Origin of the sequence: Rhodococcus sp. Leaf225 (assembly GCF_001426145.1) — a bacterium.
Lineage (GTDB): Bacteria > Actinomycetota > Actinomycetes > Mycobacteriales > Mycobacteriaceae > Rhodococcoides.
On the sequence record NZ_LMRN01000009.1, the window covers coordinates 651,545 to 709,215 of the forward strand.

The 57,671-nt window shown below is 68.0% G+C and carries 52 protein-coding genes and 4 tRNA genes (1 of these 56 cut by a window edge); 40 read left to right on the forward strand and 16 right to left on the reverse strand.

Features of this window, described 5'->3' with window-relative positions; genetic code table 11:
* Positions 1-5: 5 nt before the first annotated feature.
* Positions 6-2,210 carry a glycoside hydrolase family 3 C-terminal domain-containing protein gene (locus ASG69_RS07520; RefSeq protein WP_056441665.1) on the forward strand — a complete coding sequence of 735 codons (2,205 nt, stop codon included), beginning with the start codon at positions 6-8 and terminating at the stop codon, positions 2,208-2,210.
* On the opposite strand, the gene ASG69_RS07525 is transcribed toward ASG69_RS07520, so the two are convergent.
* Positions 2,207-3,262, reverse strand: coding sequence for an AbrB family transcriptional regulator (locus tag ASG69_RS07525; RefSeq protein ID WP_056441668.1), 1,056 nt, complete (start codon positions 3,260-3,262; stop codon positions 2,207-2,209). The genes ASG69_RS07520 and ASG69_RS07525 overlap by 4 nt on opposite strands.
* Entirely contained in the window at positions 3,259-3,852 is a 594-nt protein-coding gene (locus tag ASG69_RS07530; RefSeq protein WP_027504541.1) for a flavin reductase family protein, read from the reverse strand. Before ASG69_RS07530 ends, ASG69_RS07525 begins: the two co-directional genes overlap by 4 nt.
* An 83-nt stretch (positions 3,853-3,935) precedes the next feature.
* Here ASG69_RS07530 and menD point away from each other — a divergent pair, with 83 nt between their 5' ends.
* Positions 3,936-5,546, forward strand: a complete 1,611-nt coding sequence (gene menD, locus ASG69_RS07535; protein ID WP_027504542.1) for a 2-succinyl-5-enolpyruvyl-6-hydroxy-3-cyclohexene-1-carboxylic-acid synthase — start codon at positions 3,936-3,938, stop codon at positions 5,544-5,546.
* On the opposite strand, the gene ASG69_RS07540 is transcribed toward menD, so the two are convergent.
* Complete coding sequence (locus ASG69_RS07540) at positions 5,543-6,043, reverse strand: DUF2505 domain-containing protein (protein ID WP_027504543.1); 501 nt, start codon at positions 6,041-6,043, stop codon at positions 5,543-5,545. The two genes, menD and ASG69_RS07540, sit on opposite strands and share 4 nt — an antisense overlap.
* Before the next feature lie 117 nt (positions 6,044-6,160).
* Between ASG69_RS07540 and ASG69_RS07545 the strand changes: the two genes are divergently transcribed.
* The 4 genes from ASG69_RS07545 to ASG69_RS07560 all read left to right on the forward strand — a co-directional run bounded on the left by ASG69_RS07545 (position 6,161) and on the right by ASG69_RS07560 (position 9,623).
* Positions 6,161-6,610, forward strand: a complete 450-nt coding sequence (locus ASG69_RS07545; RefSeq protein ID WP_056442338.1) for a DUF3592 domain-containing protein — start codon at positions 6,161-6,163, stop codon at positions 6,608-6,610.
* An 87-nt stretch (positions 6,611-6,697) separates the two neighbouring features.
* A complete protein-coding gene (locus tag ASG69_RS07550) occupies positions 6,698-7,843 on the forward strand; it encodes a glycosyltransferase family 4 protein (protein WP_027504545.1) in 1,146 nt (381 codons plus the stop codon).
* Between the two features lie 30 nt (positions 7,844-7,873).
* Entirely contained in the window at positions 7,874-8,578 is a 705-nt protein-coding gene (locus tag ASG69_RS07555) for a demethylmenaquinone methyltransferase (protein ID WP_027504546.1), read from the forward strand.
* Between the two features lie 61 nt (positions 8,579-8,639).
* Entirely contained in the window at positions 8,640-9,623 is a 984-nt protein-coding gene (locus ASG69_RS07560; RefSeq protein ID WP_056441672.1) for a hypothetical protein, read from the forward strand.
* A gap of 32 nt (positions 9,624-9,655) precedes the next feature.
* Here the strand turns inward: ASG69_RS07560 and ASG69_RS07565 are convergent, their stop codons facing one another.
* Positions 9,656-10,933 (reverse strand): geranylgeranyl reductase family protein, encoded by a 1,278-nt coding sequence (locus ASG69_RS07565; protein WP_056441675.1) that lies wholly within the window; start codon positions 10,931-10,933, stop codon positions 9,656-9,658.
* Positions 10,934-11,015: 82 nt separating this feature from the next.
* Here ASG69_RS07565 and ASG69_RS07570 point away from each other — a divergent pair, with 82 nt between their 5' ends.
* On the forward strand, positions 11,016-12,050 hold the full coding sequence (locus ASG69_RS07570; protein WP_051613090.1) for a polyprenyl synthetase family protein: 1,035 nt from the start codon (positions 11,016-11,018) through the stop codon (positions 12,048-12,050).
* 72 nt (positions 12,051-12,122) lie between these two features.
* Positions 12,123-12,989, forward strand: coding sequence for a zinc metalloprotease HtpX (gene htpX / locus ASG69_RS07575; RefSeq protein ID WP_027504550.1), 867 nt, complete (start codon positions 12,123-12,125; stop codon positions 12,987-12,989).
* Between the two features lies 1 nt (position 12,990).
* Here htpX and ASG69_RS07580 read toward each other — a convergent pair whose 3' ends face one another.
* Positions 12,991-13,482, reverse strand: coding sequence for a YajQ family cyclic di-GMP-binding protein (locus tag ASG69_RS07580; RefSeq protein WP_056441678.1), 492 nt, complete (start codon positions 13,480-13,482; stop codon positions 12,991-12,993).
* Positions 13,483-13,626: 144 nt separating this feature from the next.
* Here ASG69_RS07580 and ASG69_RS07585 point away from each other — a divergent pair.
* From ASG69_RS07585 to rplA, 11 genes are all read left to right on the forward strand, one after another.
* A tRNA-Tyr gene (locus ASG69_RS07585) sits at positions 13,627-13,709 on the forward strand.
* Positions 13,710-13,880: 171 nt separating this feature from the next.
* Positions 13,881-13,953, forward strand: a tRNA-Thr gene (locus ASG69_RS07590).
* Positions 13,954-13,988: 35 nt separating this feature from the next.
* Positions 13,989-14,061, forward strand: a tRNA-Met gene (locus ASG69_RS07595).
* A 98-nt stretch (positions 14,062-14,159) separates the two neighbouring features.
* Positions 14,160-14,327, forward strand: a complete 168-nt coding sequence (rpmG, locus tag ASG69_RS22730) for a 50S ribosomal protein L33 (protein ID WP_027504552.1) — start codon at positions 14,160-14,162, stop codon at positions 14,325-14,327.
* 190 nt (positions 14,328-14,517) lie between these two features.
* Positions 14,518-15,072 carry a (3R)-hydroxyacyl-ACP dehydratase subunit HadA gene (hadA, locus tag ASG69_RS07605; protein WP_051613161.1) on the forward strand — a complete coding sequence of 185 codons (555 nt, stop codon included), beginning with the start codon at positions 14,518-14,520 and terminating at the stop codon, positions 15,070-15,072.
* Positions 15,062-15,490 (forward strand): (3R)-hydroxyacyl-ACP dehydratase subunit HadB, encoded by a 429-nt coding sequence (gene hadB, locus ASG69_RS07610; RefSeq protein WP_027504553.1) that lies wholly within the window; start codon positions 15,062-15,064, stop codon positions 15,488-15,490. The genes hadA and hadB overlap by 11 nt, the downstream gene beginning before the upstream one ends.
* Positions 15,491-15,622: 132 nt before the next feature.
* Positions 15,623-15,698, forward strand: a tRNA-Trp gene (locus tag ASG69_RS07615).
* A gap of 80 nt (positions 15,699-15,778) precedes the next feature.
* A complete protein-coding gene (secE, locus tag ASG69_RS07620; RefSeq protein ID WP_027504554.1) occupies positions 15,779-16,237 on the forward strand; it encodes a preprotein translocase subunit SecE in 459 nt (152 codons plus the stop codon).
* A gap of 70 nt (positions 16,238-16,307) precedes the next feature.
* Positions 16,308-17,153 carry a transcription termination/antitermination protein NusG gene (gene nusG / locus ASG69_RS07625; RefSeq protein WP_056442340.1) on the forward strand — a complete coding sequence of 282 codons (846 nt, stop codon included), beginning with the start codon at positions 16,308-16,310 and terminating at the stop codon, positions 17,151-17,153.
* A 77-nt stretch (positions 17,154-17,230) separates the two neighbouring features.
* Positions 17,231-17,665, forward strand: a complete 435-nt coding sequence (rplK, locus tag ASG69_RS07630) for a 50S ribosomal protein L11 (RefSeq protein ID WP_027504556.1) — start codon at positions 17,231-17,233, stop codon at positions 17,663-17,665.
* Between the two features lie 86 nt (positions 17,666-17,751).
* Complete coding sequence (gene rplA / locus ASG69_RS07635; protein ID WP_027504557.1) at positions 17,752-18,471, forward strand: 50S ribosomal protein L1; 720 nt, start codon at positions 17,752-17,754, stop codon at positions 18,469-18,471.
* A 60-nt stretch (positions 18,472-18,531) separates the two neighbouring features.
* Here the strand turns inward: rplA and ASG69_RS07640 are convergent, their stop codons facing one another.
* The 3 genes from ASG69_RS07640 to ASG69_RS07650 all read right to left on the reverse strand — a co-directional run bounded on the left by ASG69_RS07640 (position 18,532) and on the right by ASG69_RS07650 (position 21,784).
* Positions 18,532-19,377 carry an alpha/beta fold hydrolase gene (locus ASG69_RS07640; RefSeq protein ID WP_056442342.1) on the reverse strand — a complete coding sequence of 282 codons (846 nt, stop codon included), beginning with the start codon at positions 19,375-19,377 and terminating at the stop codon, positions 18,532-18,534.
* A gap of 123 nt (positions 19,378-19,500) precedes the next feature.
* Positions 19,501-21,474 (reverse strand): CocE/NonD family hydrolase, encoded by a 1,974-nt coding sequence (locus ASG69_RS07645; protein ID WP_056441681.1) that lies wholly within the window; start codon positions 21,472-21,474, stop codon positions 19,501-19,503.
* Between the two features lie 112 nt (positions 21,475-21,586).
* Positions 21,587-21,784: a hypothetical protein gene (locus tag ASG69_RS07650; protein WP_027504559.1), complete on the reverse strand. Its 198-nt coding sequence runs from the start codon at positions 21,782-21,784 to the stop codon at positions 21,587-21,589.
* A gap of 429 nt (positions 21,785-22,213) precedes the next feature.
* Here ASG69_RS07650 and rplJ point away from each other — a divergent pair, with 429 nt between their 5' ends.
* A complete protein-coding gene (rplJ, locus tag ASG69_RS07655; protein WP_027504560.1) occupies positions 22,214-22,768 on the forward strand; it encodes a 50S ribosomal protein L10 in 555 nt (184 codons plus the stop codon).
* Positions 22,769-22,873: 105 nt separating this feature from the next.
* Entirely contained in the window at positions 22,874-23,260 is a 387-nt protein-coding gene (gene rplL, locus ASG69_RS07660) for a 50S ribosomal protein L7/L12 (RefSeq protein ID WP_027504561.1), read from the forward strand.
* Positions 23,261-23,339: 79 nt separating this feature from the next.
* On the opposite strand, the gene ASG69_RS07665 is transcribed toward rplL, so the two are convergent.
* Together ASG69_RS07665 and ASG69_RS07670 are read right to left on the reverse strand one after the other, a co-directional pair.
* Entirely contained in the window at positions 23,340-24,038 is a 699-nt protein-coding gene (locus tag ASG69_RS07665; RefSeq protein WP_056441684.1) for a hypothetical protein, read from the reverse strand.
* Positions 24,038-24,628: a sigma-70 family RNA polymerase sigma factor gene (locus ASG69_RS07670; protein ID WP_235578876.1), complete on the reverse strand. Its 591-nt coding sequence runs from the start codon at positions 24,626-24,628 to the stop codon at positions 24,038-24,040. Before ASG69_RS07670 ends, ASG69_RS07665 begins: the two co-directional genes overlap by 1 nt.
* Positions 24,629-24,768: 140 nt before the next feature.
* Between ASG69_RS07670 and ASG69_RS07675 the strand changes: the two genes are divergently transcribed.
* The gene (locus ASG69_RS07675) at positions 24,769-25,470 is read left to right on the forward strand and encodes a CHRD domain-containing protein (RefSeq protein WP_056441687.1); all 702 of its coding nucleotides are present in this window, start codon (positions 24,769-24,771) and stop codon (positions 25,468-25,470) included.
* A gap of 13 nt (positions 25,471-25,483) precedes the next feature.
* Complete coding sequence (locus ASG69_RS07680; protein ID WP_082544312.1) at positions 25,484-26,083, forward strand: class F sortase; 600 nt, start codon at positions 25,484-25,486, stop codon at positions 26,081-26,083.
* Positions 26,084-26,092: 9 nt separating this feature from the next.
* On the opposite strand, the gene ASG69_RS07685 is transcribed toward ASG69_RS07680, so the two are convergent.
* Entirely contained in the window at positions 26,093-27,268 is a 1,176-nt protein-coding gene (locus tag ASG69_RS07685; RefSeq protein WP_231476216.1) for an acyl-CoA dehydrogenase family protein, read from the reverse strand.
* Positions 27,269-27,567: 299 nt separating this feature from the next.
* Here ASG69_RS07685 and ASG69_RS07690 point away from each other — a divergent pair, with 299 nt between their 5' ends.
* A complete protein-coding gene (locus tag ASG69_RS07690; RefSeq protein ID WP_056441690.1) occupies positions 27,568-28,854 on the forward strand; it encodes an aminotransferase class I/II-fold pyridoxal phosphate-dependent enzyme in 1,287 nt (428 codons plus the stop codon).
* Between the two features lie 4 nt (positions 28,855-28,858).
* The gene (locus tag ASG69_RS07695; RefSeq protein ID WP_027504565.1) at positions 28,859-29,365 is read left to right on the forward strand and encodes a DUF2505 domain-containing protein; all 507 of its coding nucleotides are present in this window, start codon (positions 28,859-28,861) and stop codon (positions 29,363-29,365) included.
* 6 nt (positions 29,366-29,371) lie between these two features.
* Here the strand turns inward: ASG69_RS07695 and ASG69_RS22735 are convergent, their stop codons facing one another.
* The 3 genes from ASG69_RS22735 to ASG69_RS07710 are packed head-to-tail and all read right to left on the reverse strand — an operon-like array spanning position 29,372 to position 34,346.
* A complete protein-coding gene (locus ASG69_RS22735) occupies positions 29,372-31,012 on the reverse strand; it encodes an NAD-dependent epimerase/dehydratase family protein (RefSeq protein WP_056441694.1) in 1,641 nt (546 codons plus the stop codon).
* Positions 31,009-32,643 (reverse strand): MFS transporter, encoded by a 1,635-nt coding sequence (locus ASG69_RS07705; RefSeq protein ID WP_056441696.1) that lies wholly within the window; start codon positions 32,641-32,643, stop codon positions 31,009-31,011. Before ASG69_RS07705 ends, ASG69_RS22735 begins: the two co-directional genes overlap by 4 nt.
* Positions 32,640-34,346, reverse strand: coding sequence for an MFS transporter (locus ASG69_RS07710; RefSeq protein ID WP_082544314.1), 1,707 nt, complete (start codon positions 34,344-34,346; stop codon positions 32,640-32,642). Before ASG69_RS07710 ends, ASG69_RS07705 begins: the two co-directional genes overlap by 4 nt.
* 455 nt (positions 34,347-34,801) lie before the next feature.
* On the opposite strand from ASG69_RS07710, the gene ASG69_RS07715 reads away from it, so the two are divergent.
* The 14 genes from ASG69_RS07715 to ASG69_RS07780 all read left to right on the forward strand — a co-directional run bounded on the left by ASG69_RS07715 (position 34,802) and on the right by ASG69_RS07780 (position 55,311).
* Positions 34,802-36,025, forward strand: coding sequence for an ABC transporter ATP-binding protein (locus tag ASG69_RS07715; RefSeq protein WP_056442352.1), 1,224 nt, complete (start codon positions 34,802-34,804; stop codon positions 36,023-36,025).
* A 9-nt stretch (positions 36,026-36,034) separates the two neighbouring features.
* Entirely contained in the window at positions 36,035-36,829 is a 795-nt protein-coding gene (locus tag ASG69_RS07720; RefSeq protein ID WP_027504566.1) for an MlaE family ABC transporter permease, read from the forward strand.
* Between the two features lie 3 nt (positions 36,830-36,832).
* A complete protein-coding gene (locus ASG69_RS07725) occupies positions 36,833-37,693 on the forward strand; it encodes an MlaE family ABC transporter permease (RefSeq protein WP_027504567.1) in 861 nt (286 codons plus the stop codon).
* The gene (locus ASG69_RS07730; RefSeq protein WP_056441700.1) at positions 37,690-39,021 is read left to right on the forward strand and encodes an MCE family protein; all 1,332 of its coding nucleotides are present in this window, start codon (positions 37,690-37,692) and stop codon (positions 39,019-39,021) included. Before ASG69_RS07725 ends, ASG69_RS07730 begins: the two co-directional genes overlap by 4 nt.
* Positions 39,018-40,082, forward strand: coding sequence for an MCE family protein (locus ASG69_RS07735; RefSeq protein ID WP_027504569.1), 1,065 nt, complete (start codon positions 39,018-39,020; stop codon positions 40,080-40,082). The genes ASG69_RS07730 and ASG69_RS07735 overlap by 4 nt, the downstream gene beginning before the upstream one ends.
* The gene (locus tag ASG69_RS07740) at positions 40,079-41,098 is read left to right on the forward strand and encodes an MCE family protein (protein ID WP_037184706.1); all 1,020 of its coding nucleotides are present in this window, start codon (positions 40,079-40,081) and stop codon (positions 41,096-41,098) included. Before ASG69_RS07735 ends, ASG69_RS07740 begins: the two co-directional genes overlap by 4 nt.
* 56 nt (positions 41,099-41,154) lie before the next feature.
* Entirely contained in the window at positions 41,155-42,384 is a 1,230-nt protein-coding gene (locus ASG69_RS07745) for an MCE family protein (RefSeq protein ID WP_027504571.1), read from the forward strand.
* 2 nt (positions 42,385-42,386) lie between these two features.
* Entirely contained in the window at positions 42,387-43,649 is a 1,263-nt protein-coding gene (locus tag ASG69_RS07750; RefSeq protein ID WP_056441703.1) for an MCE family protein, read from the forward strand.
* Complete coding sequence (locus ASG69_RS07755) at positions 43,646-44,896, forward strand: MCE family protein (RefSeq protein ID WP_027504573.1); 1,251 nt, start codon at positions 43,646-43,648, stop codon at positions 44,894-44,896. Before ASG69_RS07750 ends, ASG69_RS07755 begins: the two co-directional genes overlap by 4 nt.
* A 70-nt stretch (positions 44,897-44,966) precedes the next feature.
* Complete coding sequence (locus ASG69_RS07760) at positions 44,967-45,695, forward strand: hypothetical protein (RefSeq protein ID WP_056441706.1); 729 nt, start codon at positions 44,967-44,969, stop codon at positions 45,693-45,695.
* A gap of 60 nt (positions 45,696-45,755) precedes the next feature.
* Positions 45,756-46,526: a hypothetical protein gene (locus ASG69_RS07765; RefSeq protein WP_156380455.1), complete on the forward strand. Its 771-nt coding sequence runs from the start codon at positions 45,756-45,758 to the stop codon at positions 46,524-46,526.
* A gap of 440 nt (positions 46,527-46,966) precedes the next feature.
* Entirely contained in the window at positions 46,967-50,473 is a 3,507-nt protein-coding gene (rpoB, locus tag ASG69_RS07770; RefSeq protein ID WP_027504574.1) for a DNA-directed RNA polymerase subunit beta, read from the forward strand.
* A 97-nt stretch (positions 50,474-50,570) separates the two neighbouring features.
* Positions 50,571-54,527, forward strand: coding sequence for a DNA-directed RNA polymerase subunit beta' (locus ASG69_RS07775; protein WP_027504575.1), 3,957 nt, complete (start codon positions 50,571-50,573; stop codon positions 54,525-54,527).
* A gap of 394 nt (positions 54,528-54,921) precedes the next feature.
* Complete coding sequence (locus tag ASG69_RS07780; RefSeq protein WP_056441710.1) at positions 54,922-55,311, forward strand: VOC family protein; 390 nt, start codon at positions 54,922-54,924, stop codon at positions 55,309-55,311.
* 16 nt (positions 55,312-55,327) lie between these two features.
* Here ASG69_RS07780 and ASG69_RS07785 read toward each other — a convergent pair whose 3' ends face one another.
* Positions 55,328-55,654 carry a hypothetical protein gene (locus ASG69_RS07785; RefSeq protein WP_027504577.1) on the reverse strand — a complete coding sequence of 109 codons (327 nt, stop codon included), beginning with the start codon at positions 55,652-55,654 and terminating at the stop codon, positions 55,328-55,330.
* 99 nt (positions 55,655-55,753) lie between these two features.
* On the opposite strand from ASG69_RS07785, the gene ASG69_RS07790 reads away from it, so the two are divergent.
* Positions 55,754-57,391, forward strand: a complete 1,638-nt coding sequence (locus tag ASG69_RS07790; RefSeq protein WP_056441712.1) for an alkaline phosphatase D family protein — start codon at positions 55,754-55,756, stop codon at positions 57,389-57,391.
* 17 nt (positions 57,392-57,408) lie between these two features.
* Here the strand turns inward: ASG69_RS07790 and ASG69_RS07795 are convergent, their stop codons facing one another.
* Positions 57,409-57,671 carry the 3' portion of a GMC oxidoreductase gene (locus ASG69_RS07795; protein WP_200933797.1) on the reverse strand. The gene runs 1,321 nt beyond the window's last position, so 263 of the gene's 1,584 nt are visible here — the last part of the coding sequence; its start codon lies beyond the right edge, outside the window; its stop codon occupies positions 57,409-57,411.

Below are 57,671 nucleotides of genomic sequence, written 5' to 3' on the forward strand. Positions count from 1 at the left end.
GAGCCATGACTCCACGCAACGATCTCGCAGCCCTCACCAGTGGACGCAACTTCTGGAGCACCGAGCAGCAGGACGGGCTCCCGGCGATCACGCTGACCGACGGCCCGCACGGCGTGCGGATGCAGGCGAGCGACAGCGACATGTTCTCCGGACGACCCGCGACGTGCTTCCCGCCGGCCACCGCCACCGCGAGTACCTGGGATCCCGACCTGCTACGGCGGATGGGAGAGGCGCTGGCCACCGAGGCCCGGTCGATGGACGTGTCCGTCCTGCTGGGCCCCGGCATCAACATCAAGCGCAGCCCGCTCGGTGGCCGCAACTTCGAGTACTTCTCGGAGGACCCGTTGCTCACGGGCACGCTCGCCGCCGCCTACGTGCAGGGCGTGCAGAGCCGGGGCGTCGGCACCTCGCTCAAGCACTTCGCGGTCAACAGCCAGGAGACCGACCGCATGCGCGTGAGCGCCGAGGTGGACGAACGCACCCTGCGCGAGATCTACCTCCGGGCGTTCCAGCGTGTGGTGGAGCAGTCGCAGCCGTGGACCGTCATGTGCTCCTACAACCGCATCAACGGCGTCCACGCCTCGCGGAACCGGTGGCTCCTGACGGACGTGCTGCGCGGCGAGTGGGGTTTCGAGGGCGCCGTCGTGTCCGACTGGGGCGCCGTCGTGGACCGGGTCGACTCGATCGCCGCGGGCCTCGACCTGACGATGCCCGGACCCGACGCTGCCGGTGACCAGCGGGTCGCCGACGCGGCGGAGTCCGGTGCGCTCGATCCGGGCACTCTCGAGACTGCGGCGGCGCGCGTGCGCGCACTGATCGAGCGCGCGCAGGACGCGAGCGGTTCCGTGGACGTCGATCACGATGCCCACCATGCGCTGGCCCGAGAGATCGCGAGCCGGGCGATCGTCCTGCTGAAGAACGACGGTCTGCTGCCGCTCGAGCCCGGTTCCGGATCGATCGCCGTGCTCGGCGAGATCGCCCGCACCCCGCGCTACCAGGGCGGCGGTAGTTCGCAGATCACCCCGACCCGGTTGGACGACGCGCTGTCGGCGATCACCGCTGCCGCGCAGGGCGAGGTGGCGTTCGCGCCCGGGTACGACGCCGACCACGCGTCGACCGAGGAGACCGACGCCGACGACGGACTGCTGAACGAGGCCGTCGAGCTCGCTCGCACGCACGACATCGCCCTCGTCTTCGTCGGCAACGATCCCGAGACCGAGGGCATGGACCGCACCACGCTGGCGCTGCCGGAAGGCCATCTGGCCCTGGTCGAGCGAGTGCGCGCGGTGAACGAGAACACCGTGGTGGTGCTGTCGAACGGCGGCGTGGTCCTGACGTCGCCGTGGGACACCGACGTCCCCGCGATCCTCGAGACGTGGCTGCTGGGACAGGCCGGCGGCGGAGCGATCGCCGACGTGCTGTTCGGCGTCGTGAACCCGTCGGGACGGCTCGCGGAGACCGTTCCGCTCCGGCTCGAGGACCATCCGTCCTACCTGGACTTCCCCGGTGAGCACGGGGTCGTCCGCTACGGCGAGGGCATCCACGTGGGCTACCGCGGCTTCGATGCGCGCGAGACCGACGTGTCGTACCCCTTCGGGTGGGGCCTGTCCTACACGACGTTCGAGTACGGCGACGTGACCGCGACGGTGGTGGAGCACGGCATCGACGTCACGGTTCCGGTGACCAACACCGGGGACCGGGACGGCCGGGAGGTCGTGCAGATCTACGTGTCCGCGCCCGACGAGGACGCGCACCGTGTTCCGCGTGAGCTCGCGGCCTTCGAGTCGGTCGAGATCGCCGCGGGTGCGACCGAGACCGTGACTCTCACCGTCCGGCGTGCCGACCTGGCGTACTGGGACACCCGGGTGTCGTCCTGGGTCGTGGCGACGGGCGAGTACGTCGTGGCCGCGGCGGCGTCGTCGCGCGATCTCCGGAGCGTCGCGATCGTCTCCGTGACGGGCGACGACGTCCGCCTGCCGTTGACGGCCGAGTCGACCGTCACCGAGTGGCTGGACGATCCGCGCGGCGGTGACCTGCTGCGGGCGGCCATCGACGACGGCGACGGACCGTCGGTGGCACAGGCGATGATGGGCAACCCGGAGACGGCAGTCTTCCTGTCGAGCGTCCCGCTCGCCCGCATGGTGGCCTTCGGCGACGGAACCCTGACACCCGATGTCGTCGCGCGGCTCGTGCAGGACGCGAACGGCTAGCCGCGCCCGCGTGCCCGGGTGAACAGCGGGACCACCAGCAGCATCATGAACACCCGGAGCACCTGGGCCGCCACGACGAAGGTCACGTTCACGCTGCTCGCCGCCGCCAGCGCGAGCACCGCGTAGATACCGCCCGGCGTCGTGGCGAGGTAGGCCTCGTACGGGGTGATACCGGTGGTGCCCACCAGGATCAGGCCGAGCAGCGCGCAGCCCACCGCGATGGCGATGATCAGCAGTACTGCCCACGGGATGATGCGGCCGATGGACTTCAGGCTGTCGAGGGTGAACTGCAGGCCTGCCTGCCACCCGATGACGATGTAGACGAGCTGGAGCGCCAGGATCGGCACGCCGGTGTCGCCCGTCCACCCCAGCAGGTCCGCGGCACCGGAGATCAGCAGCGGTCCGAGCAGGGCGGGTGCGGGCAGGCGGATCAGTCGGCCCAGCGGGATGCCCACCAGCAGGCACACCGCGATGAAGAGCGCGTCCGTCCAGAGCGGGGCGGAGGCGGTGTCGAGTGATCCGCCCTGTCCGGTGTCCGCCGAGAAGACCACCGTGGCGACGAACGGTAGCGACGCGGTGACCAGCAGCACCCGGACGTACTGCACCACGGCGACCACCCGCTCGTCGCCGCCCAGATCACGGGCGATCGCGACCATGCCGGACGCACCCCCGGCCACGAGTGCGAGGGCGCCGGTGGTGGCGTCGAGGTCACGATGCAGTCCGAGGAGAGCGCCGGCCGCGATGGACAGCACCAGGGTGCCGAGCGAGACGACCACCACCCAGATCCAGTCGGACCCCAGCGAGGACATCGTGTCCCGATCGAGCAGGGTGCCGATCTCGACGCCGAGGATCGCCTGCGCACCCATCGACATCGGCCGGGGAACCTTGCCGGGACCTCTGTTGCACAACGCGAAGACGGTCGCGACGGCGAGCGCGACGAACAGTGCAGCCGACGGCACCCCTACGCGGTCCGCCAGCACGGCCACGACGGCCGTGACCAGCGCCAGTGCCACCCAGCGGGCAGCGCGGGACCGGTCGACGGCCGGACTCAAGGCCTGTCGGGGCGCTGGATTCGTCGCACGGCCGGGGGCATGCCCCACTCGTCGCGGCCGAGCCGGCTCAGCGGTGCGAGGGCGCCGAAGTCGGGCAACCCGTCCTCCGCGAGGAACTCCGGACGCACCGTGATCATCGTGACCGCGCCCATGACTACGAACGAGTTGCCCACCTCGACCACCTGGTGGAGCGTCGCCTCGATCGAGAGCGGGGACGCGACGACGCGCGGCGGGCGGACGGTCTCACTGGGCTCGCTCTCGAGGTCGACCGCGGTGTACTCGCTCACCGAGGCGTCGTAGTTCGCGGACGTCTGATTGATCTGCTCGAACAACGACTCGGTGGCGAGGTTGACGACGAACTCGCCCGTCTCCTCGATGTTCCGCAGGCTGTCCTTACGGCCGACCGACGTGAACTGCACCACGGCGGGTGCGCTGGAGGAGACGGAGAAGAAGCTGTACGGCGCCAGGTTCGGTACGCCGTCCGCGGAGACCGTCGACACCCACGCGATGGGTCTGGGCACCACTGACGTGGTGAGAAGCTTGTAATAGTCGCCGGCGTCCATGGTCTGCGGATCGAAGTGTGTGCGCACCGGTTCATCGTGCCAGGGCCGCGCGCGCCCTGGAGGCCGGCCGATCATTCAGGCAGGTCCGGCATCTGTGACACTCTGAAATGGTGAATCCGTCCACCTCTCAAGCCGCCGTCGTCGTCGACGAGATGATCCGCGGCGGCGTCCAGGACGTCGTGCTGTGCCCCGGATCGCGCAACGCGCCGCTCGCGTTCGCGCTCGAGGCCGCCGACCGTGCCGGTCGCGTCCGCCTGCACATGCGCATCGACGAACGCACCGCCGGCTTCCTCGCCATCGGACTGGCCGTGTCCGGCCGCCGACCCGTCCCGGTCGTGATGACGTCCGGCACCGCCGTCGCCAATCTCGGACCCGCCGTCCTCGAGGCCAACTACGCCCGCATTCCGCTGGTCGTGCTCAGCGCCAACCGCCCCTACGAGATGCTCGGCACCGGCGCCAACCAGACGGTCGAGCAACTCGGCCTGTTCGCGGGTCAGGTGCGCGCGACCATCAGCCTCGGTCTCGCCGAGGAGTCCGACCAGGTCAACAGCCAGTGGCGGTCGGCCGTGTGCCGCGTCCTGGCTGCCGCACGCGGTACGCGCTCGGGCAACGCCGGCCCGGTCCACTTCGACATGCCGCTGCGTGAGCCCCTCACGCCCGACCCGGCCGACTCCCGCCCCGCCCCGGAGGGACGTCCCGACGGCTCCCCGTGGACCACCACGCAGTACGCGACGCTCGACGTTCCGGTGGACCTGGACCTCTCGGTGGACACCGTCGTCATCTCCGGACACGGCGCCGCCTATCGGCCGGAACTCGCCGGGCTGCCGACGGTCGCCGAGCCGACCGCGCCCCTGCACGGCCACCCGCTCAACCCGCTCGCGCTCGGTGCGCTGTCGCCGCGCCAGGCCATCATCACCGGGCGTCCCACGCTGCATCGTCAGGTCTCGAAGGTGCTGGCCGACCCGGCCGTCTCCGTCATCGCTCTCACCACCGGACCCCGCTGGCCCGACGTCTCGGGCAACGTCGTGGCGACCGGAACGCGCGCGCTGGTCACCGGGACACCGTCACCCGAGTGGCTGCGTCGCTGTGCCGACGCCTCGGAGTCGGCCGATGCCGCGGTCCGCGGGCAGCTCGACTCGCTCTCGATTCCAACGGGTCTGCACGTCGCCGCCGCCGTGTCGTCGGCACGTCGGCCGGGTGATCTGCTCGTGCTCGGCGCCTCCAACCCGGTGCGCGACATGGCGCTGGTCGGCTACCCGGCGGAGGACGTCCGGGTGCTGTCCAATCGCGGTGTGGCGGGCATCGACGGCACCGTCTCCACCGCGGTGGGCGCTGCGCTGGCACACGACGGCCGCACCATCGCGTTGATGGGGGACCTGACGTTCCTGCACGACGCGTCCGGACTGCTCATCGGCACCGGGGAGCCCCGACCGCGAGACCTCACCATCGTCGTCGCGAACGACGACGGTGGCGGCATCTTCGAACTGCTCGAGCAAGGTGATCCCCAGTACGCGGGCGTCTTCGAGCGCGTGTTCGGCACTCCGCACGGCATGGACCTCGCGGCGCTGTGTGCCGCCTACCGGATCCCGCACCGGCGGGTCGATCCCGACGAGCTCGCGAAGCTGCTCACGGGTCACGCCGAGGGCACCCGGGTGCTCGAGGTGACCACCGATCGGTCCGGTCTACGCGATCTGCACGCGTCGATCCGCGCTGCCCTCTAGGCCCTGTCGGCGAGGTACTCCCGTGCCTGCTTGCTCTCGGAGTGCACCATCTTGCCGATCATCTCGGTGACCATGCCCTCGATCTTGCCGCCGACGAACGGGACCTTCACCTCGGCCGTCCCCTTCAGGGTCAGGCGCGATCCGGTGCCGTGAGGCACCAGTTCGAACGTTCCGCGCACCTTCGAGGTCAAGCCCGTCGATCCGCCTTCGAGCGTGCCGTTCGCACGGTCGCCTTCGAGCGGTCCCCAGCTGTCCTTGCGCGTGATCACCAGGTCGCCGCGAATCACCTTCCGGACGAACCCCGGCAGCACGGACGCGCCGACCCCCTCGGAGATCACCACGTCGAAGCCGCCGTCGGGCCGGTGCGAGTACTCCACGCTGGCCCGGTCGGAGACCTCCTTGGTTCGCTTGTCCCACAACGCTTCGTCCGTCAAGGCGGAGTGCGCCTGCGCCGGTGTCACGTCGAAGTCCTCGGTGTAACTGAATTTCCGCCCCATGGCGGGAGACGTTACTCGGCGTACCGCTGCCGACGTCCTGCGTGGTGCGGTCGCTAGCCTGTCCTGGTGAACCCCGTCGTCCCAAGTCCGGCCGGTGCCGAGATGTCCGGTGGCGACATGCCTGCTGTCGAGAACTCCGAGGCGGACGAGGCCCCCGTGTGGCGCCGCTCGCGCGTTCCCACCGTTCTCCTGGTGATCGCCACCGTCGTCTCGGTGCTCGCGGTCCTGTTGGTCCTCGCGGCGTGGCGCAACGACCACACCATCTCCTCGGACGAGGGCGTCGCCACGGCCGAGGTGCTGTCGGCCGGACGTCTGCGCTCGGCGGTGAGCTTCGTGACTCCCGACGGCGAGATGCACAATCCCAAGCTCGGAGTGCTGTACCCGACCAACCTCGTCGCCGGTCAGCGCATCGACGTCGAGTACTCCCGCAGCGATCCCGACCTGGTGCGGGTCGCCGGCCGCGACGCCTCGGTGGCCGTCGTGCCCGCGCTCTCCGTCATCGTCGTCACGTGGCTGATCGCCGGCCCGTCGATCCTCTACCTGCGGCGCCGCGACGCGCGCGTCTGACCCGGTACCGGAGGGTTCGCCCGGGGTTCGCCCGCTGGTCACGTCGCCCTCGCATCGCGGTCGTCGCGGCGCGGAACAGTCCACGGTGTGCGCATAGCCGTGGTCGCCGAATCGTTCCTGCCTCACGTCAACGGTGTCACCAACTCGATTCTCCGTGTGCTCGAGCATGCGGAGTCCGCAGGTCACGACGCCATGATCGTCGCGCCGGACACGCCGGCCGGGGTGCCCGCGGCACCGACCTCACACGGCTCGTTCCCGGTTCTGCGAGTGCCGTCGGTGATGGTCCCCAAGGTGAGTTCGCTGCCCGTCGGCGTGCCGAGCCCCGGTATGACCGCCGCGCTGCGCTCGTTCGCGCCCGACGTGGTGCACCTGGCATCGCCGTTCTCGCTCGGTGCCGGTGGCCTCGCGGCCGCGCGGAGGCTGGACGTCCCGGCCGTCGCCGTCTATCAGACCGATGTCGCCGGGTTCGCCGAGAGTTACGGTCTCGGGTTGACCTCGCGTGCCTGCTGGGCGTGGACCCGCCGGATCCACAAGGGCAGTGCCCGCACCCTCGCACCGTCGACGTCGGCGATGGACGCACTCGCCGCGCACGGCATCCCCCGCGTGCATCGCTGGGGTCGGGGAGTGGACACCGTGCGCTTCGCGCCGTCGTCGCGGAACGCGGAGCGTCGTGCGCAGTGGGACGCGGGCGACGCGCTGGTGGTGGGCTTCGTCGGCCGGTTGGCACCGGAGAAGCACGTGGAACGCCTCGCGGTACTCGAGCGGACACCGGGCGTGCGCGTGGTGATCGTCGGTGACGGTCCGGAGCGCGCACGGCTCGAGGCGCTCATGCCGTCCGCGGTGTTCACCGGTCAGCTGGGCGGGCAGGCCCTGTCGGAGGCCTACGCGTCCTTCGACGTGTTCGCGCACCCCGGTGAGCACGAGACGTTCTGCCAGACCGTCCAGGAGGCGCTCGCGAGCGGTGTCCCCGTGATCGGACCCGACGCCGGCGGTCCCCGCGATCTGGTGAGCCACTGCCGCAACGGGTACCTGCTGCCCGTGGATCGGTACGAGGAGTTGCTGCCGAGCGCCGTGCAGGCCCTCGCCGACCCCACCACGCGTGCGAGGTTCGCCACGTCCGCGCGCAAGTCCGTCCTGCATCGCACCTGGCCCGCGCTGTGCAGCCAGTTGATCGGCCACTACGAGGCGGTCATCGGCACCTCGGACGTCGGACGGCGGACGACGGCGGCCTAGGTGAGTGCGCGGCCCACGTACTGTTCAGGTGTGGCAGCACACGGCTCCAGAGCGCAACTGGACAAGCAACCGCACGACGTCGCGTCCATGTTCGACGGAGTCGCGAAGCGGTACGACCTGACCAACACCGTCCTGTCCTTCGGGCAGGACCGCGGCTGGCGGCGCGCGACGCGCGACGCGCTCGCGCTGAAGCCCGGGGAAGCGGTGCTCGATCTCGCGGCCGGGACCGGAGTGTCCACGGAGGAACTCGGCCGGTCCGGCGCCTGGTGCGTCGCCACCGACTTCTCCAAGGGCATGCTCCGCGCGGGCCTCTCGCGCGGCGTCCCGATGATCGCGGGCGACGCGATGCACCTGCCCTACGGCGACGACGTGTTCGACGCCGCCACCATCTCGTTCGGTCTCCGCAATGTGGCCGATCACAACGCCGGCCTCGCCGAGATCCTGCGGGTGGTCCGGCCCGGCGGACGGTTGGTGGTGTGCGAGTTCTCCACACCGGTCTTCCCGGCGTTCCGCACCGTCTACATGGAGTACCTGATGAAGGCGCTCCCGGCCGTGGCCCGCACCGTCAGCAGCAATCCCGACGCCTACGTCTACCTGGCGGAATCCATTCGCGCCTGGCCGGACCAAGCGGAGCTCGCGCGGCGCATGCAGTCCGCGGGATGGGGCCGCGTGCAGTGGCGCAATCTCACGGGCGGCATCGTCACCTTGCACAGCGCCGTGAAACCGGTGTACTGAAAGATACGGAGAACGCACCTATCGGTGTTCGTACCGTGTCCGGATACGGCATGATCTGCGCATGCCCGTACCGGATTGGCTGCCCTATGCCACCCTCGCTGCCTCGGCCGTCGCCGCCGGCGGGGCCGGTTGGGCCGTCAGCACCACGCGCATGCACCTCACCAGGGAGACGCGCCGCGCGCGCGAGCTGCGCACCATCCGCGCCGAGCTGACCCACGATTCCGGTCGCCAGGCCGTCGAGACGTCGCTGGTACGCGACCAGGTCACCGAGCGCTACCAGGAGTTGTCGGTCGCGCTGACCACCTTCCAGCGGGTCTGGATCGACGCCGTACGTCGCCGGACCGCCCCCGACGCGACCGCACTGCCACCGGGTGCCGACGACCTGCAGGCCGACGTCGACGCCGCCTATCAGGAACTGCTGCGCGTCTCGACGATCACCGTCGTCGTGGCCCGCCAGCGCGTCGCGCCGCTGCTCGAGATGCTCATGTCGCTCGATCTCCGGGTGCTGGTGCCCTACTCCACGACGGGCGCGATGCCGGGTCCGGCCGTCGAGCGGCTCAATCGTGAGCACGGGTTCCTGATCGAGATCCAGCGTCTGCTGCGCGACGCCATGCGCGCCGACCTCGGTCTGCTCGACGCCAACGACCTTGGCCTGTTGATCATGGACACCAAGCGCGTCGTCGACACCCTCTCGCCGGACCGCCGGTCGATAGGCTTCGGCGCCACCGAGCGCCGCATGGTGGAGTACCTGGCCGAGTTCGGGGTGCGGGTACTGGCGGGCGGCAACGAGCGCGACTACACGATGGAAGCGGACCGTTTCGCGTTCTACCAGGCCAAGGACCCGGCGCTCGCCGGCGCGGTCGAGGCCATCCTGGCGCTGTACGGAGCCGAACTGTCCCTCGCCGTCCACGCCGGACTCGACGAGCAGGCACGGCTCCCCGTGCTGCAACGCGTCGTGGCGTCTCTCGAGTGCGGCTTCCGCGATCGCGACGGGATACTTCTGCCGGACGGCACCACCGTGTACGCCTTCCGACCGGGGCGCTGACCGGGCCCGGCTCCTGAGGCAGCCGGGCACTCTCAGGAGAACGGTGGCCGGTCGTCCACCTTCAGTGACGTCGATCCCGCGGCCCGCCAGGCGCGCGCGACGACGTCGCGATCCTCGTCGGTGATGAGGTTGCCCATCACCCGCACGGCGACGGTCATGATCGCGCGCGACCGCATGCCGATCGGCCCCGTGGCGGGCAGGAACCGCGGCACCGTCAGCAGTCCCGCGAGGCGACGAGCGACCGAGAAGCTCTGCCCGTAGTGCTCGCGGAGCACCGCCGGCCACACCTGCGTCAGGTCTGCGCCGTCCAGGTGTTCGGCGATCAGTCGACCACCCTCGAGTCCGTAGTCGATGCCCTCACCGTTGAGCGGATTCACGCAGGCCGCCGCATCGCCGACGAGCGCCCAGTTGGGGCCCGCCACGTCCGACACCGCGCCGCCCATCGGCAGCAGGGCGGACTGCACGCGGCGCACGCCGCCGCTCAGGCCCCACTCGGACTCCCGTTGTGACGCATAGAGATTCAGGAGAGGTCGCAGCGCGCCGGCAGCCGGGCGCTTCGAGGTGGCGAGCGTCCCCACCCCCACGTTCACCTCGCCGGTGCCCTCGTCGTTCACGCCCAGCGGGAACACCCACCCGTAGCCGGCCTGCAGGGTGCCCTCCCCGTCGCGGAGCTCGAGGTGCGAGGTGATCCACTCGTCCTCACTGCGGTCACTGGTGACGTACGCCCGTGCCGCGACCCCGAAGGCGGTGTCGCGGTGCCACGTACGGCCGAGGATCTTGCCGAGCGGCGAGCGCACCCCGTCCGCCACGATCAGCGTGCGGCAGGCCACGGCGACAGGGCCGTCGGCGGTGTCGAACATCACCTCGGTGACCCGCCCGCTCACCAGCACCGCATCGACGGCCTTGGCGTTCTCCATCATCACCGCGCCGTCGTCGACGGCCACCCGGCGGATCCGGTCGTCCAACTCGGTACGCGGTACCGCGGAACCGATGTCGGGCAGGGAGCCACCCGGCCACGGCAGCGTGAGTTCCTGACCGAATCCGGTGAGGCGTAGGCCACGATTGATCGCCCGCGAGCGCACCCACTCACCGAGCCCCAGCTCGTCGAGCTCGGCCACGGCACGCGGCGTGAGTCCGTCACCGCAGGTCTTGTCGCGCGGGAACGTGGCGGCGTCCGCGAGAATCGTGTCGTGACCAGCTCGTACGGACCAGGCCGCGGCGGCGCTGCCCGCGGGTCCCGCTCCGACGACGAGAACGTCGGTCACGCGTCGAGTTCCCGGTGTCACACCCTGTGCGCGTCCATCCGTCATCGTTCCATCTTGCAGGCACGATAGGTTGGAGGCAGACGCGGCGCCGAGGCCCGGAGCCGCGCGAGGTGTTCGACGACGAGAAATGGGTGCGAGCGCGGTGACCGAGACGAGTGCGAGTGGGGCCACCGTGGTGGCGGGCGTGGATCTCGGGAATGCGGAGTTCGCAGAGATCGTGCGCGCGGCGATGGCCGAGGTCGAGAGCCTGCTCGTGACCGAGCTGTCCGACGGTGAGGACTTCCTCACCGAGGCGGCGCTGCACCTCGCCAAGGCCGGCGGCAAGCGGTTCCGCCCGCTGTTCACCATTCTCACCGGTCAGCTCGGCCCCAAGGCGTCCAGTCCGGACATCGTCACCGCGGCCACCGTGCTCGAGATGGTGCACCTCGCGACGCTGTATCACGACGACGTCATGGACGAGGCCGCCATGCGCCGCGGCGTGGAGTCCGCCAATGCGCGCTGGGGCAACAGCGTCGCCATCCTCGCGGGCGACTACCTCTTCGCACACGCGTCGCGCCTGGTCTCGACGCTGGGCCCCTCCGCCGTGCGTACGATCGCCGAGACGTTCGCCGCGCTGGTCACGGGCCAGATGCGCGAGACGATCGGCAGCAAGCCCGATCAGGATCCGGTCGATCACTACCTCACCACGGTGTGGGAGAAGACGGGTTCGCTGATCGCGACGAGCGGTCGCTTCGGCGGCACGTTCTCCGGGGGCGACGACGAGCACATCGAGCGGCTCGAGCGTCTCGGCGACGCGGTGGGCACCGCGTTCCAGATCTCCGACGACATCATCGACATCTCGTCCGCCGCGTCGGACTCCGGCAAGACGCCGGGTACCGACCTGCGCGAGGGCGTCCACACGCTGCCCGTGCTGTTCGCGCTGCGCGACGAGGGTGCGGACGGCGACCGGCTCCGCCACCTGCTGCGCGGCCCCATCACCGACGACGCGGACGTGGCCGAGGCGTTGACTCTGCTGGGTCGTTCGCCGGGCATGGCCAAGGCACGCGAGACGCTCGACACCTACGCCCAGCGGGCGCGCACCGAGCTGGACGCTCTGCCACAGGGCCCGGCCAACGACGCGCTGCGCAAGCTGGTCGAGTACACGGTCGCCCGCATCAGCTGACGGGAACTACCCGCGTCACCTCGGTCGTTGTTCGTGCAGGAAGCACTGCGGCGAGAGGATCGGCGACACACGATGAAGTTCGCGAACGGCATGAAGACGTTCGGCCTGATGGTCGGGATGTCGGCTCTCATCGTCTTCATCGGCGCTCTGTTCCAGAACTCGACCATCCTGGTGGTCGCGGTCGTCCTGGCCGTCGGCATGAACGGGTACGCCTACTTCAACAGCGACAAGCTGGCGCTGAAGTCGATGCACGCCCAGCCGATCACCGAGGTCGAGTACCCGCGCATCTTCGCTATCGTCCGCGAGCTGGCCACCGCGGCGCATCAGCCCATGCCGCGGCTCTACATCAGCCCCACCAACGCCCCCAACGCGTTCGCCACGGGACGCAACCCGCGCAACGCCGCGGTGTGTTGCACCAGCGGCATCCTGGCGCTGCTGAACGAGCGTGAGCTGCGCGCGGTCCTCGGCCACGAGCTCTCGCACGTCTACAACCGCGACATCCTCATCTCGTCCGTGGCGGGCGCCATGGCGGCCGTGGTGTCCGGACTCGCGAACTTCGCGTTCTTCGCGAACGTCTTCGGCGGGCGCGGGAACGGGCAGGGCGCCAACCCGCTGGCCCTGCTGCTGGTGTCGATGCTCGGACCGATCGCGGCGTCCCTGGTGAAGCTGGCCGTGTCGCGCTCGCGGGAGTACCAGGCGGACCAGTCGGGTGCCGAGCTCACCGGCGACCCCCTGGCGCTGGCCTCCGCGCTCCGCAAGCTGCAGAGCGGCACCCAGGCCGCCCCGCTGCCCCCCGAGCCGCGCCTCACGGCCCAGTCGCACCTGATGATCGCCAACCCGTTCCGGGCGGGTGACCGGGCGAGCAAGCTGTTCTCCACGCACCCGCCGATGGAGGAGCGCATCGCCCGCCTCGAGCGCATGGCGGGGCCCTACCGCTGAGTCAGCGGTAGTTGACGAACTGCAGGGCGATGCCGAAGTCCTCGCCCTTGAGCAGCTGCTGAACGGCCTGGAGGTCGTCACGCTTCTTGCTGCTCACCCGCAGTTCCTCGCCCTGGATCTGCGCCTTGACGCCCTTGGGGCCCTCGTCGCGGATCTTCTTCGAGATCTTCTTGGCGTTCTCGGTGGTGATGCCCTGCACCAGCGTGCCGGTGATCTTGTAGGTCTTGCCCGACTGCACGGGATCGCCGGCGTCGAAGGCCTTGAGCGAGATGTCGCGTCGGATGAGCTTCTCCTTGAAGACGTCCAGGGCGGCCTTCGCGCGTTCCTCGGCCTCGGCGGTGATGACGATGGCCTCGTCTCCGGACCACTCGATGCTCGCGCCGGTGCCGCGGAAGTCGAAGCGGGTCGACAGCTCCTTGCCGGCCTGGTTCAGAGCGTTGTCGACCTCCTGGCGGTCCACCTTGCTCACGACGTCGAACGACGAATCAGCCACTGACAACACTCCTTCGTGCGTGATCGGTACGGTGCCGACGGTAGCGTGTCCAGCCGGTTTGCCATCGAGGGGTGCGGTCGTTGTATTCTGCGTATCGCACCTGGAGCGGTCACTCGACAAGTGTCCGGCGCCATGGAGCATCCCGGCAGATTGCCCGAGCGGCCAATGGGAGCGGACTGTAAATCCGTCGGCTTATGCCTACGTAGGTTCGAATCCTACATCTGCCACACCCGACGAGACCCCGGCGAGAATCCTCGCCGGGGTCTCGTCGTCGGGGTGGGGGCAGGCGGCACGCGAAACGCCGCGTGCAACTCGTTCACCAGGCAATTTGGCGAGCGGTCTGACCCCTGTGTAATGTCTTCGAAGGCTTCGACGTGCACCTCGTGTGCGCCGATCCTGCCCCCTTAGCTCAGTCGGTAGAGCGTTTCCATGGTAAGGAAAAGGTCAACGGTTCGATTCCGTTAGGGGGCTCGCGGGACCGAGCGCCGGCCGGCGTCCGGCACCGAGGCGGTGTAGCTCAGTCGGTAGAGCAAACGACTCATAATCGTTGTGTCGCCGGTTCAAGTCCGGCCATCGCTACTCGACAGAGGACTCCGCCGCTGCTGCGCGCAGTGGGGTCCGGTATTCATGACCGACGCAGCACCCGTATCGCGCTCTACCCGAAAGCAGGCATCGACGTGGCCTCCTCCACTGACGTTCGGCCCAAGATCACCTTGGCGTGCGAGGTGTGCAAGCACCGTAACTACATCACCAAGAAGAATCGCCGCAACGATCCCGATCGCCTCGAGATCAAGAAGTTCTGCCCGAACTGCGGAACTCATCGCGCGCACCGCGAATCTCGCTGATCATTCGCACAGCAGCGCTGCCCCGGCACAGTCGCCGTGGCAGCGCTGACGTGTGTCCAGGTGCCGGTGACCCAGTCGGCTCGGCGCCGTCCGTCTCGAACTCGCCCGACAGAGCCGTCCGGACTGTCTCTCGTCCCACGCTCGGGTGTCCCGTGGTGAGTTCCACATCATTCTCGGGGGAGTCGACGACGTGACAGTCACCGCAACCGCAACCGACCGGGGCGACACGCCTGCCGTCGACCCGGCGGTGCACACCGCCAGCATGGTCGGGCACCACTACCGCATGCCCGACTTCTACGAGATCGGGCGCGAGAAGGTGCGCGAGTACTCACGGGCCGTGCAGAACGATCATCCCGCGCACTCCTCGGAGGACGCCGCGGCCGAGCTCGGGTACGAGCATCTCGTCGCACCGGCCACCTTCATCTCGGTCGTCGGCATCATCGCGCAGAAGGCCATGTTCGACGAGGTCATCACCGGGTACGACCTGTCGCAGATCATGCAGGCGGATCAGCGTCTCGAGTTCCACCGTCCGATCGTGGCGGGGGACCGCCTGACCGTCGACGTGAGCCTGGAGTCCTTCCGCCAGATGGGTGGAAGCGACATCATCATCACGAAGAACATGGTCACGGACGAGGCCGGCGAGGACGTCATGACGTCCTGGACGACACTCGTGGCGAAGACCGGCGGCGGTTCCGATCAGGACGCGCTGGAGATGGCGAAAGGTGTCATGAAACATGACTCGTAAGCAGTTCGACCAGGTCACCGTCGGCGACGACCTTCCCGAGCGCACCTACGAGCTCACCCGCGGTGACCTCGTGAACTACTCGGGCGTCTCCGGCGACCCGAACCCGATCCACTGGAGTGATCCGGTCGCGCGCACGCTCGCCGGACTCTCGGACGTCGTCGCTCACGGCATGCTCACCATGGGACTCGGCGCCGGTTTCGTCACCGACTGGTCGGGTGATCCGGGCGCCATCACCGAGTACAACGTGCGCTTCACCAGCCCCGTGCTGGTCAAGGAGACCGAGCCGGCCAAGGTCGACTTCACGGGTCGCATCAAGTCGGTCGACGCGGACACCCGCAAGGCCGTCGTCGCCATCACCGCGAAATACGAGGGCAAGAAGATCTTCGGTCGCGCCGTCGCGACCGTCCAGCTCGCGTGATCCGGCTCTCCGATCGCCGACTCGAGTCAGCGATTTCGGGGGCGTCCGTGAGTGCAGTACACTGAGATCTCCGGGGTCGTACAGCGCTGTGCGCTGTCCGTCGCCGGTACGACCGGATCTCGATCCGGCCGAAGGGGCGTAGCTCAATTGGTAGAGCAACGGTCTCCAAAACCGTAGGTTGCAGGTTCAAGTCCTGTCGCCCCTGCCACGTTCGAAAGCGGTGCTTCGGACAGTGGTCATGCAGAGCATTCGAGTGCAGACACCCTGCCGACGACCGAGAGGAACGACGTGAGCGATCAGCGCGGCGCGCGCGACAGCAGCTCCGACGGTTCCGAGGATCTCGGTGCGGACGATGCTGTCGTCGCCGACGATGCTGCTGCCGCCCACGATGCCGCCGGGTCGAGCCGGCCCTCCGGCAAGCGCGCAGCCCGCCGGACCCGGTCCGCGGACGATGCTCCGTCGCTGATCAAGGATGGTGCCAAGACCACCGCCGGCAAGTCCGTCGCCACTGCCTCTCGTGTCGAGGGCCGCACCCGCGCCGAAGCGACGCCGAAGATGAACATCTTCAAGCGGCTCCGCAAGTTTCTGCGCGAGGTCGTCGCCGAGCTCCGCAAGGTCATCTGGCCCAACCGCAAGCAGATGGTCACCTACACCGCTGTGGTGTTGGTGTTCGTGACGTTCATGGTGGCCTACATCAGTGGGCTGGACCTGGCGTTCATCAGGGGAGTGCAGTGGCTGTTCGGCTGACGCCGGACACACAGGTCCGCACGACCACCCCGAGTACGACCGGAACGATTACAGGAAGCGAGTGCCTTTCGTGAGCACGCCCCATAACGACGCCACCGAAGTGGCCGCCTACGACGCTCAGGTCGAGGCGACCAAGCAGGGCCTCGAAGCGGAGCAGGCCGCACAGGACCGCGAGACCGACGAGGCCATCGCGGCCGACGTCGCTGCCGCCACCGGTGACACCGACGAGTCGGAGACCGTCGACGCCGATGCGGACGCCGTCGTCGCCGACGACGCTCCCATCGACGCGGAGCCGGTCGACCCCGTCGCCGAGATGAAGGCTGCGCTGCGGCGCGCCCCCGGCGACTGGTACGTCATCCACTCGTACGCCGGATACGAGAACAAGGTGAAGACCAACCTCGAGACCCGCGTCCAGAACCTCGACGTCGGTGACTACATCTTCCAGGTGGAAGTTCCCACCGAGGAGGTCACCGAGATCAAGAACGGCCAGCGCAAGCAGGTCAACCGCAAGGTGCTGCCGGGCTACATACTGGTGCGCATGGAACTGAACGACGAGTCCTGGGGTGCTGTCCGCAACACTCCCGGTGTCACCGGCTTCGTCGGCGCCACGTCGCGCCCGTCCCCGTTGACCATCAACGAGGTCGTCAAGTTCCTCATGCCGCAGGAGGACAAGAAGAAGGCCACCGCGGGCGCCACCACCGGTGCCGAGGGTGCGGGCGAGACGTCGTCGAAGCCGACCATCGAGGTCGACTTCGAGGTCGGCGAGTCCGTCACCGTCATGGACGGCCCCTTCGCCACGCTTCCCGCCAGCATCAGCGAGGTCAACGCCGAGCAGCAGAAGCTCAAGGTGCTGGTGTCCATCTTCGGCCGCGAGACTCCGGTCGAGCTGGGCTTCACCCAGGTCGCGAAGATCTAGGGCGCTCAGAACCCCCCACAACTTGCAGGCAGTACCGCAAGACATCCGAGAACCACGCAACAACCTAGGAATCACAGATGCCCCCCAAGAAGAAGAAGCTAGCCGGGATCATCAAGCTTCAGATCCAGGCCGGTCAGGCCAACCCGGCACCGCCCGTGGGCCCCGCCCTCGGTCAGCACGGCGTCAACATCATGGAGTTCTGCAAGGCGTACAACGCCGCGACCGAGTCGCAGCGTGGCAACGTCGTGCCGGTGGAGATCTCGGTCTACGAGGACCGGACCTTCGACTTCAAGCTGAAGACCCCGCCTGCCGCCAAGCTGCTGCTCAAGGCAGCCGGCGTCGCCAAGGGTTCGGGCGAGCCGCACAAGACCAAGGTCGCCACGGTGACCATGGACCAGGTGCGCGAGATCGCCAAGACCAAGGCCGAGGATCTGAACGCCAACGACATCGACCAGGCCGCGAAGATCATCGCCGGCACTGCTCGCTCGATGGGTATCACGGTCGAAGGCTGAGCCACCGGCTCACCAGCTCCACAGCATCACGTGGGAGAGCCGGCCAGGCTCGTCAACCACGCTCCGAACAACGAACGGACATCATCATGGCAAAGCGCAGCAAGGCCTACGAGGCCGCAGCAGCGAAGATCGATCAGGACCAGCTCTACTCGCCGCTCTCGGCGGCGAAGCTGGCCAAGGACACCGCGTCGAGCAAGTTCGATCCGACCGTCGAGGTCGCGATGCGTCTCGGCGTCGATCCCCGCAAGGCGGACCAGATGGTGCGCGGCACCGTCAACCTGCCCCACGGCACCGGTAAGACCGCCCGCGTCATCGTCTTCGCCGCAGGCGCGAAGGCCGACGAGGCCGTCGCCGCCGGTGCGGACGAGGTCGGCGCAGAGGACCTGATCGAGCGGATCCAGGGCGGATGGCTGGAGTTCGACGCAGCGATCGCCACCCCTGACCAGATGGCCAAGGTCGGCCGCATCGCCCGCGTTCTCGGACCGCGTGGCCTGATGCCGAACCCGAAGACGGGCACGGTCACCAACGACGTGACCAAGGCCGTCGGCGACATCAAGGGCGGCAAGATCAACTTCCGCGTCGACAAGCAGGCCAACCTGCACTTCGTCATCGGCAAGGCGTCGTTCGACGACGCCAAGCTGGTGGAGAACTACGGCGCAGCCCTGGACGAGATCCTGCGTGCGAAGCCGTCGTCGGCCAAGGGCCGTTACGTCAAGAAGATCACGGTCTCGACCACCACCGGACCGGGCATCCCGGTGGACCCGAACCGTACTCGGAACCTCCTCGAGGACGACGCGACCGCCTGAGTCACTCGCAGCACCGAAGAAGGCCGGCACCCCGTGGGGGTGCCGGCCTTCGTCGCGTTCTCAGGCCTTGGCGACGTTCGTGAGAATCGTGTCGACCACGCGGTTCACCAGGGCGTTCGGGATGTCGTGCGCCATGCCGTCGACGAGCACCAGCTCGGATCCGGCCACGTGGCGCGCGATGGCCTTCCCGCCGGCGGGACGCACGAGGGGATCCGCCGTGCCGTGGATGACGACCGTCGGCGCCGTGATCCGCTTCGTGTACTTCGCGAGGCTCCCGGTTCCGGTGATCGCCGCGAGCTGGCGGACGATGCCGGCCGGGTAGTAGCCGCGGTCGTACGCCTCGGTCGCGTCGGCGACACGTTCGTCCCGCGTGGTGGGGAACTGCTTGCTGCCGATCGTCTGGAACGTCGTCGCCTGGTGTTCGATGATCTGCTCGCGCGTCGCGTTCTTGGGCGGCGGCTTGAGCAGCGGCGCGAGCGCGCGGACATCCGGCGGCGGCAGGAACGCCTCGTTGGTGCTGGAGAAGAGGATGGAGACCGATCGGATGCGCTCCGGGTGCGACCCCGCGACCACCTGCGTGATCATGCCGCCCATCGAGGCGCCGACGATGTGGGCCGACTCGATGCCCAGGTGGTCGAGCAGGCCGATGGTGTCCTCGGCCATGTCCACCACCGTGTACGGAACCGAGCTCGACTGCCCGAGTTCGTGGCGGACCAGTCGCAGCAGGATGTTCCCCGTGACGCGCTGCCCGTCGAGCTTGCCCGAGAGTCCGATGTCTCGGTTGTCGAAGCGGATCACGCGGTAGCCGGCGTCGATCAGCTTGCGGCAGAAGGGCATCGACCACGTGAGCAGCTGGCAGCCCAGTCCCATGACGAGCAGGATCGGCGGGTTCTCGATGTCGCCCATGTCCTCGTAGGCGATGTCGACCGCGCCGACCGACGCGGTGCCGGTACGGACCTCGACCTCGGTCTCGGAACGGCCGGTCTCGGAACGGCCGGTCTCGGGTGTGCCTGTCATACGTGGATCTCCTTACCAGCCGGGCTCACCGAGCAGCGGCAACGTGATGAAACTGGGGTCCGTCGGGTCGAGGTCGACGTCCTGCGCTCGCCATCGGGTGCGGAGGCGATCGGGCAGGATCGGCACGAATCGAGGCGCGTCGGCCGCGAAGATGTCGAGTCGCAGGCGGTGTCCGGGGTGCAGGACCGCCTCGGTCGAGAGTAGTTCGATGTCGAGGACGATCGGTTCGCCGGGGACCACGGGGAGCAGTGACTCGCGCGTGAGCGGGTGGTGGGCCACCAGGTAGTCACCCGACTCGGTGCGGATGCTCTCCTCGTCGTCGATCGCGCGGCGCGACGCCAGCAGCGCACCGTTGGTGAGCACGGTGGGAGTGCCGTCTGGAGCGACGTCGCACAGCATCACGGCCCACATCGACTCGCGGGCGCGCGCGACGGTGCGGACGTGGACGTTGGCGGGGCCCGAGTAGACGACGGTGGTCATGACGGGAGGCGTCGTGAACGTGAGCGCGTCACCCTCCGCGAAGCGGTTGTCGTAGGTGAAGCCGCCGCCGAGAACGGCCGGAACACCGGCCAGCACCTGCGTGGTGTCGCGGGAGACGACGGTGCGGAACCCGGGCTTCACCGTCAGACGGGCCGTGTCGGTCGGCGCCTCGAAGTGCAGGGACCCGTCGTGCCGACTGTGCGACGCGGTACCGGACGAGTCGGCGCTCAGGTAGAGGCGCCGAGCCACGGCGGCGGGCGCGGGGAATCGGCCGTGCGCTTCCCACCCGCCGCCCTGCTGACGCAGCGTGACCGGTCCGTAGCGGTCGATACCGTTGTCGATGCCGCGCAGCCACTTGTCGAACCAGGCGCGTTCGAGCACGTCGAGTCGCGGCGGGAACCCGGGTTCACCGAAGCCGATCCCGGGGTTGCCGTGGTACCCGTCGCCCACCAGAAGTTGCTTGCGCCCGCGTTCGACGGTGAGTCGGTTGTACATGTCGGGTGCCGCGCCGCCGAAGATGTCGTGCCAGCAGCCGTAGAGGAACGTGGGGACCGCGATGTCCTCGATGGTGGGATCGATGGTGTCGAAGGACGGGTCGTCGTAGATGCGCGGGTCCGAACCGGTGAGGAACCCGTTCACCAGATTGCTGATGTTCGTGGCGGGGGACCGTACGCGATCCGCGAGCCAGCCGACTCCGCCGCGTCGCAGGATCTGTACTGCCGGAACCCATTTGAGGGTGTTCACGGCGGTGAGCCACAGGGGGATGAAGAGCGACGGTGCGCCGCCGGTGGCGAAGATCTCGCGGACGATGTCCTCGGATCCCTCGACGGCGAACACGGCGTCCGGTCCCGCGCTGCCCGCGGCGGCGGCCTGCAGGGAGTTGATGGCGGAGTAGGAGATGCCGGCCATGCCGACGCGCCCGTCGCACCACGGCGACGCCCGGATCCACTCGAGGATCTCCAGGGTGTCGAGTTGTTCACGCGGGCCGAGGGTGTCCCACACGCCGGACGAGGAACCGGTGCCGCGCGCGTCGATGATGACCTGCACGTAGCCGCTACGGACGAGATGGCGGTTCACGGTGAGCAGATCCGCCGCACCGCCCGCGACGACGCGGGTGATCTCGGAGATGCCGTCGAACGGGGTTCCCGAGAGGTCGACGGAGCGGGACACGCGACGCAGCGTCGGCCCGAGCACGGGTGCTGCGAGGAGTGCGTCGATCGAGTCGAGCAGGACCGAGTTGTACGGGGTGATGTTCAGGACGACGGGGAAGCGAGAGGAGACGGATCGTCCACTCGCGTCAGCAGGGGACACGACGATGGCGCGGAGAACGGCTCCGTCCGTCATCGTGACGGCGGCGCCGCGGTCGATGTGCACACGGGGGAAATCGGGAGCGGACTCCACGAGTTCTGCCCATGCTCGGCCGTCGGCGCCGCCGGTGGGATCACGGTGGAAGGGCGAGACGACGTGCTCGGGTTGCACCAGTGCATGGGCCGATGTCGTCGTCATGAACGTCGAGTCAACCTCATTGCTGTGACACGCGGTACACAACACGCCATTCCCGGCCCTTCGACAACGACGAGGGCACGTCGTCGTTCGATGTCACCAGGTGAGTGCGCTGCTACTTGCCGCCCTCGGGGGTTCCCTCGCTGTCGCTGAAGAAGGCCCACTCGCCGTCGTGCTCCACTTCGAGACGCCAGCCGAGCTCGGCGTCGTCGGACTTGCTCTCCTTGAACCAGGTGTGGGCGTCGGTGGAGTTGGGGATCTCCTTGGTGGCGACGACGGATCCGGTGGGGTCGAGTACGCGATAATTGGCCATGAGCACCGTGTTCCCTCGGGAGAGCACCTCTCAAACCGAGGGGGCTCCGCCCCCGTGCGCCCTTTGCGTACCCGGGGATGCGCACAAGGCGCACAGGGGCGTAGCCCTTTTGGTGTCTCCGGCGGCCCCGGGGTACTCTTCTCTCCGGACACCGTGCGGTCGTGATCTGCGATCGTGCGATGTTCACCTGATCTGTTCCACCCAAGACCGTTGGTCATCGTGGTCTCCGAAGAGGTTCGCCTCGTCGGAGATGGCGATTGAAGGTCCGGCCGAGCCGGCGACCCACGCAGGAGGACGAGGACCAGGGATACGTGTTGCTGACTCTCTCCGAGTCGCGCCGCCCGCATTCCGACGCCCCGTGTGCCCTGCACCGGGGCGTTTCTGCTTGTTCGGGCCGGGCCGACTCGACGCAACGAGAGGAGGCGAAGTATGGCAAAGGCTGAGAAGGTATCCGCGGTCGCGGAGATCTCCGAGCAGTTCAAGGGCGCCACGGCGGCCGTCGTCACGGAATACCGTGGCTTGTCGGTCACCCGTCTGACGGAGCTCCGTCGGGCCCTCGGTACCGGAGCTACGTACTCCGTCGCCAAGAACACCCTGGTCAAGCGTGCCGCAGCTGATGCGGGCATCGAAGGCCTCGACGACTTGTTCGTCGGTCCGACCGCCATCGCATTCATCGATGGTGAGCCGGTCGACGCTGCCAAGGCGATCAAGCAGTTCGCCAAGGACAACAAGGCGCTCGTCATCAAGGGCGGCTACATGGACGGCCGCGCGCTGTCCGTGGACGAGGTCAACAGGATCGCGGATCTCGAATCCCGCGAGGTCCTGCTGGCCAAGCTCGCCGGCGCGATGAAGGGCAACCTGGCAAAGGCCGCAGGCCTGTTCAACGCTCCCGCCTCGCAGGTCGCGCGTCTCGCGGCTGCGCTGCAGGAGAAGAAGGCTGCAGAAGAGGGCGCCTCGGCGCCGGAAGCCGCAGCTGCCGACTAGCTGATCCGCAAGGACTGCACACCACCCCGTGCGGCCGGCCTCCGGCCTGCACGCAATCTCCTGTCCCCGGATCGGCGACAAGGACTTACAGAGAGGACCGCCACCATGGCGAAGCTCAGCACCGAAGAATTGCTCGACCAGTTCAAGGAGCTCACCCTCCTCGAGCTCTCCGAGTTCGTGAAGGCATTCGAGGAGACCTTCGAGGTCACCGCAGCTGCCCCCGTCGCCGTTGCTGCCGCAGGCGGAGCAGCTGCTCCCGCCGAGGCCGCTGAGGAGCAGGACGAGTTCGACGTCGTCCTCGAGGGCGCCGGCGACAAGAAGATCCAGGTCATCAAGGTCGTCCGTGAGGTCGTCTCCGGCCTGGGCCTGAAGGAAGCCAAGGACCTCGTCGAGAGCGCTCCGAAGGCCATCCTGGAGAAGGTGGACAAGGCTTCGGCCGACGCCGCCAAGGAGAAGCTCGAAGCTGCCGGCGCGAAGATCTCCATCAAGTGATCTAGCCCCACAGCGCAGAAGCGGCCGTACCCCTCGGGGTACGGCCGCTTTTTCTCGTGTCTGGCGACGGTGCGCGGAGTCAGCCCACGGTGGGCAGTGCGGCGCGGGCGAGAAGGTCTCCACCCGCAGCCCGGATCTCGATCTCCGCGACGTCGGGACGCAGCACCGCCGCGTTCATGCGGCAGTCGATGGTCACGGCGGAGCCGAGGAAGCTGCCCGACGATCGCTCCGCTCCGGCCCGATCCACCAACACCACCTCGAACGCTTCGTCGACCGGGACACCCTGCATGTCCAGGACCGTCTCGGTGCCCCACGTGTGAGCAACCAGGCCGCCGTCGACAGTGACGCCGGGACTCGACGCGGTGAAGTCGATCGCCTCGAACGCGCCCAGCTCGCCCGGTGGTCCCTCGACCTCGGGGGCCGCGATCGTGCTGTCGGCGGGCGTCTCGCCACCCCCGGTGCCGACCGTCTGCACACCGAGCACCGCCGCGACGCCCACCGCGATTCCGGCGACAGCTGCAGCGGCCGGGACGAGGCGACCGGGCGCAGACGGTCTGACGATGCGTCGTCGGAGCAGGTCACCGGGTTGCGCATCGACCCAGGTCAGTCCCGCTGCCGACCCCAGCGACGCGACCGTCTCGCGCATCTCACGGATCTCGTCGGCGACCGAGGTGTCCTCGGCCTCCAGAATGCGAAGCTCGCGCCGCTCGGCGTCGGTCAGGTCGCCGGCCACCGCAGCCGCGATCAACTCCTCTCGTCGCGGATGTCCCGGAGTCATCAGGTCTCCTGACCGTCGAAGTGAACGCGCAGGGCGCGCAGTGCGTAGTACGCGCGGGTGCGCAGGGTGCCGATCGCGACGCCGGTGCCGGCCGACAGCTCCGCGTAGGACAGGCCGGTCAGGTGGATGGCCACCACCACCTGTCGATGTTCGGAGGACAGGGTGGCCAGACCCTCCACCACCCGCATCCGGGTCAGGACGTGATCGCTTCGATCGGGTTCCACGGCGTCGCCTTCCGCGACGGGGGAGGACGCGACCAGCGGAGTACGGCCTCGCGACCGCTGAGCATCCGCGACGACGTTGCGTGCGATGGCGAAGAGCCAGGTCCGAGTTCCACCCCGGGACTCGTCGAACCTGTCCCGCGCTCGCCACGCACGTACGAAGGTCTCCTGCACGCAGTCCTCGGCGGCGACACGATCGTGCAACACATTCACGGCGAAACCCAGCAGCGACGACGCGTGGGCGTCGTAGGCGGCCGTGAGATCGAACGTCCCGCTCTCGCGCGACCGGAAGATCGCCAGCGTCTGCCCCCTCGATGTCGGGGGAGGGGTGTACCCCGCCGGTGCCCGTGCAGGACGAACCCTACTCACCGTCGACGCCGCTCCGACCTCCATGGTGGGTGTACGTCGAGAAGTGCGACGACGTTCGACCGTGGTGAACGTTTCGGTCATTCCGGACGTATCCCCTCTCGAAGGACGTCCGCGCATCCCGATCGGAAGGTACGACCACCATGACGACACGCACTGCACGAGGAACGATCATCGTTGCGGGAGGCGCTGCGGCGTTCCTCGCGCTCACCGCTGCTCCCGCGGCAGCAGAGACGCCGGTCGGCGAACCGTCGTCGTTCACCAGTGCCTTCACGGCCATGGCGACTCCGGACCAGGTCCTGAACGCGGACGGCGTCGCGACGCCGGGTGAGCCCGGCGCGACCGGAACGTTCACGTTCCGCATCAACTCGGACGAGAACATCATCTGCTACGACATCACCCTCGAGGGCGTCACCGGCGACTACATGTCGCCGGCGAAGACGGCGACGCACATTCATCAGGCAGCAGTGGGTGCCGCGGGCCCGCCGCGCATCGCGTTCCCGAACCCGTCGCCGGTCGGCGACGGACCTCGCACCAGCAGCGGCTGCCTGCAGGGGCCGTTCACGACCGGCGTGATGGCGAACGGTGCCGACACCGGAACGAACTTCGACCTCGCGGCCATCGAGGCGAACGCCGCCGGGTTCGCCGCGGACAGTCACACCACCGCCTTCGCCGCCGGCGCGGTGCGCGGACAGCTGACCCCGATTCCCGTCGGCGGTGTGGAGACGGGCGCCGGTGGATCCGTCACCGACAGTTCGACCGCGACCGTCGCGGGTGCCGGTGCCGCCGTTCTGGGCGTGGCGGCCCTCGTCGGGCTGGGCGTCGCCCGTCGGCGGAGCTCCTGATCGACCGACGCGGATGAGATGGTCGACGCGCGCGAGTGCGTTCCTCCTGGTGGGGCTGGTGGTCGCCTGCGCGCGACCACCGGCCGTACCGCCCACCGAGACAGCGGTGTCCGTCACGTCTCCTGCTGCCGCGACCGTGTCCGAGACGGGGGCTCTCGTCCCGGCGCGGGTGTCGGCCCCCGCGATGGGTCTGGACGAACCGTTGATCGAGCTGGGTCTGAACCCGGACAACACCATGGCGGTTCCCGAGGACCACGACGACGTCGGATGGTTCACCGGCGGCGGTCGCCCCGGGCGTCCCGGCGCGGCCGATCAGGTCGGACCCACGGTGCTGGCCGGTCACGTCGACTCGACCACGGGTCCCTCCGTGTTCTTCCGACTCCGCGACCTCGTGGTGGGAGACGACGTCACGGTCACCACGACAGAGGGCATCGAGGCCAGGTACCGGGTGACGGACATCGGCGACTACGCGAAATCCGAGTTCCCGACGGCGCGCGTGTTCGGCGCCGTCCCGCGCGACGAGATCCGACTGATCACGTGTGCCGGAGTGTTCGACGACGACGCGGGGTCCTACGAGAACAACCTCGTCGTCTTCGGTACCCGCGTGGGGTGATGCGACACCTCAGGCCAGAGAGAAGTTCTCGCCGCGGTGGTAGGCCGCGAGGGACGACTCGGTCTCGCGGATCGACGGCGGGTGGAACGCGAACGCCGACACGACGGACTGCAGGTACGCGATGTCCGGGTCGGTGATGAACGCGATTCCGCCCAGTGCTGTCACGGCGGCATCGACCGCGCGCCGCAGTGCGCCTCGAAGCGCGATGCGGCAGAACAACAGTCGAGCCGAGATGTCGGCGCCGCGCTCACCCGAGTCCATCGCTGCGGCGACGGCCTCGAGGCCCGCGATCGCCGCTTCGAGTTCGGCGGCCGCCGAGGTGTAGACGCTGTCGCTGACCTTCGGGTGTCCCACGAGACGCTCCACGAGCGCGGTGGCCGCGCCGATGTACCCGGCGGAGGCGAGGATGCCGAACCACAGGAACCCGGTGAGCTCGTGCATGCCCTCCGGATCGTCCAGCGCGCCGACCATGGTCAGCGACACCGGCACGCGCACGTCCTCGAGGACGACCTCCTCGCTCTCCGCACCCGCGAGAACGGGCGTCGTCCAGAACGGACGCACCGAGACACCGGGCATCGACGCGGGGATGAGGGCGACCGCCTTGCGTGTCTTGCCGCCCTTCTTCTCGCGTGTCGCGACGCTGGCGGCGAGGAAGTCCATCGAGGCCGACAGACTGCACGGCTTCTTGCTGCCGTTGACGACGTAGTCGCCGTCGTCGTAGTAGGCGTCCACGGACGGCACCAGCGTGCTGCCCACGCCCTCCGCGAAGCCGGACGCGATGATCGACTTCTGTTCGATGAGGCCGGCGACGAGCGGCAGCTCCTCCTCGGGACCCGCCATGGCGATCTCGATGATCGTGGCGATCGACAGGTGGTGCATCGTGACGGCGGCGGCGAGCGACGGGGAGGCCGCGCCGATGGCCCGGTGGACGCGCAGTGCCTCGACGGCGGTCGCGCCGAGTCCGCCGAGCGAGGTGGGTGCGATGAGTCCGCACCCGCCCGCGTCGCGGAACGTCGCGATGGCGTCGCTGCCGGGCGCCTCGAGCACGGACAGCGGCGTGGCCTCGAGGTAGGTGGCGAGGGCGGGCAGCAAGCGACGGAGCGTGGCGCGTTCGGTGGACATGAGCCGCGACGGCTGCGCGGTCCCGTCGGACGCGAGAGCTGCTCTGTCAGCGAGAACGGACACGTACCGGCCTTTCGTCGAAGAAGGGTGACCGTGGCTGGGACGGGTGTGGGACACGTGCCAGCACGTCACTCGATACCGCAGTATTCGGGGTCGGCGACGGCCTCGATGGCGCCCGTCTCAACTGCTGTTGCATGACACAAGTGCAGTCGTGTTCGTTGGCAACTACTCACAGGTCGCGGCACCCTCGGGCCGCCTGTGCTGACCGTAGGCTCGAATCACAGACGTCTCCCGTCGCACGGGTCTCCCGGACCGGCGAGCGCACTCGCGTCACGTACCGATCCCCCAAACTTGGAGCGAACATGAGCTCGCAGAGAATGCTCGACCGAATCCGCCACGACAAGAGGATCTGGGCCCATCGTGTGCTGACGAAGCACGACCAGAACCCGTTCTTCCGCGTCATGAAATCGGTCAACGCGCCGGTCGTCGACGTGGAGGACCGCAGCGTCATCATGCTCGGTTCCAACAATTACCTCGGCCTCGCCGACCACCCGATGGTGCGCGCGGGAGCCGCTGCGGCACTGGACAAATACGGCGCAACGGTCACGGGCAGCCGGTTGCTCAACGGCACCATCTCGCTGCACACGGAACTCGAGGAAGCACTCGCCGACTGGCACGGGACCGAGCAGGCGCTGGTCTTCACGACCGGCTACCAGGCGAACCTGGGCGGTATCAGCGCGCTGTGCGGTGTCGGTGACACCATCATCGTCGACTCGGCCGCGCACGCGTCCATCTACGATGCCTGCCGCCTCTCACGTGCCACCATCCGCGCCTTCCGTCACAACCGGGTGGACCTGTTGGAGGAGAAGCTCTCCCGCTCCACCGGCGTCGTCATGGTGGTGGTGGACGGCCTCTACTCGATGCACGGCGACCTGGCCCCGCTCGACGAGATCGCCGCGGTCTGCGAGAAGTACGACGCGGCACTGTTCGTCGACGAGGCGCACAGCGTCGCGGTCATGGGCGCGAAGCGCACCGGTGCCGCCGAGCTGTTCGGTATCGAGGACGACATCGACGCCCGGATGGGCTGCCTCTCCAAGGGACTCGGGTCCTCGGGCGGTTTCGTGGCCGGCTCGAAGGACATCGTGGACGCCATGCGCGTGCATGCGCGCACGTTCCTGTTCACCACCGCGGGCGTGCCTGCTGCCCTCGGCGCGGCGCTCGCCTCCGTGCAGCTCATGCAGACCGAGGAGGGCGCCGAGCGCGCCACCCGCACACTCGCGAACGCGCGCTACCTGCACGACGGGCTCGTGGCGGCCGGTGTCGACGTGCACGCGCCGAGCCCTCTCCCGGACGGTACGGACATGGTCTCGCCCATCGTCCCCGTGAACGTCCGTGACGACCTGCGCACCGTCAACACGTGGCGGAAGCTGTGGGACGCGGGCATCTTCGCATCCGCCGCCATGTTCCCGGCGGTGGCCCGCGACGGTGCACTCCTGCGTCTGTGCGTCCAGCCCGATCACACCACCACCCAGCTCGACTACGTGGTGGAGCAGATGGGCCTGTTCCTCGGCGAGAACTCGTCCACGTCCGAGGCGGCGTCGGCCGAGGTGGGGGCAGCGCTCGCCGCGCCGGCGCCGGCATCGGTCTGACCCGGTGGTGACACAGGTCGACCAGCGCACGACGTACGACTGTGCCGCCGCGGTGCTGCACGCGACCCTCACCGACGAGAGATACTGGCAGGACCGGATCGCCGAGATCGGTGGCGGCAGTCGAGTGGTGGAGCATCGCGTCGAGGAGGGCCTGACCACCTCGGTGGTCGACCAGGACCTCGAGGCCGCGGCACTACCGAAGGCGTTGCAGCGCTTCGCCGGAGCGTCGATGTCGGCACGGTGCACCGAGTCGTGGCAGTCGGTGCGCGAGGACGGGTCCGCGCAGGGCCACTACACCCTGCGGGTCGCCCGGATGCCCGTGGTGATCGACGGGGAACTCGAACTTCTCGCGACCGGAGCGCAGCAGTGCGTGCTCCACTTCGTCGGTACGGTCGACGCGTCGATCCCGGTGATGGGTCCGGTGGTCGAGAAGATCATGGTCGGCGAGATCGACAAGAGTTTCTCTGCCGAGCGCGAGTTCACCCAGTCGTGGCTCGCCCTCCGGACCTGAGCCCTCTCATCTGCGGCGCGGGAGTGCGCGCAGGATCGCCTCCAGCACCTGGCGCTGACCACGGCCGGACGTGACGGTGGTTCCGCGCGGCACCGACACGGTCCGGTAGGAACCCGAGACCGGCTGCGCTGCCTGATGTTCGACTCCTCGCAGACGTCGGGGCAGGCGCGGTCCGTTCCGTGCGGCGAGCAGACCGTCCGTGCCCGGCACCGCCGTCAACGTGTCGTCTCCCCGGCGGAGGGCCGCGGCCGTCCGTCGGGTCCTGGTGCGCGGAACCCGCACGAGAAGAACGTCGGTCCCCGCGAACTCACCGGCCGCAGCGTCGATCGCCTCGGCTCGTGCCCGGCGTCCGGCGCGCCCCCGGATGCCGGTACCGAGACCGTGGCCGGGGGCGTCGAGCAGCACCACCCGCGGGCCGTGATCGGCCAGTGTCCGTGCCAGACCGGTGGCGTACCGCGCATGGGAGCCGCGGGGCAGCGCGAGAACGACCGTCGGGGCCGAGGTGTCGGTCCCCTCGTGGATCTCGGCGTGCACCGAGCCCGTCGACGTGCGGATCTGGCGGTGCTCGCACGAGGAGACCGCGCGATCGAGCTCGGCGCTGAAGGGCTTCATGTCCGGGTCAACGTCGCCCCACGTCCGTACGCGGCGAGTGGCGCCGTCCAGGGCCGCCTCGCACACGTGATGACGGACCGGCGCGTGGCGGGTCGACAGGATGGGGCGCCCGTTAAGCAACACCATGACGGCCGCGGCCTCGGCGGACGACATCGTCGGGGTCCACCCGGTGGCGCGTTCGAAGGCCGTCGAGTCGACGGCCGCCTCGCCCGAGGAGATCCAGTGGCTGGAGAACGGCAGGATGCGGAGCGCGTACGCGAGATCGACCACGGTGCGCAGGACTCGAAGCGGGATCGGCAGCACCAACTGGCCCTGCATCGCACCGAGTTCGCGCACCCCGAGCCAGTCGCGCGGACCCAGGTTGAAGGGGCCGTTCACGGGTGTCCGGACGGCCCGGTGGAAGGCGTCGGCCAGGTCGTCCTCGTGCAGGAACTGGTAGCGGGACTGCGCCGGATCGGGGAAGGCCACCACGGACTGCGTGAGGGTGTCGATGCCGTCGTTCGAGAAGTGGGTGCCCACGATGTAGGTGGGGCGCAGCATCGAGATGGTCATGCCGCCCTCGTGCCGGCGCAGCCACCACTCGACGAAGTGTTCCACCTCTGCCTTGTCGAAGAAGTAGTAGCGCAACGGATCCGACGTCGGGAACTCCTCCTCGGTGACGGGCACCGGAAGGTCCTCGCGTCCGTACGCGCTGACACTCGAGGCGATGACCATCGACCGCACACCGGCCCGGTGCGCGCACTCGACGGCGTTGCGCGAGCCCTCCAGATTGGTCTCGTGGATCGCGGCCTTGTCGCGCTGCTCCTCCACGACGAAAGCCAGGTGGATCACCACGTCACAGCCTGCGAAGGCAGTCTCGAGTTCGGGAGAGCGGATGTCCATCGCGATCGAGCGGAGTTTCGGGTGCCGCACGCGCGGTGCCCGGCGACCCAGCCCGATGACCCGGTCGATCTCCGGATCATCCAGCAGCACAGGGAGAATGACAGCACCGAAATCGCTCGTCGCACCGGTGACGGCGACGGTCAGGCCGCTCACCGTTCGTCCGAGCTGAACTGTCGGGTGGTGTCCTGTGGGTCCGTCATGACGACTCCTGTGGTGCGGTGGTGGCGGGGAAGCAGGACCGCGACGACGACGGCGCAGGCGAAGACGGCCGCGGCGGCGAGGTAGGACGCCACCTCGGACCCGGCCATCGCGGCTTCCTTCATGGACAGGACGAGGTTGTCGCGCACCGCGGAGAACATCTCGGGGAGCGGGTACTGCTGGATCTGCTGCACGCTGAGGAAGCTGCCGTTCACGTACTCCCGGTCGCGGTCCGAGAGGATTTCCGACGGAATGGTCGCGACGAGTGGGCCGACGGTGGTGTTGTAGTACGACGCGGTCACGGATCCGAGCACCGCGACACCGAGAGTGCCGCCGAGTTCCCGCGTCGTGTCGTTCACGGCCGAGCCGGCGCCGGCCTCGTCGATGGGCACGGAGGACATGATGGACTCGGTCGCGGGACCCTGGATCACGGCGATGCCGACTGCGAGCACGATCATCGTGGGCAGCAACAGCCCGACGTACGAGCTGTCGATGCCGACCTGACCCGCCATGATCATGCCGATGCCCACCAACAGCAGGCCCGCGACGATCACCGGCATGGTGCCGATCCGCTGTGCCAGCGAGGTCGCGGTCGGTGCGCTCACCGCGAGGGCCACCGCGAACGGCAGTGTGGCGACACCGAACTCGAGCGGCGAGTAGCCGCGGACGCCCTGGAAGTACTGGGTGATGAGGAAGACGTACCCGAAGAGCGAGAAGTAGGCGACCGAGATCGCGAGCGCCGGCATCGCGAAGGGTCGCAACCGGAACAGGCGCACGTCGAGGATCGGGCTGGACACGCGCGACTGGCGTACGACGAAGGCGGACAACAGAACCAGGGACACCGCGATCCCGCCGAGCGTGGGCACGGTCACCCAACCGTGACCCGGCGCTTCGATGAGTGCGTACACCAGGAGCGAGACCCCCGAGAAGGACAGAGCGACACCGGGCAGATCGAGCGGACCGGTGGCCGCAGCACGTGATTCGGGCACCACGGCGACGATGCCGATCACCGCGACGACGGCGACCGGCACGTTCAGCCAGAACACGGAGTGCCAGGTGAAGTGTTCGATGAGCCACCCACCCGAGACCGGCCCGATCGCGATAGCGACACCGGCGATCGAGGCCCACACCCCGATGGCCACGGCGCGGTCCGCGGGAGTACGGAACAGGTCGATGATCACCGCCAGGGTCGCGGGCAGCGCGGCGGCGGCGAAGACCCCCATCAGTGCGCGCGAGGCGATCAGTTGCGGCAGGTCGTCGGCCACCGCGCCCACCACCGACATCGCGGCGAGACCCACGACGCCGATCAGCAGCATGCGGCGCCGCCCGATGCGGTCGGTGATGTTGCCGAACGCCAGCAGCAGACCGCAGAACGTGAGGATGTACGCGTCGACGATCCACTGCAGCCCCGTGAAGCCGGCGCGGAGGTCGGTGGAGATGTCGGGCAGAGCGACGTTGACGACGGTGTTGTCGAGCACGACCAGCAGCTCGACGAGACAGATGACGAGGAAGGCGATCATCCGCCGCGGTGACGAGAGGAGGTGGGACGACGACCGCGGCGGCGGCGCGGCGTGTCGGCCGGTCATGACGGCGAGTCCGGGCCGCCGCCCGGTGCGGAGCCGACGTCCTTCGTTGCGGCGAGACGGTCCACCGCGCGCTCGTCCGAGGTCTGCGGTGCCAGCATGCCCGTGGTGCGGTACGAGGCGGGGAAGAAGAAGAAGACCAGTGCGGCACAGACGAACACGGCTCCGGCCGCCACGTACGCGGCGATGGACGATCCGCGCAGAGCGGCTTCCTTCATCTCCAGGATCAACTGTGCGCGTTGCGGTTCGAACATCGCGGGCAGGTCTCGCTTCTGGATCTCGATGACACTGAGCACGCTGGACTGCGCGTAGCCCTTCTCGGTCTCGCTCATGATGGCGGTGGGGATCCGTTCGACGAGCGGCCGCACCGTCGACACGTAGTAGGAGGCGACGATCGACCCGAGTACCGCGACACCGAGAGTGCCGCCGATCTCGCGGGTGGTGTCGTTCACTGCGGCACCGGCTCCGGCCTCGTCGAGGGGGAGCGAGGACATGATGGATTCCGTCGCGGGGCCCTGGATGATCGCGATGCCCACCGCGAGCAACAGCATCGCGGGCAGGACGAGCGTCAGGTAGGAGCTGTCGATCTCGACGCGGCCCGCGACGAGCAGTCCCGCGCCGATGAGGACGAGCCCGGTCACGAGAACCGGCATCGTGCCGATCTTCTGCGCGACGATCGTCGACACCGGGGAGCTGACGGCCAGCGCGGCGGCGAAGGGCAGTGTCGCGATGCCGAATGCGAGAGGTGAGTACTCGCGCACTCCCTGGAAGTACTGGGTGATGAGGAACAGGAAGCCGAAGAGACTGAAGAATCCCACCGCGATCGACACGGCCGGCCACGCGAACGGACGGATGCGGAAGAGCGACACGTCGAGCACGGGGGACGAGATGCGTCGCTCCCGCTGGACGAACAGCACGAGGAACACCGCGGCGAGCACGAGACCGCCGATCGTCCGCCACGACGTCCAGCCGAAGTTCGGTGCCTCGATGACCACGAACACCAGCAGGGTGACGCCGGCGATCGACAGGATCACGCCGGGCACGTCGAGCGGGCCCACCGCCGAGGCCTTCGACTCGGGGACGATCAGCACCACGAGCACGACGGCGACGAGGGCGACGGGGACGTTCATCCAGAACACCGAGTGCCAGGAGAAGTGTTCGAGCAGCCAGCCGCCCGACACCGGTCCGATCGCGACGGCCACGCCGGCGATGGACGACCACACGCCGATGGCGAGAGCACGCTCCTGCGGCTTCGGGAACAGGTTGGTGATGACGGCCAGGGTCGCGGGCAGGACCATCGCGGCGAAGACGCCCATGACCGAGCGTGAGGTCAGGACGTGGGCGAGGGAGTCGCCGAGCGCACCGATCACCGACGCGGCGCCCAGGCCCGTGAGGCCGACGACGAGGAACAGCTTGCGCCCGTACCGGTCACCGAGGTTGCCGAACGCCAGGAGCAGGCCGGAGAAGGTGAGGGTGTACGCGTCGACGACCCACTGCAGGCCCGAGATGCCCGTCGCCAACTCGATGCCGATGGACGGCAGCGCCACGTTGATGATGGTCATGTCGAGGACGATGAGGAGTTCGGCGATGCAGATGACGCCGAAGGCCGCGAGTTGGCGACGCCGACCGATCTCGGTGCGGACCCCGAACGTCGAGTGCCCCCTCGACCCGGGCGTGCCCGTGTCGTCCCTCGAGCTGCTGCCCATGGCGTGATCCCCCGTATTCCCCCCGGACCCCGCCCGCGGATGCAGCGCGGCGAGTGTCGTGCGCGAGCGCAACGCTAGGTGTCACGACGGCACTGTCGACGCTAACGGCGGGAGCGCGGGAGAAGTCGGTGTCACGTCACAGAGTTGCGTCAGCGAGCCGGTGACGCCGTACGACGCTGCAGGTGGGAGCGCCCGTCCCGCGCCACGCGGCGTGAGCCCGGGCCACCCGCGCGTGCACCGCCGCCACCAATTTCGGCCTTGTCGGCTCCGTTCCCTCGTGAATCGGGCGTTCATGGGTCACACTTCTATCCGGAGACTGCGGCCAGGTCGGGGGACGTGTTACTGGGCGGTAAGGTCCGTGGTCGTTGCGACCACTCGGCTGGGTTAGAGTGACGCGACGCACACAGGTGTCGACGCGTTCGCGTCGTGTGCGACGAGCAGTGGGAGGGATCCACATGGGTGTCGAGGTTTCGGTCGAGGGATTGACCAAGTCGTTCGGTGTGCAGAAGATCTGGCAGGACGTCACGTTGACGCTCCCGAAGGGTGAGGTCAGTGCTCTCCTGGGGCCGTCCGGTACCGGTAAGTCCGTCTTCCTCAAGTCGCTCATCGGCCTTCTCCGACCGGAGGAGGGTTCGATCGTCGTCGACGGCACGGACATCATGGAGTGCTCGTCCAAGGAGCTCTACGAGATCCGCAAGTTGTTCGGCGTGCTCTTCCAGGACGGCGCCCTCTTCGGCTCCATGAACCTGTACGACAACACCGCCTTCCCGCTTCGTGAGCACACGAAGAAGAAGGAGGACGAGATCCGCAGCATCGTCATGGAGAAGCTCGAGCTGGTCGGTCTGACCGGTGCCGAGAACAAGCTCCCCGGCGAGATCTCGGGCGGTATGCGCAAGCGTGCCGGTCTGGCGCGTGCGCTCGTCCTCGACCCCGAGATCATCCTGGTGGACGAGCCCGACTCGGGCCTCGACCCGGTGCGCACCACCTACATCAGCCAGCTGCTGCTCAACATCAACGCCCAGATCGACGCGACGATGCTGATCGTCACGCACAACATCAATCTCGCGCGCACGGTGCCGGACAACATCGGCATGCTGTTCCGCAAGAACCTCGTCATGTTCGGTCCGCGCGAGGTGCTGCTCACCTCCGACGAGCCCGCCGTGAAGCAGTTCCTGAACGGCACGATGATCGGGCCGATCGGCATGAGCGAGGAGAAGGACGAGGCGCAGATGCGCCAGGAGCAGGCCCTCTCCGATGCCGGCCACAACCTCGGCGGTGTCGAGGACGTGGAGGGCATCATGCCGCAGATGGATCCCACGCCCGGCATGCCGCGTCGTCAGGCCGTGGATCGTCGTCGCGACCGGGTGCGCAGCATCATGCACACCCTGCCCGAGCACGCACAGCACGCCATCCAGCAGAGCCTCGACGAGGCGGACGGCCAGGACGGCCGTCAGGCGGAGCCGGCGTACGCGGGTGCTCAGCAGGGCTACCAGGAGTCGTACGGTCAGCAGTCGGGCCACGACCAGCAGCCGGCCTACGGCAACCAGAGCTACGACCAGGTCCAGAGCTACGACCAGGGTCAGACGTACGACCAGAATCAGGGCTACAGCAACCAGGGGTGGAGTGAGCCCGGCCAGGACCGGAACGACGGTCTCCCTTCCAGTGGCTCGCGGGGCTGACCGAAAACAATGGCTAAAACGAAGAACCCGATTCTCAAGTCGGGCACTGCAGCGCTGGCCCAGGCAGGAAACATCGTCGAACTTCTCGTCGATGTCGCGCGCAATACCTTCCGGCGCCCCTTCCAATTCCGCGAATTCATCGAACAGGCCTGGTTCATCGCCAGTGTCACCATTCTTCCGACCGCGCTGGTCGCCATTCCGTTCGGCGCGGTGGTCTCCCTGCAGACCGGGTCGCTGATCAAGCAGCTCGGCGCCGAGTCCTTCACCGGTGCCGCCAGCGTGCTGGCGGTGGTCCAGCAGGGCAGTCCCATCGTGGTGGCGTTGCTCATCGCGGGTGCGGCGGGATCGGCCGTGACGGCCGACCTCGGTTCACGCACCATCCGCGAGGAGATCGACGCCATGCGGGTGCTCGGCATCGATCCGGTGCAGCGCCTGGTCGTTCCCCGCGTGCTCGCGATGATTCTCGTCGCGCTGCTGCTCAACGGCCTGGTGTCGGTCATCGGCATCGCCGGTGGTTACTTCTTCAACGTGATCCTGCAGGACGGAACGCCCGGCGCGTACCTGGCGTCGTTCTCCACGTTGGCGCAGCTGCCCGACCTGTGGGTCGGTGAGCTCAAGGCCGTCGTGTTCGGTCTCATCGCCGGCGTCATCGCGTCCTACAAGGGGCTGCATCCCAATCCCGGTCCGAAGGGCGTGGGTGAAGCGGTGAACCAGACCGTCGTCATCACGTTCCTGATCCTGTTCTTCGCCAACCTGATCATGACGTTGGTCTACCTGCAGGTCGTCCCTGCGAAGGGAGGGTGAGCGATGACCATCGCTCGTGGTCGTGGAGACCGCACCCTGCTCCGGCTCCGTAGCGCGGCCTCGGCTCCGCTCGGTGTGCTGGACCGTGCCGGTGAACAGATGTCGTTCTACGGACGCGCGATCGGGTGGATCCCGAAGACGGCCGTGCACTACAAGAAGGAGACCCTCCGCCTGCTCGCGGAGGTGACGTTCGGTTCCGGCGCTCTCGCCGTCATCGGCGGCACCATCGGCGTCATCCTGATGATGTCCGGGTTCACCGGTGTCGTCGTCGGTCTGCAGGGCTTCGCGGCGCTCGAACAGCTCGGCAGCCAGGTGCTGACGGGCTTCCTGTCGGCGTACGTGAACACCCGTGAGATCGCGCCCATCGTGGCGTCCCTCGCGCTGTCCGCGACCGTCGGCTGCGGCTTCACCGCCCAACTCGGCGCCATGCGCATCTCCGAGGAGATCGACGCACTCGAGGTCATGGCCGTTCCGTCCGTGCCGTTCCTGGTGTCGACGCGCATGATCGCCGGATTCATCGCCGTCATTCCGCTGTACATCGTCGGCCTGCTGTCCGCCTATCTCGCGTCCCGCTTGGTGAGCACCGTCTTCAACGGTCAGTCACCGGGCTCGTACGACCATTACTTCACGCTCTTCCTGCCCCCGGAGGACGTGCTCTACTCCTTCGCCAAGGTGCTGGTCTTCGCCTTCGTGCTCATCATGATCCACTGCTACTACGGCTACACCGCGTCGGGCGGACCCGCCGGCGTCGGCGTGGCCGTCGGTCGTGCCGTGCGTGCCGCACTGGTCACGGTCGCGGTGCTGAACTTCTTCCTGAGCCTCGCCATCTGGGGCACCACGACGACGGTGAGGGTCGCCGGATGAACCACGCTCCGTCGGCGACGCGTCGTCGCCTCCTCGGAATCGGATTCCTGCTCGTCGTCGTTCTCTTCGTCGCCTGGAGCATCACGACCTTCAACAAGACGTTCAAGGACGTCGTCATGGTCGACCTGATCACCGACACCGTCGGCAACGCGCTGCCCGCCAACGCGGACGTGAAGGCGCGCGGCATGATCGTCGGCGAGGTGCGGTCCGCCACCACCGAGAACGGTGAGGTCACCTCCGAGCTGGCACTCGATCCCGGTCTCGTGGGCACCATCCCCTCCAACGTCACCGCCCGGTTGCTGCCGAAGACGCTCTTCGGCGAGCGCTACGTCGCGCTCCAGATCCCCGAGAACTCCGCCGGCGCCAGCCCTCTCGCCGAGGGCGCGGTGATCCGTCAGGACACCAGCGGCAACGCGGTCGAGGTCGGGCAGCTGCTCGACTCGCTGCTCCCGCTCCTCGACGCCATCCCGCCGCAGGATCTCGCCAACACGCTCGGTGCGCTGTCGCAGGCTCTCGAGGGCAACGGCGAGCGGCTCGGTCTGACTCTCGACCGGCTCGAGGAGATCTTCTCGGGTCTGAACGACGAGCTGCCGAACATCCAGCAGGATCTCGTCGGCATCGCCGACCTGTCGGAGACGTACTCGACCGCGGCTCCGGATCTGATCGACGCGCTCGACAACCTGCGCGTCACCGGGAACACGGTGGTGGAGAAGCAGAACGACGTCACCACGCTCCTGGCGAGCGCCACCGCGTCGTCGGGCTCGCTGGCCGACCTGGTGCAGACCAACGCCGAGTCCATCGTGTCCATCGCGGCGGACTCCCGCGAGGCGCTCGAACTGCTCGCCGAGTTCTCCCCGTCGTTCGGCTGCACGTTCACCGAGTTCGTCCGTGTCGCCGACGAGGCGAAGAAGATCCTCTCGGTCGACGACGCGTACCCCGGCGTCCGCGCGTCGATCAACTTCGTCAACCCCAAGGGGCGCTACATCCCCAACCAGGACGAGCCGCGACTGTTCGACACCCGTGGCCCGTCGTGCTTCGAGAACGTGACCACACCCGGCAAGTTCTTCCCGCAGTACCCGGGCAGCGGCGTCAACGACGGCTCCTACCAGGTGCCGTCGCGCAACCCCGGTCCCGCGGTCGACCCCGGCGCGCTGCCCAACCCGCTGCAGTCGCCCGTCCCGGCGGCCTACGCCGGATCGGACATCGAACGGGACACGCTGGCCGTGGTCTACGGCGGAGGCTCCGGCATCTCGCCGGACAGGGTCCCCGCGTGGACCACCCTGGTGGGCGCTCCGGCGCTCCGCGGCACGGAAGTGAGTGTGCGATGAGAGGCCTAGCGGCACCGCTGATCAAGCTGATCGTCTTCGCGGTGGTGACCATTCTGGCGACGGCAGCCCTGGCGTTGACCATCGCCAACGGCGCCGGGTCCGGCAAGACCAAGTTCTCGGCCATCTTCACCGACGTCTCCTCGCTCAACGAGGGCGACGAGGTGCGCATCGCCGGTGTGCGCGTCGGCCAGGTGGAGAAGATCGAGATCCACGAGCGTGACCTGGCTCAGGTGGACTTCGCGCTGACCGAGCGTGAATGGCTGCCGGCCTCCACCACCGCGACCATCCGCTACCGGAACCTGATCGGGCAGCGCTACATCGCGCTCGAGCAGGGCACGGGCGACCAGGGCGAGAAGATCACCAGCGGAGCCACCATCCCGCTCGATCGGACGTCCCCCGCGGTGAACCTGACGACGCTGTTCAACGGCTTCCGTCCGCTGTTCCAGACGCTGACGGCCGACGACGTGAACAAGCTGTCGTACGAGATCATCCAGGTCTTCCAGGGTGAGTCGGGCACCATCGGCGATCTGGTGCGCGACACCGCGAGCCTGACCAACACGGTCGCGGACAAGGATCAGGTCATCGGGGCGGTCATCGACAACCTCAACGGGGTCCTCGACACGGTGAACCAGCACGACAAGGAACTCGACCAGTTGATCGTGAACACCCAGGCGCTGGTGTCGGGGCTGTCGGCGGATCGTGACACCGTCGGCTCGGCGGTCACCTCGCTGGCCGGTCTGACCGACGCGACAGCGGATCTGCTCGAGCCGACCCGTCCGTCCATCCAGTCGGCCATCTCGTCGATCGACGGACTGTCGACCAAGATCAACAACCGGCAGCAGGACTTCGACAACATCCTGTCGAACTTCCCGGTCAAGCTCGAGAAGCTGATCCGCGTCGCCAGCTACGGCTCGTGGTTCCAGTTCTATCTGTGCGGCATCGACATCGTCGCCGGGCCGGGCTACGCGCCGCAGCTCAACCTCCCGACAGGACTGCCCACCATCAATCAGCCGCTGTACACCAACTCCGCGAAGCGTTGCGCCGCAGGAGGTATCTCGTGACGAAACGCAAGCCCGCGGTGCTGGGTGCCCTCGGCATCTTCATCATCCTGATGGCGACGCTGTCCGCGTTCTTCCTCGACTCGCTGCCGATCATCGGTGCCGGATCGAAGTACACCGCGAACTTCTCCGAAGCGGCCGGTCTGCGCGCCAGCAACGAGGTGCGGATCGCCGGCGTGAAGGTCGGCAAGGTCACCGACGTCGCCCTCGACGGCGACAAGGTGAAGGTCGAGTTCACGGTCAGTGACGCGTGGGTCGGCGACAAGACGTCGGCGTCCATCCAGATCAAGACGCTGCTCGGCCAGAAGTTCCTCTCGCTCGAGCCCAAGGGCGAGGAGCGGCTGAACCCGCGCGACGCGATCCCGATCGACCGCACGACGGCCCCCTACGACGTCATCGACGCGTTCTCCGACGCCGCCCGCACCACCGGCGACATCGACACGACGCAGCTCGCGACGAGCATGGAGACGCTGTCGCAGGCGTTCTCCGAGACGCCGGAGAACATCCGCGCGTCGCTCGACGGTGTCACGCGGTTGTCCGAGACCATCTCCTCCCGTGACGACGAGCTGAGCAAGCTTTTCGCCGCTACCGACAAGACGACGCAGGTCCTCGCCGACCGCAACCAGGAGTTCACCAAGCTGATCGGTGACGCCTCGGTCCTGTTGCAGGAGTTGAACAATCGGCAGCAGTCCATCTCGCAGCTGCTCATCGGCACGCAGCGGGTGTCCACTCAGCTGACCGGTCTGATCCGCGACAACGAGGCACAGATCGGGCCCGCACTCCAGTCGCTGGGTCAGGTCATCGACACCCTGAAGACCAACAACCAGAACATCGCCGAGGCGATCAAGCTGTACTCGCCGTTCGTCCGGCTGTACACCAACATCGTCGGTAACGGCCGCTGGTTCGATCAGGTCATCGTCAACACCTTCCCGCCCGGTCTCCCGGACATTCCGGGATACCGTGAGCCGATTCGCACCCTCGGTGTGGATCCCGTCCGTAGTCCGGGAGCAGGCCAGTGACCGCATCCACCGACCAGGAAGCCCCGTCGAACGGCGGCTTCTTCAGCAAACGCAACCTGGGAATCATCGCTGCCGTCGTCGCTGTCGTGGTGCTGGTCGTGTTCGCGCTGTGGTGGGCCTTCACCCGCCTCGGCACCACCACCATCACGTCGTACTTCGACAAGACGGTCGGCGTGTACGAGGGCACCGAGGTTCGCGTCCTCGGCGTCAAGGTCGGCACCGTCACCAAGGTCGAGGGCCTGGGCGATCAGGTGCAGGTCGACATGCGCGTCGATCGCGGCGTCGACATCCCCGCCGATGCCCGCGCCGTCCAGCTCGCGCCGTCCGTCGTCGCCGACCGCTACGTCCAGCTCGCGCCGGCGTACACCGGCGGCGAGAAGATGGAGTCCGGTGCCGTGATCCCACGCGAGCGCACGGCCACTCCCGTCGAGGTCGACGAGCTGTACAAGAGCATCGACGAGCTGTCGGCCGCGCTCGGACCGAACGGCGCCAACCAGAACGGCGCCGTCTCCGACCTCGTGACCACCGGCGCGCAGAACCTGGCCGGAAACGGTGAGGCGCTGAACGATTCGCTGACCCAGCTCTCCGGTGCCGTCGAGACGCTCGACTCGTACCGCGGCGATCTGTTCGGCACGATCCAGAATCTGCAGACGTTCGTCAGTGCACTGTCGGCGAACGACCAGCAGGTGCGTGCCTTCAACAATCAGTTGTCCTCGCTGACGAGCTTCCTGGCGGGGGAGCGGGAGAACCTCGGCCTCGCGCTGAACCAGCTCTCGGTCACGCTCGGTGACGTCGCCACCTTCGTGCGGGACAACCGGGACCAGCTGTCCAACGATCTCGACGACCTCGCTCCGACCACGCAGTTGCTCGCCGACAACCGCCAGAACCTGGCGGACACGTTGACGCTGCTGCCGCTGGCCGTCGCGAACGTCGCGAACTCCTACAACGCCGAGTCCGGATCGCTGGACGCGCGCCTGATCTTCCAGGAGTTCCAGGATCCGAAGACGTTCTTCTGCAGTCTCATCGATCTGCAGAAGCTGCGCCCCGGCGATCCGCAGTTCGAGGCGCTCGGCCGTCAGATGCAGCCGATCGTCGACAACTGCGGGGCAATCATCGACCAGGCCGTCGCCGGTGTGAAGACGCCGACGCTGGTCCTGCCGTTCGGGTTGCTCAGCGCGGACAACATCCAGCGCAACGTCGAGCCCGGCACCGTGCCCGGTGTCGAATCGCCGCGGGTCGACGACCTGCAGCTTCCGGGCCTGAACATTCCTGCGGAAGGGGAGTGACGATGAGAGTGCGCTCGCGTGGCCTGATGGTCGCCTCCGGTGCCTGCGTCGTCGCCGTGACGCTCAGTGCCTGCGGATCCAGCGGTATCTACGGGATCCCGCTGCCCGGCGGTGCCGACGTCGGATCGGATCCGATCCGGTTGACGTTGCAGTTCGACGACGTGCTGGACCTGGTTCCGCAGTCGACCGTCAAGGTCGACGGTGTCCAGGTCGGTCGGGTCACCTCGGTCTCCGTGCCGAACGACTCGTGGATCGCCGACGTCGAGGTCGAGGTCGACTCGTCCGTGGACCTGCCGGCCAACGCCATGGCGTCCGTCCAGCAGACCAACCTGCTCGGCGAGAAGTTCGTCCAGCTCAGCGTTCCGGCCGACGACGCGGCGTCCGCGCGCCTCGCCTCGGGCGACACCATCCCCGTCGAGCGGACCCGCCACGCCACCGACATCGAGCAGGTGCTCGGCGCGCTGTCGATGTTGCTCAACGGCGGCGGCGTCGCGCAGCTCGCTCCGATCGTCAAGGAGCTGAACACCGCGCTCGGCGGCCGCGAGGACCGGGTGCGGAACCTGCTCGAGGAGGCCAACTCGCTCATCGGCGGCCTCGAGGATCAGAAGGCCGACATCACGCGCGCGATCGACGGTCTCGACGTCCTCACCGGCACGCTCGACCAGCAGACCGAGAAGATCGACCGGATCCTCGTCGATCTGCCGGTCGCCACCGAGGTGCTCGAACAGCAGCGTCCGCAGCTGACACAGCTTCTCGGTCAGCTCGATCGTCTCGGGCAGGTCGGGACCGACGTCATCGAGCGGTCGAAGGACGATCTGATCGCCGACCTGCGCGCACTGCGCCCGACCCTGCAGGAGCTCTCGACCTACGGCGACGAGCTGATCACGGACCTCGCGTTCGTGCCCACGTTCCCGTTCCCCGACGGCGTCGAGAAGATCACCCAGGGCAACGCGGTGAATCTGTTCCTCAGTGTGGATCTGCAGATCGGCAACCAGCTCACCGCGCTGGGCGTCGGCCAGGGCAACCCGATCTACAGCGCGCCCCGCAACGGCGATCCCAAGCCGCGGGTCGATCCGTCGAACCCGTACTACAACGGCAACGGCCCGCGTAACTCCTTCCCGACCATCTCGCTGCTGCCTCTGCCGCCCATCATCCCGTCGCCGACCCCGGCGCCGGGTGTACCCGCCGCCGCACCGTCGGCGAACCCGTTGGACGGCATCCTGCAGCAGTTCGGGATCGTTCCTCAGAACGAAGGTGGACAGTGAGATCCAAGCTGGTCAGCACACAGCTGATCCTCTTCGTCGTCATCGCCGTGCTCGGCCTGGTGTACGTCGGTGCCAAGTACGTGCGCGTCGACCAGCTGTTCGGTTTCGGCCAGTACACGGTCACCGGTCAGTTCGCCGATTCCGGCGGCATCTTCAGCAACGCCGAGGTGACGTACCGCGGCATTCCCGTAGGGCGCGTCGGTGAGCTGAAGCTGACCGAGCAGGGCGTCGACGTCGAACTGAAGCTCGAGAAGAGCGCTCCCGACGTCCCGGCCGACACCATCGCCGTGGTGGCCAACCGCTCCGCCATCGGTGAGCAGTACGTCGATCTGCAGCCGCGCACCGATCAGGGCCCGTTCCTGCAGGACGGCGACGTCATCCTGCAGGACGACACGTCCATCCCGACGCCGGTGGAGAGCCTGCTCAAGAACGTCAAGACGCTCGCGGACTCCGTGCCGGTCGACGATCTGCACACCGTGGTGACCGAGCTCGGTACCGGCTTCGCCGGCACGGGTGACTCACTGCAGCAGCTCGTCACCTCGCTGGACAGCTTCTCCGAGGACGGTCTCGCCAACCTGCCGCAGACCCTCACGCTGATCCGCGACAGCCGTGTCGTGCTGGACACCCAGTCCGAGCAGTCGTCGTCCATTCAGCAGTTCAGCTCGGATCTGGATCTGGTCACCGCGCAGTTGCGGTCGAGCGATCCGGACATCCGGCGACTGATCGACAACGGGCTTCCCGCCAGCGACCAGGTCGGCGCGCTCGTCGACCAGGCCGGCCCGGGTCTGACGACCAACCTGACGAACCTCGCGGGTGTGACCAGTGCACTGAGCCCGCGCACGTTCGCACTGCGTCCGCTGCTCCAGTTCCTCCCGGCCCTGGCTCAGGGAGCGAACTCGGCGAGTCCGGGTGACGGCACCATTCACTTCGGCATCGCGCTCGAGGTGAACAACCCGCCGTCGTGCACCCAGGGTTACGAGGGCACGCAGGCGATCCTCGACGCGGAGTACGCCAAGAATCCCGACTTCGATCCGACGCAGCAGGACTTCCCGTTGAACCTCGACGCGAACTGCACTGTGCCGCAGGGGTCCCTGACGGGTGTGCGCGGCGCCAACAGCGTGCGCTTCGCCGATCCGCAGACGGTGCAGCCGTGGGACGACAAGCCCAAGGTCGCGCCGGACCCCCTGGATCTGAACCCGATCGCGACGCAGCTGGCCGCACTGCTCGGTGTGACGGTCCGCCCCTGACCGTCGAGTCGGGTGAGGAGAGGTGCGCGGTGATGGCAGCGAGAAGTTACCCTCAAGTAGGGTGTCTGCTGTGACGCCAACCACCTCTCCTTCCGACCCGGACCTCGACGGCACCGACACCGGTGACGGCACGTCCGAGTCCACGCCCGCACCGGCGCCGCGCACGTCTCCGGTCGCCACGGCGGTGACTGCCGCGGCCGCCGCGATCACGTTGATCGCGGCCGTCGTGCTGAGCATCTTCTGGTTCCTCGCGTACCAGGAGTCCTCGGACGCCTCCCTGCGGGACGACGCCCTCGCCGGCGCCCGGCAGGCGGCGATCAATCTGAACTCCGTCGACTCGAACGATCTGGACAAGACGTTCGCCGACATCGAGTCCTCCATCACCGGTGACGAGCTCACCAACGGTCTGAACGACACCAAGGATCAGTTCCGCCAGCAGTTCGCGGAGACCGGTGTGGTCACCACCGCGGCGGTGCAGCACGCGTCGCTCGTCGGGTTCAGTTCCGACGACGGCACCGCGCAGTCGCTCGTGGTCCTCACCACCGACACCACCAAGCCGGACGGCAACGAGCGGTACCAGAGCACCCTGCGTCTCGAACTGCAGGACGTGGACGGCACGTGGAAGGCCACGCGTATCCAGCCCATCGGGCAGCGCATCCCCCTCGAGGTCCCGGGCGCACCCGCTGCGACGGGCGATCCCGCTGCACCCACCGATCCCGCCGCCACCGATCCCGCAGCCCCGGTCGACCCCGCCGCGCCCGTCGATCCCGCTCCCGCACCGACCGACGGCGGTCAGTGACACCTCGCTGCCACGACGCCGTCCGTCCCGCTCGCCTCGCACCAGCCAGGAGTTCTCTTTATGCCCCCCGCACGCCGTAGACCCCCCACAGGCGCTCCCCGTGTCCCCGCCGGCAGCGTTCGTCGACCCAAGGTCGCCGGACGCTCCACGGCGCCCCCCGCAGGCGGCGACGCGATCGAGGACGAGACCACGAGCGCGTCCACCGGCGCGGCCTCGACCGTCGACCTGTCGAAGTCGTCGGCCGACACCGCTGCGGTCGACAGCGTTGCCACGGACTCGGTCGTGGCCGAGACGACCGAGACGACCGAGGCGGACGACGGCGCCCCCGCCGGCCGCACGGCCTGGTGGACTCCCCGCACGATGCTGCTCGCCGCACTCGCCGTGGTGTTCGCCGTGATCGCGCTCCTCGCCGTGGTGCGCCCCGGTACGTCCGAGGTGAGCAACCAGGCATGGGTCGACACTCCGGCCACACTCGAGGTCACGTCGGCCGGGCGCGACGCCCTGCAGACGGTGTTCAGCTACAAGTTCGACACGATCGACCAGGATCAGGCGGCCGCCCGCGCGGTGCTGAACGACGAGCGCCGCGGGGAGTACGACTCCACCGCGGAGCAGACCAAGCAGGGCGTCATCCAGACGCAGACCACCACGACCGCCACGGTCACCGACATCGGGGTGTCACTGCTCGACGGTGACCGGGCCGAGCTGCTGGCCAGCATGGACATCGCCGCGACGCAGGACACGGTCGACCAGGGAACGGTGCAGACGCCGGTCTCGGTGACCATGGAACGTGTCGACGGAAAGTGGCTGCTCGCGACCATCGACAACCGCTGATCGCCCGCGTCGAGCGGATTCGGGGGACGAAACGCCGCTCTCGCTCTTGACGCGAGGGCTTCGGGAGTCCACTCTGATTACCGGATTCATCGAACGCGGGTGCGACCCCGCTGCCATGATCGAGAACGACGCCGGAGCAAATGGAGGCACCGGGCGCCGGGATCGACGGGCAGGGGCGTACGGCAGTTCGTGGATGACGGCCCGTGCAGTCTCCGGGCCGAGCGCGCTCCCCGCGCGGACGCGGTTGCCATATCCGCCGCATTGGGGTACTTTTGGACGTTGCGCTGGGTGCCTCCTGTCCACTTCCAGACTTTGCCTGAATCGACACGTGTGTCGATCTCTGCTGAGCGAGGACTTCGTACGGGTAGTGACCAGCGAAGTTCCCACACAAAGAAGCAGATTAGCGACGGTCGCGCAGTGCACGAAGCGGCCCGCGTGAGGTGCTGGAAGGACGCATCTTGGCAGTCTCCACCCAGTCCAAGGAAAACGCCGGAACTCCCGGAGCCCCGAAGAGGGTGTCGTTCGCGAAGATTCGCGAACCCCTCGAAGTACCGGGGTTGCTCGATCTTCAGACCGATTCGTTCGAGTGGCTCGTCGGCACGCCGGAGTGGCGCGCACGTGCGGAAGCACGTGGCGACAGCTCTCGCAGCGGCGGTCTCGAGGACATCCTGACGGAGCTCTCTCCGATCGAGGACTTCTCCGGCTCGATGTCCCTCTCCTTCTCCGATCCGCGCTTCGACGAGGTCAAGGCCTCGATCGACGAGTGCAAGGACAAGGACATGACCTACGCGGCGCCGTTGTTCGTCACCGCGGAGTTCATCAACAACAACACCGGTGAGATCAAGAGCCAGACGGTCTTCATGGGTGACTTCCCGATGATGACCGACAAGGGCACGTTCATCATCAACGGCACCGAGCGCGTCGTCGTCTCGCAGCTCGTGCGTTCCCCGGGTGTCTACTTCGACCACGCCGTCGACAAGACCACCGAGAAGGATCTGCACAGCGTCAAGGTCATCCCCGGCCGCGGCGCCTGGCTCGAGTTCGACGTCGACAAGCGCGACACCGTCGGTGTCCGCATCGACCGCAAGCGTCGTCAGCCCGTCACCGTGCTCCTCAAGGCACTCGGCTGGACCACCGAGCAGATCACCGAGCGCTTCGGCTTCTCGGAGATCCTCATGGCCACGCTGGAGAAGGACAACACGGCCGGCACCGACGAGGCGCTGCTCGACATCTACCGCAAGCTCCGCCCGGGCGAGCCGCCCACGAAGGAGAGCGCGCAGACCCTGCTGGAGAACCTGTTCTTCAAGGAGAAGCGCTACGACCTCGCACGCGTGGGTCGCTACAAGATCAACAAGAAGCTGGGCCTGAACTCGGGTCTGCCCATCGAGGCGTCGACGCTGACCGAAGAGGACATCGTCGCCACCATCGAGTACCTCGTGCGTCTGCACGCGGGCGAGAAGTCGATGACGGCACCCGACGGCGTCGAGGTTCCCGTGGAGGTCGACGACATCGACCACTTCGGCAACCGTCGTCTCCGCACGGTCGGCGAGCTGATCCAGAACCAGATCCGCGTGGGCCTGTCCCGCATGGAGCGTGTGGTCCGCGAGCGGATGACCACCCAGGACGTCGAGGCCATCACGCCGCAGACCCTGATCAACATCCGTCCCGTGGTCGCTGCCATCAAGGAGTTCTTCGGAACCTCGCAGCTGTCGCAGTTCATGGACCAGAACAACCCGCTGTCGGGTCTGACGCACAAGCGTCGCCTGTCGGCGCTGGGCCCCGGCGGTCTGTCGCGTGAGCGCGCCGGCCTCGAGGTCCGCGACGTCCACCCGTCGCACTACGGCCGCATGTGCCCCATCGAGACCCCGGAAGGCCCGAACATCGGCCTGATCGGATCGCTCTCGGTGTACGCCCGTGTGAACCCGTTCGGTTTCATCGAGACGCCGTACCGCAAGGTCGTCGAGGGACAGGTCACCGACGACGTCGACTACCTGACCGCCGACGAGGAGGACCGCCACGTCGTGGCGCAGGCCAACTCGTCGATCGACACCTCGGGTCGTTTCGTCGACGAGAAGATCCTCGTCCGCCGTAAGGGTGGAGAGGTCGAGTTCGTCTCGTCGATGGACGTCGACTACATGGACGTCTCGCCTCGGCAGATGGTCTCGGTCGCCACGGCGATGATCCCGTTCCTCGAGCACGACGACGCCAACCGCGCACTGATGGGCGCGAACATGCAGCGTCAGGCCGTGCCGCTGGTGCGTAGCGAGGCTCCGCTCGTCGGAACCGGCATGGAGCTGCGTGCCGCTGTCGATGCCGGCGACGTCATCGTCAACGAGAAGTCCGGTGTCATCGAGGAGGTGTCCGCCGACTACGTCACCGTGATGGCGGACGACGGCACTCGCAACACCTACCGGATGCGCAAGTTCGCGCGCTCGAACCAGGGCACCTGTGCCAACCAGCGTCCGATCGTGGACGAGGGCGCACGGGTCGAGGCCGGCCAGGTCCTGGCCGACGGTCCCTGCACCGAGAACGGTGAGATGGCGCTGGGCAAGAACCTGCTCGTCGCGATCATGCCGTGGGAGGGCCACAACTACGAGGACGCGATCATCCTGTCGCAGCGCCTCGTGGAAGAGGATGTCCTGACCTCGATCCACATCGAGGAGCACGAGATCGATGCCCGCGACACCAAGCTCGGTGCCGAGGAGATCACCCGTGACATCCCGAACGTCTCGGACGAGGTCCTCGCCGATCTCGACGAGCGCGGCATCATCCGTATCGGTGCCGAGGTTCGTGACGGCGACGTCCTGGTCGGAAAGGTCACGCCGAAGGGCGAGACCGAGCTGACCCCGGAGGAGCGCCTGCTGCGCGCCATCTTCGGCGAGAAGGCCCGCGAGGTCCGCGACACGTCTCTGAAGGTTCCGCACGGCGAGAACGGAAAGGTCATCGGCATTCGCGTGTTCTCGCGCGAGGACGACGACGATCTGCCTCCCGGCGTGAACGAGCTGGTCCGCGTCTACGTGGCCCAGAAGCGCAAGATCCAGGACGGCGACAAGCTCGCCGGCCGCCACGGCAACAAGGGCGTCATCGGCAAGATCCTCCCCCAGGAGGACATGCCGTTCCTGTCCGACGGCACCCCGGTCGACATCATCCTGAACACGCACGGCGTCCCACGTCGTATGAACATCGGTCAGATCCTCGAGACCCACCTCGGCTGGATCGGCAAGACCGGATGGAACATTCAGGTGGCCGCGGACGGAGTCCGACCCGACTGGGCCGCGACGCTGCCCGAGGAGATGCTGGCCGCCGAGGCGGACACCAACATCGCCACCCCGGTGTTCGACGGTGCGAAGGAGGACGAGCTCACCGGCCTGCTGGCGAGCACGATCCCGAACCGCGACGGCGAGCGCATGGTCGGCGCGGACGGAAAGGCCACCCTGTTCGACGGCCGTTCCGGCGAGCCGTTCCCGTACCCGGTCTCCGTGGGCTACATGTACATCATCAAGCTGCACCACCTCGTCGACGACAAGATCCACGCTCGTTCGACCGGTCCGTACTCGATGATCACGCAGCAGCCCCTCGGTGGTAAGGCGCAGTTCGGTGGACAGCGCTTCGGCGAGATGGAGTGCTGGGCCATGCAGGCCTACGGCGCTGCGTACACGCTGCAGGAGCTCCTCACCATCAAGTCCGACGACGTGGTCGGCCGCGTGAAGGTCTACGAGGCCATCGTCAAGGGCGAGAACATCCCGGAGCCCGGTATCCCCGAGTCCTTCAAGGTGCTCCTCAAGGAGCTCCAGTCGCTGTGCCTCAACGTGGAGGTGCTGTCCTCGGACGGCGCGGCCATCACGATGGCGGACGGCGACGACGAGGATCTCGAGCGTGCCGCGGCCAACCTGGGAATCAATCTCTCCCGCAACGAGTCCGCGACCGTCGACGATCTCGCGCAGTAATCGGTGACAGGCCGGCGCGAGGGGACTCGCGTCGGCCCACCCCCGATCACTCGTAGCAGCAGAAAACTATCCCTGAGAAGGGGAAAGGAAGTACGACGTGCTGGACGTCAACTTCTTCGATGAACTCCGCATCGGTCTCGCGACCGCGGACGACATCCGCAATTGGTCCTACGGCGAGGTCAAGAAGCCGGAGACCATCAACTACCGCACGCTCAAGCCCGAGAAGGACGGCCTGTTCTGCGAGAAGATCTTCGGACCTACTCGCGACTGGGAGTGCTACTGCGGCAAGTACAAGCGCGTGCGCTTCAAGGGCATCATCTGTGAGCGCTGCGGCGTCGAGGTGACTCGCGCCAAGGTGCGTCGTGAGCGCATGGGCCACATCGAGCTGGCCGCACCGGTCACGCACATCTGGTACTTCAAGGGTGTTCCGTCGCGCCTCGGCTACCTGCTGGACCTGGCGCCGAAGGATCTCGAGAAGATCATCTACTTCGCCGCCTACGTCATCACGTCGGTCGACGACGAGCTGCGTCACAACGAGCTCTCCACTCTCGAGGCCGAGATGGAGGTCGAGAAGAAGGCTGTCGCCGATCAGCGTGACGCCGACCTCGAGGCCCGTGCGCAGAAGCTCGAGGCCGACATCGCCGAGCTCGAGGCGGAGGGCGCCAAGTCCGACGTCCGTCGCAAGGTCAAGGACGGTGGCGAGCGCGAGATGCGTCAGCTCCGTGACCGCGCGCAGCGTGAGCTGGATCGTCTCGAGGAGATCTGGACCACCTTCACCAAGCTGGCCAAGAAGCAGCTCATCGTCGACGAGCTCATCTACCGCGAGCTGATCGACCGCTACGGCGAGTACTTCACGGGTGCGATGGGCGCGGAGTCCATCCAGAAGCTCATGGAGACCTTCGACATCGAGGCCGAGGCCGAGAGCCTGCGCGAGACCATCCGCAGTGGCAAGGGCCAGAAGAAGCTCCGTGCGCTGAAGCGTCTCAAGGTCGTCGCCGCGTTCCAGTCCACGGGCAACTCGCCCATGGGCATGGTGCTCGACGCCGTGCCGGTGATCCCGCCGGAGCTGCGTCCGATGGTGCAGCTCGACGGTGGACGTTTCGCGACGTCCGACCTCAACGATCTGTACCGCCGCGTCATCAACCGCAACAACCGCCTCAAGCGACTGATCGACCTCGGTGCTCCCGAGATCATCGTCAACAACGAGAAGCGGATGCTGCAGGAGTCGGTCGACGCCCTGTTCGACAACGGTCGTCGCGGCCGTCCGGTCACCGGACCGGGCAACCGCCCGCTCAAGTCGCTGTCCGATCTGCTCAAGGGCAAGCAGGGTCGTTTCCGTCAGAACCTGCTCGGCAAGCGCGTCGACTACTCGGGCCGTTCGGTCATCGTCGTCGGACCGCAGCTCAAGCTGCACCAGTGCGGTCTGCCGAAGCTCATGGCACTCGAGCTGTTCAAGCCGTTCGTGATGAAGCGTCTGGTGGATCTCAACCACGCGCAGAACATCAAGTCGGCCAAGCGCATGGTCGAGCGTCAGCGCGCACAGGTGTGGGACGTCCTCGAAGAGGTCATCGCCGAGCACCCCGTGCTGCTGAACCGCGCACCGACGCTGCACCGTCTGGGCATCCAGGCATTCGAGCCGCAGCTGGTCGAGGGCAAGGCCATCCAGCTGCACCCCCTCGTGTGCGAGGCGTTCAACGCCGACTTCGACGGTGACCAGATGGCAGTACACCTGCCGCTGTCCGCCGAGGCGCAGGCCGAGGCACGCATCCTGATGCTGTCGTCGAACAACATCCTGTCGCCGGCATCGGGCCGACCGCTCGCCATGCCGCGTCTGGACATGGTGACGGGTCTGTTCCACCTGACGCGTCTCGACGACAAGGCTCTGGGCGAGTTCCAGGCCTCGACGTCCGACTCGGCGGAGCTGGGCATCTACGCCAGCCCGGCCGAGGCGCAGATGGCCGTCGATCGCGGCGTCCTGACCGTGCAGTCGCAGATCAAGGTGCGTCTGACGCAGCAGCGTCCGTCGCGCGAGATCGAGGCGGAGCTGTTCCCCGACGGCTGGACCCCGGGCGATGCCTGGACCGCCGAGACGACGCTGGGCCGCGTGCTCTTCAACGAGCTGCTCCCGACGAACTACCCGTTCGTCAACGAGCAGATGCCGAAGAAGCGCCAGGCGACGATCATCAACGATCTCGCCGAGCGGTACCCGATGATCGTGGTCGCGCAGACCGTCGACAAGCTCAAGGACGCCGGCTTCTACTGGGCCACGCGTTCGGGTGTCACGATCTCCATCTCCGACGTCCTCGTGCCGCCGGAGAAGCCGCAGATCCTCGAGGAGTTCGAGGCTCAGGCCGACCGCCTGGAGAAGCAGTACCAGCGTGGCGCTCTCGACCGGACCGAGCGCAACTCGGCCCTGGTCAAGATCTGGCAGGAAGCCACCGAGCAGGTCGGTAAGGCCATGGAGGCCCACTTCCCCGACGAGAACCCGATCCCGATGATCGTGAAGTCCGGCGCGGCCGGAAACATGACGCAGGTGCGGTCGCTCGCCGGCATGAAGGGTCTGGTGACCAACCCGAAGGGTGAGTTCATCCCGCGCCCGATCAAGTCCTCCTTCAAGGAGGGCCTGACGGTCCTGGAGTACTTCATCAACACGCACGGTGCTCGTAAGGGTCTGGCCGACACGGCGCTTCGTACCGCCGACTCGGGCTACCTGACGCGTCGTCTGGTCGACGTCTCGCAGGACGTCATCGTTCGGGAGACCGACTGTGGCACCGAGCGCGGCATCACCACGGTGATCGCGGAGAAGCTGGCCGACGGCTCGATGATCCGCGACGCGCACGTCGAGACCTCGACGTACGCCCGCACCCTGGCCGCCGACGCGGTCGACGCCGACGGCAACGTCATCGTCGAGCGTGGACACGACCTGGGCGACCCGGCCATCGACGCGCTGCTCGCAGCGGGCATCACGTCGGTCAAGGTCCGTTCGGTGCTCACCTGCACCACCGGAACCGGCGTCTGCGCCACCTGCTACGGCCGTTCCATGGCCACCGGCAAGCTCGTCGACATCGGCGAGGCCGTCGGTATCGTCGCGGCACAGTCGATCGGTGAGCCCGGCACGCAGCTCACGATGCGTACCTTCCACCAGGGTGGTGTGGCCGGCGACGACATCACCGGTGGTCTGCCCCGAGTGCAGGAGCTCTTCGAGGCTCGTGTGCCCAAGGGCAAGGCGCCCATCGCGGACGTCTCGGGTCGCATCCAGCTCGAGGACGGTGACCGTTTCTACAAGATCACCATCGTCCCGGACGACGGCGGCGAAGAGGTCGTCTACGACAAGCTCTCCAAGCGTCAGCGTCTGCGTGTCTTCAAGCACGACGACGGCACGGAGCGTCTGTTGTCGGACGGTGACCACGTCGAGGTCGGTCAGCAGCTCATGGAAGGTGCTGCCGATCCCCACGAGGTCCTGCGAGTCATGGGCCCGCGCCAGGTGCAGATCCACCTCGTCAACGAGGTCCAGGAGGTGTACCGCAGCCAGGGTGTGTCCATCCACGACAAGCACATCGAGACGATCGTTCGTCAGATGCTCCGCCGCGTGACCATCATCGATTCGGGCTCCACGGAGTTCCTGCCCGGATCGCTGACCGAGCGCAGTGAGTTCGAGTCGAGCAACCGTCGCGTCGTGTCCGAGGGTGGCGAGCCCGCGGCCGGACGTCCGGTGCTGATGGGTATCACCAAGGCATCGCTGGCGACCGACTCGTGGCTGTCCGCGGCGTCGTTCCAGGAGACCACCCGAGTGCTGACCGACGCGGCGATCAACTGCCGCTCGGACAAGCTCATCGGTCTCAAGGAGAACGTGATCATCGGAAAGCTGATCCCCGCCGGCACCGGCATCAACCGGTACCGGAACATCACGGTTCAGCCCACCGAGGAAGCACGTGCCGCGGCCTACGCGGTGCCGTCGTACGACGATCAGTACTACAGCGCGGACGGCTTCGGCCAGAACACCGGTGCTGCAGTGCCGCTCGACGACTACGGTTTCTCCGGCGACTACCGCTAGCCGGTAGCGCGACAGACAAGTCCAGCCCCGCACTCCACTTCGGTGGGGTGCGGGGCTGTTCTGTGTTCGGGGGTGCCGGGTGCCGGGTGCCGGGTGCTGATCGTGCCGGGCGCACCGTGCCGGCCGGTTGGGGCTGCCGGGCGCACCGCGCGGGGTTCTGCGCAGGCTGTGGGGTGCGCGCAGCACCGGGCGCTGCGCGCGGAAGGCCCGGCGGGTTGCCGACGGTCCGGCGCCCCGGATCTCTGGTGCGCGTCGTGCCGGGCGCACCGCGCGGGGTTCTGCGCAGGTTATGGGGTGCGCGCAGCACCGGGCGCTGCGCGCGGCGCCGGGCCTGGCGCACCGCACCGCCAGGTCACCGCGATGAGTTCCGGGCCACCGCGGAGTCGGCACCTGTATGACCGAGACTCCCAGCACCATCACGAACATCGGCGTGGCCATGTTCACCGTTGCCGATCAGGACAAGGCCCTCGACTTCTACACCCGCGTGCTCGGGTTCGAGGTGCGCGGTGACACCCGCTTCGGGCCGAACGAGGAGTACCGCTGGCTCGAGGTGGCGCCGCCGGGGTCCACGGCGCGCCTCGCGCTGAACCCGCCGATGTACGACACGCCGGGAGGTTCCGCGATCGGGGTGGAGACCGCGGACGTCCGCGCGGAACACGAACGTCTGAGTGCCATCGGCGGCGTCGACATGGAACCGCTCGGTGAGGACGACGATCCGAACGTGCCGCCGATGTTCATGCTGAAGGATCCCGACGGCAACGTCATCACCGTCGTGCAGGCGTGATCCGTTCCCTCCCGGCTCAGCGCAGAGCGAGGGTCGGGAGGGACAAGCTCACCAGCATCAGCGCGAACAGCAGCCAGGCGGCGCCCTGCCAGACGGGCCACGTCCCGCCGTGGCGGTAGGAGCGGTAGCCGATCCACAGTGCGCCGATCCCGCCGAGCAGACAGACACCGGGTACGAGCGCAGCGATCGCGACGCTGGACGCGCCCGCTGCGAGGAACACGGCCACCGCGACGGCAGCGATGCCGATCACTGCCCCGTCGTACGTGGCCGCGTGCCGGATCGCGCGCGGATCGCGCCACCGCTTCTCGACGTCGCGTCTGCCCATCTCTCGCTTGTCGTCCATGTCGACTGCGTACCCGATTCGGGTGGCTTCAGCGCGAGTCCTCGCGCGCGTCGTCTCCGATCCACACGGAGTTTCCTTTCGAGGGGCACCGTTCGGTCCATGAGCCGTCGTGATCTCGTCATCGGTGCCGATCGTTCTCTGCGTGCCGGCACCACGCGTCGTTCGTTCCTCACGTGGACCGCACTGGTCGGTGCGCTCGCGATGACACCGGAACTGTCGAGCGCGACGGCGCACGCGCAGCCGCAACGCGGCACCCCGGCCGACTACCCGTTCCGCCTCGGCGTCGCGTCGGGCGATCCGCTTCCGGACTCGGTGGTGCTGTGGACTCGTCTCGCGGTCGACCCACTCGCTCCGGTCGGCGGTATGCGGCCGGGTGTGGTGCCGGTGCGGTGGGAGATCGCCGAGGACGAACGGTTCGGGCGGACGGTGAGCCAGGGCATCGAACTGGCATCCGATGCGGACGGCTGGTCGGTGCACGTGGACGTGCGGGGTCTGGCTCCGGCGCGAGAGTACTTCTACCGCTTCATGGTCGGTCCGCACGTGAGCACCGTCGGACGGACGAGGACGGCGCCCGCACCGGGATCACCCCTTGCGTCACTGTCGTTCGCGTGGGCGTCGTGCCAGAAGTGGGAGGACGGGTTCTACGGCGCCTATGCCGATCTCGCGGCGAGTGACCCGGACGTCGTGTTCTTCCTCGGCGACTACATCTACGAGTACGCGATCGAAGGTACAGGCGCCCGCGCGTCGCAGCCACGGCCCGAGTCCGCGGGACGAGAGACGCTGGCACTGAACGACTATCGCGATCGGTACGCGCTGTACAAGTCGGATCCCGACCTGGCGTCGGCGCACGCAGCGGCGCCGTGGATCACCACCTTCGACGATCACGAGGTGGACAACAACTGGGCCGGGGCGATCAGCCAGGATGCCGGCACCGCCGCTCCCGGCGATCCTGCGGGTGATCCGCGGTTGTTCCTCCTGCGCCGCGCCGATGCGTTCAAGGCGTGGTGGGAGAACACTCCCGTGCGGATGGCCCAGCGACCGACGGGGCCGGATCTGACGGCGTACCGCCGCTTCAGTTTCGGTGACCTGGTGGACTTCTCGGTGCTCGACACCCGGCAGTACCGCAGCGATCAGGCCAACGGGGACGGCGAACACGCGCAGAACGCGGAGACCGCGGACCCGAGTCGCACCATCACCGGAGCGGCACAGGAGAAGTGGATCCTCGACGGTTTCGGGTCCGGTGCCACGTGGAAGTTCCTCGCACACCAGACGGTGATCTCCGACCTGGCCCGCATCAGCGACGGCGAGCGGAAGGTCGGGATGGACCCGTGGAGTGGGTACGAGGCGTCACGGCACCGCATCCTCGACGGCGCCCGCGACCGGGGGATCACCCTCGCGTCCATCGTGGGCGACATCCACCGCACCATCGTGTCGGAACTGCGCCGCGACTATCAGGACGACTCCGCCCCGGTGGTCGGAGTCGAGATCGCGTCGACATCCATCGCGTCGGGCAAGGACGGTGCGGACGTCGACACGGCCGGTGCGGACATCGCGGCGGCGTCACCGCACGTCAAGTTCGGCAATGCCCGACGCGGTTACCTGCGTGCGACGCTGACGCCGACGGAGTGGCGCTCCGAGATCCGGGTCCTGGACGCGATCTCGGTTCCCGGCGCGCCGGTCCGCACGGCAGCGACCGTGACGGTGCCGGAGGGTCGGCCGGAGATCGGCCTGGCCTAGCGGACGGCCGGGTATGCCTAGCCGCCCGCAGCGATGACGGCTGCGATGTTGCGCTCGGCGAGCGCGGTGATGGTGAGAGACGGGTTGGCCGCACCTGTGCTGCCGGGAACGAGAGCTCCGTCCATGACGTACAGGCCGGGGTGCCCCTTCACTCGTCCGTACGCATCGGTGACGTCGCCCAGGACCGCACCGCCGAGAGGGTGCGCGGTGAACGTGTCGTCGACGTCGCGAGTGAACGGCTCCGCGGAGACGACGGTGCGGCCGGCCTGTGCCATCCGGT

Bases quoted from the DNA above. Each gene is read 5' to 3' on its own strand.
- ASG69_RS07520 (WP_056441665.1), top strand. From the start codon at position 6: ATGACTCCACGCAACGATCTCGCAGCCCTCACCAGTGGACGCAACTTC.
- ASG69_RS07540 (WP_027504543.1), bottom strand. From the start codon at position 6,043: ATGGGGCGGAAATTCAGTTACACCGAGGACTTCGACGTGACACCGGCG.
- ASG69_RS07545 (WP_056442338.1), top strand. From the start codon at position 6,161: ATGCCTGCTGTCGAGAACTCCGAGGCGGACGAGGCCCCCGTGTGGCGC.
- ASG69_RS07560 (WP_056441672.1), top strand. From the start codon at position 8,640: ATGCCCGTACCGGATTGGCTGCCCTATGCCACCCTCGCTGCCTCGGCC.
- ASG69_RS07565 (WP_056441675.1), bottom strand. From the start codon at position 10,933: ATGACGGATGGACGCGCACAGGGTGTGACACCGGGAACTCGACGCGTG.
- ASG69_RS07570 (WP_051613090.1), top strand. From the start codon at position 11,016: ATGGGTGCGAGCGCGGTGACCGAGACGAGTGCGAGTGGGGCCACCGTG.
- htpX (WP_027504550.1), top strand. From the start codon at position 12,123: ATGAAGTTCGCGAACGGCATGAAGACGTTCGGCCTGATGGTCGGGATG.
- hadB (WP_027504553.1), top strand. From the start codon at position 15,062: ATGACTCGTAAGCAGTTCGACCAGGTCACCGTCGGCGACGACCTTCCC.
- rplK (WP_027504556.1), top strand. From the start codon at position 17,231: ATGCCCCCCAAGAAGAAGAAGCTAGCCGGGATCATCAAGCTTCAGATC.
- rplA (WP_027504557.1), top strand. From the start codon at position 17,752: ATGGCAAAGCGCAGCAAGGCCTACGAGGCCGCAGCAGCGAAGATCGAT.
- ASG69_RS07640 (WP_056442342.1), bottom strand. From the start codon at position 19,377: ATGGGCGACATCGAGAACCCGCCGATCCTGCTCGTCATGGGACTGGGC.
- ASG69_RS07645 (WP_056441681.1), bottom strand. From the start codon at position 21,474: ATGACGACGACATCGGCCCATGCACTGGTGCAACCCGAGCACGTCGTC.
- ASG69_RS07650 (WP_027504559.1), bottom strand. From the start codon at position 21,784: ATGGCCAATTATCGCGTACTCGACCCCACCGGATCCGTCGTCGCCACC.
- rplJ (WP_027504560.1), top strand. From the start codon at position 22,214: ATGGCAAAGGCTGAGAAGGTATCCGCGGTCGCGGAGATCTCCGAGCAG.
- rplL (WP_027504561.1), top strand. From the start codon at position 22,874: ATGGCGAAGCTCAGCACCGAAGAATTGCTCGACCAGTTCAAGGAGCTC.
- ASG69_RS07665 (WP_056441684.1), bottom strand. From the start codon at position 24,038: ATGACTCCGGGACATCCGCGACGAGAGGAGTTGATCGCGGCTGCGGTG.
- ASG69_RS07675 (WP_056441687.1), top strand. From the start codon at position 24,769: ATGACGACACGCACTGCACGAGGAACGATCATCGTTGCGGGAGGCGCT.
- ASG69_RS07680 (WP_082544312.1), top strand. From the start codon at position 25,484: ATGAGATGGTCGACGCGCGCGAGTGCGTTCCTCCTGGTGGGGCTGGTG.
- ASG69_RS07690 (WP_056441690.1), top strand. From the start codon at position 27,568: ATGAGCTCGCAGAGAATGCTCGACCGAATCCGCCACGACAAGAGGATC.
- ASG69_RS07705 (WP_056441696.1), bottom strand. From the start codon at position 32,643: ATGACCGGCCGACACGCCGCGCCGCCGCCGCGGTCGTCGTCCCACCTC.
- ASG69_RS07710 (WP_082544314.1), bottom strand. From the start codon at position 34,346: ATGGGCAGCAGCTCGAGGGACGACACGGGCACGCCCGGGTCGAGGGGG.
- ASG69_RS07715 (WP_056442352.1), top strand. From the start codon at position 34,802: ATGGGTGTCGAGGTTTCGGTCGAGGGATTGACCAAGTCGTTCGGTGTG.
- ASG69_RS07720 (WP_027504566.1), top strand. From the start codon at position 36,035: ATGGCTAAAACGAAGAACCCGATTCTCAAGTCGGGCACTGCAGCGCTG.
- ASG69_RS07725 (WP_027504567.1), top strand. From the start codon at position 36,833: ATGACCATCGCTCGTGGTCGTGGAGACCGCACCCTGCTCCGGCTCCGT.
- ASG69_RS07730 (WP_056441700.1), top strand. From the start codon at position 37,690: ATGAACCACGCTCCGTCGGCGACGCGTCGTCGCCTCCTCGGAATCGGA.
- ASG69_RS07735 (WP_027504569.1), top strand. From the start codon at position 39,018: ATGAGAGGCCTAGCGGCACCGCTGATCAAGCTGATCGTCTTCGCGGTG.
- ASG69_RS07750 (WP_056441703.1), top strand. From the start codon at position 42,387: ATGAGAGTGCGCTCGCGTGGCCTGATGGTCGCCTCCGGTGCCTGCGTC.
- ASG69_RS07765 (WP_156380455.1), top strand. From the start codon at position 45,756: ATGCCCCCCGCACGCCGTAGACCCCCCACAGGCGCTCCCCGTGTCCCC.
- ASG69_RS07780 (WP_056441710.1), top strand. From the start codon at position 54,922: ATGACCGAGACTCCCAGCACCATCACGAACATCGGCGTGGCCATGTTC.
- ASG69_RS07785 (WP_027504577.1), bottom strand. From the start codon at position 55,654: ATGGACGACAAGCGAGAGATGGGCAGACGCGACGTCGAGAAGCGGTGG.
- ASG69_RS07790 (WP_056441712.1), top strand. From the start codon at position 55,754: ATGAGCCGTCGTGATCTCGTCATCGGTGCCGATCGTTCTCTGCGTGCC.